The organism is Histidinibacterium lentulum, assembly GCF_003789055.1.
Lineage (GTDB): Bacteria > Pseudomonadota > Alphaproteobacteria > Rhodobacterales > Rhodobacteraceae > Oceanicola > Oceanicola lentulus.
The window spans coordinates 390,314-447,984 of the sequence record NZ_ML119081.1 but is presented as its reverse complement, the minus strand read 5'-3'; the positions used below and the strand labels follow the sequence as shown (position 1 = coordinate 447,984).

Here is a 57,671-nt window from a genome sequence, read left to right as displayed (position 1 = left end):
GTGGACGCCGAGACGCTCGCACGGTTTCTCGACACGCGCTTCCTGCCGGACCCGGATCTGGTGATCCGCACCAGCGGCGAGGCCCGGATCTCGAACTTCCTGCTCTGGCAGTCGGCCTACGCGGAATACGAGTTCATCGACACGCTGTGGCCGGATTTCACCGCCGAGGAGTTCGCCGGCGTCGTGGCGCAGTATGCAGCGCGCGACCGTCGCTTCGGGGCGGTGAAGGCCTGACGGCTTGGCACGTCTGCCGACGGATCCGGTGGTCCCGGCGCGATGGACCGACCTGAGGCCGAGGCTTCTGTCGGCCCTCGGACTGATTGTCGTGGGGCTGGGCGCGATCCTCGGCGGCGGGGTGTGGTTCCAGATGCTTGCGGTGTTCTGCACCGCCGTGATGATCTGGGAATGCTGGATCATGATCCATCCGGACCGCCCGACACCCGGCATGTTGCTCGCGGCGCTGACGGCCTCGGTGATCTCCGGACTCTTGTCGGTCGACCGGGTGTGGCTCGTGCCCTTCCTCCTGATCGCGCCGGTGATCGGCATGCTGGCGGCACGGCGCGAGCGGCTGACCTTCGGGGTCTTCGCGCTGATGATCCAGGCGGCGGGCTGGGGTCTCGTCGTGTTTCGGCAGGATTACGGCGCGACATGGATACTTTGGCTGATCCTCGTCGTCGTCGTCACGGATGTCGCGGGATACTTCGCCGGGCGCGCCCTGGGCGGGCCGAAGTTCTGGCCGAAGGTCAGCCCGAAGAAGACCTGGTCGGGCACGGTCGCGGGCTGGATCGCCGCGGGCGCGGTGGGCGCCGCCTTTGCCGCGGCGGGCGCGGGGGGCTGGGGACTGGTGGTGTTCTCGATGTTCCTGAGCCTCGCGGGGCAGATGGGCGACATCGCCGAGAGCGCCCTGAAGCGGCGGATGGGCGTCAAGGACAGTTCGGCGCTGATCCCGGGGCACGGCGGGCTCTTCGACCGGTTCGACGCGCTGCTGGGGGCGGCGGTCACGATGCTGCTGGTCGATCTGCTCTTCGACTGGCCGGGGAGCGCGTTTTGAGAGGGATCAGCGTCCTCGGGGCGACGGGGTCCATCGGGCAGAACACGCTCGACCTCGTGCGGCGGTCGCCCGGCATGTTCCGCGTGGTGGCGCTGACCGGCGGGCGCAACATCGACAGGCTGGCAGCCGATGCTGTGGAGTTCGGGGCCGAGGTCGCGGTGACCTGTCACGAGGAGCTCTTCGCGCCCTTGCGGGCGCGTCTCGCGGGCTCCGGCGTGGAGGCGGCGGCGGGGCAGGCGGCGCTGGTGGAGGCCGCCTCCCGGCCTGCGGACTGGGTGATGTCCGCCATCGTCGGCGCGGCGGGGCTGCTGCCGGGGCTGGAGGTGATCCGGCGGGGCGGGACGCTGGCGCTCGCCAACAAGGAGACGCTGGTCTGCGCGGGTGCCCTCGTGATGCGTCAGGTGGCGGAGCACGGGGCCACGCTGCTGCCGGTGGACAGCGAACATTCGGCGATCTTTCAGGCGCTGACCGGCGAGGACATGGCGGCGGTGGAGCGGATCGTGATCACCGCCTCGGGTGGTGCCTTCCGCGACTGGCCGCTCGAGAAGCTCGCCGCGGCGACGGTGGCGGAGGCCTCGAGCCATCCGAACTGGGCGATGGGCCAGCGCATCACCATCGACAGCGCGTCGATGTTCAACAAGGGGCTCGAACTGATCGAGACACGGGAATACTTCGGTATCGACCCCGCGCGGATCGAGACCGTGATCCATCCCGAGTCGCTGATCCACGCGCTGGTCGGGTTCCGGGACGGCGCTCTGATGGCCCATGTCGGCGCGCCGGACATGCGCCATGCCATCGGCTTCGCCCTGAACTGGCCCGAACGCCGCCCGCTGCCGGTCGAGCGGCTCGATCTTGCGAAGATCGGCCAGTTGACCTTCCGCGCACCCGAAGCGGCACGCTATCCCGCGCTCGCCATCGCCCGGGCCGTGATGGAGACGGGCGGGCTCGCCGGCTGCGCCTTCAACGCGGCCAAGGAAACGGCGCTCGACGGCTTCATCGCGGGGCGGATCGGTTTTCTGGACATGGCGGTTGTCGTCGAGGCAACGCTTGACAGGATGTCGGCCGGTCCGGGCCTTCAAATCGCCGGTTTCGATCTAGATATGGTGCTCGAGACCGACCGCGACGCGCGGCGGGTCGCCGGCGAGGTCATGGGCCTCCGCGACTGACCGCGCAGCAAACAGAACATGAAGGCCTGACCGTTTGGATCTTACCCAATTCCTCCCCCAGTTCGGTGGCGTGGCATTCACGATCGTCGCCTTCATCGTCGCCCTGTCGATCATCGTGGCGATCCATGAGTACGGCCATTACATCGTCGGCCGCTGGTCCGGGATCCATGCAGAGGTCTTCAGCCTGGGTTTCGGTCCCGTGCTCTTCAGCCGGAGGGACAGGCACGGCACGGTCTGGCAGGTCGCCGCACTGCCCTTCGGCGGCTATGTGAAGTTCCTGGGCGACGCCAACGCGGCAAGCGTGGGGTCCGATGACGCCGGGCTGACTGCTGCGCAGCGCCGGCGGACGATGCTGGGCGCGCCGCTCTGGGCGCGGTCGGCCACGGTGGCCGCGGGTCCGCTGTTCAACTTCGCGCTGTCCTTCCTGATCTTCGCCGCGGTGGTGCTGGTCCAGGGGCGGGCGGCCGATCCCCTGACCGTGAGATCCATCGACCCGCTGCCGCCTTCCTATGTGCAGGAGCTGCAGCCCGGGGACGAGATTCTGGCCATCGCGGGGCGCGAGACGCCACTGCTCGAGGAGTTCGACGGGTTCATCGAAACGCTGCCGCTCGACCCGGTGATGGATTACCGCATCCTGCGCGACGGGCAGGAAATGACGGTGCGGGGGCCCTTTCCCTATCCGCCCATGATCCAGGGCCTGTCGCCGCAGTCGGCCGCCATGGACGTGGATCTGCGCGTCGGTGACGTGATCCTGACCATCGACGGCGAGGAGGTCCGCGCTTTCGAGCGGCTGCGCGAGATCGTCGGCGAGAGCGACGGAGGCCCGCTCGCGCTGGAGGTCTGGCGCAACGGGGAGGTGCTCGATTTCACGCTGGTGCCGCGCCGGGCCGATCTGCCTCGCGCCGAAGGCGGGTTCGAGACGCGCTATCTCATCGGCATCAACGGCGGACTCTTCTTCGAGCCGGCGACTGCCACGCCCGGGCTGTGGGAGGCGATCACCTATGGCGCGGGCCAGGTGTGGTTCATCATCACCAGTTCGCTGTCGGGGCTCTGGCATATGATCACGGGGGCCATCTCGACCTGCAATCTCGCGGGTCCCGTGGGGATCGCGGAGACCAGCGGCGCGATGGCGAGCCAAGGCGCGCAGAGCTTCATCTGGTTTGTGGCGCTCCTGTCGACGGCGGTGGGGCTGCTGAATCTGTTCCCGATTCCGGTGCTCGACGGCGGACATCTCGTGTTCCACGCCTACGAGGCCGTCGCGGGCAAGCCGCCCTCGGACGGCGTGCTTCGGGTTCTGATGGCGGTGGGGATCTCGCTCATCCTGACGCTGATGATCTTCGCTCTGGCGAACGATCTGTTCCTGTGTCCCTGAACCGGCCCGCCGCGGCCCTTTTTCTGCCTCATTTGTCCGGCAGAACCGGTCGGGTCTGAAAAGCAGATCCGGGACTTGCGCCATGCAGACGCTGACCAATGGATACCAGGGGCTGAGCCTGCTGATCGGTCTCAACTGGGACCGTCTGATCTACCTTGCCACCATCGCCGCGGCGCTCTGGGCGGGGTCCATGATCGGCAAGCTCGCGGGGCTCTGAGGCCCCTCTTCGGCCCCTCTGAGGCACAGCGGCACCAGACCGCGCGAAGGCGGTCTTCTCGTTTTGACAACCCCCCCCGATGCCGATACCACCCAAGGAACCGGGAGTATGATGGGCGGGGAAGATGCACCGTACGCCACGTCGCGCAAAGGCGCGTGTTTTCAAGCTCGATCATGTCCTGGCCCTGGTGCTGGGAAGCGCCCTGGCCAGTCCGGTCGCGGCGCAGACCTACGCCTTCAATTCGGTGGCGATCGAGGGGAATGCGCGCATCGATGACGCGACGATCCTCGCCTATGCCGGGATCGCCCGGGGGGAAACGGTCACCGCGGCAGAGCTGAATGACGCCGCCCAGGCGATCCGCGCGTCGGGCCAGTTCGACCTCGTCGAGGTGACGCCGCGGGGATCGACCCTTGCCATCACCGTGCGGGAGCTGCCGGTGATCCGCGCCATCGGCATCGAAGGCAACCGCAGCATCCGGGACGAACAGATCCGCGCGCTTCTCGGCAGCCAGGAGCGGCGGGTCTATTCGCCCGCCCAGGCCGAGGCCGATACCGCCGCGATCACCCAGGCCTATGCCAACGAGGGCCAGGTCAACGCCATCATCCGACCCCAGATCATCCGCCGGGACGCCAGTACGGTGGATCTGGTGTTCGAGGTCAACGAGAGCGGCGTGTCCGAGATCGAGCGCATCAGCTTCGTCGGCAACCGCGCCTTCAACGAGGGGCGTCTGCGCCGGGTTCTCGAGACCAAGCAAGCGGGCCTGTTGCGTGCATTGGTCCGGCGCGACACCTATTCGCCCGAGCGGTTGCAGTTCGACCGGCAGTTGCTGACGGATTTCTACAATTCGCGGGGCTATGCCGATTTCCAGATCCAGAGCGTCGACGTGCAGCTGACACGGGAGCGCGACGCCTATCTCGTGACCTTCTTCGTGCAGGAGGGTCAGCAGTTCCGCATCGGCGAGACGGGCGTGGTCTCCGAGGTCGCCGGCGCAGACCCCGCGGAATTCGCGGCCGCAACGCGGCTCAGGTCCGGGCAGGTCTATTCGCCCACGCAGATCGAGACGGACATCGCCCGACTGGAGACGCTGGCGATCCGGAAGGGTCTGAACTTCGTGCGGGTCGATCCCCGGATCGACCGCGATCCGCAGGGCAGGCTTCTGAACGTGACCTACGCGCTGGTTCCGGGCGAGCGCATCTTCGTCGAGCGCATCGACATCGAGGGCAACACCACGACGCTCGACCGGGTGATCCGGCAGCAGTTCCGCACAGTCGAAGGCGATCCGTTCAATCCGCGCGCGATCCGCGAAAGCGCCGAGCGCATCCGGGCGCTGGGGTACTTTGCCAATGCCGACGTGAACGCGCGGCAGGGCTCCACGCCGGACCAGGTGGTGATCGACGTCGACGTGGTGGAGCAGCCCACGGGCTCGCTCTCCTTCGGCGCCAACTTCAACAGCGACGACGGCGTGTCGCTGATCGCCAGCTTCTCGGAGGACAATTTTCTCGGCCGAGGCCAGGAGCTGGCCTTCGACGTGTCCCTGGGCGAGGACCGGCAGAACTTCCGGGTCAGCTTCGCCGAGCCGGCGCTGCTCGGGCGGGATCTGCGGTTCACCTTCGGCGCGAGCTACCAGACCACCGACAATGCCAATGCGCTCTTCGACACGGAGACACTCCGGATTCAGCCGGGCATCGTCTTTCCGGTCAGCGACAACGGCCGGCTGGGGCTGTTCTACGCGCTCGACATCACCGATATCACCGGCGTTCAGGGCGATCCGCCGGACCCGCCGGAGGACCGGGCCAGCCTGCTCATCTTCGAGGATGCGGCCGAGGGCCGGGTGGCCACGCAATCGGTCGGCTATCAGTACAGCTGGGACAGCCGCCGCGCCGGCCTCGACCGGAACTCCGGCATCGCGCTGCGGTTCAGCCAGGAATTCGGCGTCGGCGACGCGAATTTCGTGAAGACCGAAGCCTCGGCGCTGGCGCAGACGCGGGTCCTGAACGACGAGGTGACGCTGACCGCCGCGATCGAGGCAGGCAACCTGTCCTACAACGACGGGGACAGCCGGATCACCGACCGCTTCTTCCTTGGCTCGCGCGACATTCGCGGTTTCGAAGCGCGGGGGATCGGTCCGCGCGATGCGGATACGGACGATGCCCTGGGCGGCAACCAGTATGCGGTGGCGCGCCTCGAGGCCCAGTTTCCCTTGGGCCTGCCGGAGGAATACGGGATCAGGGGCGGGGTCTTCCTCGACCATGGCGCGATCTGGGACGTGGGCGACACGACGGGCGTCAACGTGCTTTATGACGAGTTCAGCGCCCGGACGGTCGCAGGCGTCTCGATCTTCTGGACCACGCCCCTCGGGCCGCTGCGGTTCAACTTCACCGAGCCGCTGGACGTGCGGGACAGGGACAGGACCAAGGACTTCGATCTCACGATCTCGACGAGCTTCTGACCATGACGGCCCGCGGGCTTCGCGGGGCGGTGACGGCCGCCGCGGCCTGTCTATGGGCGGCTGCGGCGTCAGGGCAGGAGGTCGGTCCGGCGCCGCCTGACCTCTCTGCGGGCGAACCGGTGGCGCAGCCCTCGGAGGTCGTGCGCAGTCCGGTCCTGACCATAGATGCGGATCTGCTGTTCTCGGAGAGCCTTTTCGGCCAGCGGCTGACGGCGGACATCCAGGCCAGTTCCGAGGAGCTGGCTACGGAGAACCGGCGGATTGCCAGCGAACTCGAGGCGGAGGAGCGTCGTCTGACGGAGCGCCGGGGCGAGATGACTCCGGACGCGTTCCGGGCCGAGGCGGAGGCCTTCGATGCGAGGGTCCAGCGCATCCGCCAGGAGCAGGACGCCAAGGAGCGCGCTCTGGGGGCGCAGGTTCAGGCTGCCGAGGACGCCTTTCTCAACGCGGTCAGGCCCGTGCTGGGCCAGCTGATGGTCGAGAGGGGGGCTGCGGTGATCCTCGACCGCCGGACCGTCGTGCTGTCGGTCGGCGCCGTGGACATCACCGACGCGGCCATCGCCCGGATCGACGCCGAAATGGGCGAGGGAATGTCCCTGCCCGAACTCGAGGGCCCGCAGGACTAGGGAGACGCAGGGCACCGCCGGAGATCGCTGTGCGCCGAGCCCTGTCGGGGGTCATGGAACCAATCCGAGGCTGTCTCGCTTGGCCCGGCATGACACCGTTCCCGAGAACCCGCCGCAGCCGCCGCTCCCGCGACACGGGGAGGGTCGTTCTATTCGCCGGGCTCGCCCTGATCGGCGCGGGCGTCGCCTGGGGTCTTGCGGCTCAGCGCGGCAGTGGCACTCGCTATCCGGTCCGGCCTCTGTCCTTCCGGCGCGGCGGTGGGTGAAAGACGCCTTCCCGCGGCGGGGCGGCCCGCGGACTGGAGCATCGTGGACGAGGCCTCGGACGAGTCCTTTCCGGCGAGCGATCCGCCGGCCTACTGACGGTCTCGTGGTCGTCCGCTCGGCTGCGGGACGCGGGCGCCGGTGAGACCTCGGCCGGCCTCAGAACCTGTCCGGCGCATAGGGGGAAATCGGGATGGGCGGCGTTTGCCCGAGGATCAGCGCCGCGACGAGGGCCGCCGTGCCTGTGGATTGCGTCAGGCCGAGGTGACCGTGCCCGAAGGCATAGATGACCCGGGGCGCGCGCGGGGCGCGGCCGATGACGGGCATGCTGTCGGGCAGAGAAGGGCGGAATCCCATCCATTCGGTGCCGCCCGAAGGATCGAAGCCCGGCAGCAAACGGGCGGCCTTGGCGGCGAGGGTCTTCGCCCGGCGCATGTCGGGGGGACGGTCGAGGCCGCCCAGTTCCACCGCGCCGCCGACCCGCACGCCGCCGCCGATGCGGCTGACGGCGAAGCCGTGGTCGGTGAAGGTCAGGTGGGTGCGCAGGTCGATCCGCGGCTCGGCATAGGTGGTGTTGTAGCCGCGTTCCGTTTCGAGCGGGATCCGGTCGCCGAGGTGACGCGCCAGCCGGTGCGACCAGGCACCTGCGGCGACGACAACGCATGACGCGCGGAGGGACCCTGCGTCCGTGTCGACCTCGACCGCTTCGGCCGAGAGGCGCAGGGCGTGGACCTCGGCCGTCCCGATCCGGCCGCCGAGGGCGCGGAGTTGCTCCGCCAGATGTCCGGTCCATGCGGCGGGGTCGGTGACGTTGATCCATCCCGGGGTATAGGCCGCGCGGGTGAAGCGGGAGGCGAGACCGGGCTGGATCTCGGCTATCGCCCCGGCGCTTTCGAGCGTCTCCACGGCGATCCCGTGGCGCCGGCGCAGGGCGAGGGCCGGGGCTGCGGCGCGATAGCTGGCGGGGCTGTCGAAGAGCTGGAGCTGGCCCTCGCGCCGCAGGAAGCGCTCGCCCGAGACCTCTGGCAGCAGCCGCTCGAGCGTGGATCGGGACAGGTCCATGAGCGCGGCCTGGGCGGTGACGCCCGCCCTGTAGCGGCGGGGCCGGCTTGCCCGCCAGAAGCGCCAGAGCCAGGGCGCGATGCTGAAGGCATGGGACGGAGGGACGGAGAGCGGCCCCAGGGGATCGAGCAGCCACAGCGGGGCGCGGCGGAGGATGCCGGGGGTGGCGAGCGGCTCGATGTCGGTGAAGGCGAACGCGCCTGCATTGCCGCGTGAGGCCTCGGCGGCGACGCCCCGGCGATCGATCACCCGCACCCGACGGCCCGCACGCTGCAGGGCGAGGGCCGTGGTGATGCCGATGACGCCGGCGCCGATGACGAGAATGTCGGTCTGGTCTGGGCTGGCCATGGATGCCTGCAGCGGAACGGGGTTCGACCCCGGATGCCACAGCTGCGTCCCCGGAGCGAGAGCCTTGCGGACTGGCGTCGCCCAGGTGACCTGTGGCACTCCGGTCGGGCCGGGCGCAGTGCCGGGCCGCAGGGAGTGATGCCATGACCGAATTGCCCCCCGTTTCCGTCGAGGCTCTCGAGGCCCGGATCGCCGCGCTCTTCGTCCGCTGCGGCGTGCGGGCGAAGAGTGCGGCCTCCGTGGCGCGGGTGATTGCCGCGGGAGAGAGGGATGCCTGCAAGTCCCATGGCGTCTATCGTGTCGAGGGCTGTCTGAGGGTGATCGCCGCGGGCAAGGTGGTGCCGGACGCGGTTCCGCGGGTCCATGATGGCGGCGGCGCGGTGATCGAGGTCGATGCGGGAGGGGGCTTCGCCAACCCCGCCTTCGATGCCGGCGCGGACCTGCTGGCGGGGCGTGCGCGGGAGCTGGGGCTTGCCGCGCTCGTGATCCGCGACTGCCTCCATTTCTCGGCGCTCTGGTCCGACGTGGAGGCGATGGCGGCCCAGGGCTGTGCCGCGATCTCCATGTGTCCGAGCTATGCCGTGGTCGCGCCCGCGGGCGGCACCACGCCGCTGCTGGGGACCAACCCCTTCGCCTTCGGCTGGCCGAGGCCGGGACCTCACCCCTATGTCTTCGATTTCGCCACCAGCGTCGCGGCTCGGGGCGAGATCGAGCTGCACAGGCGCGCGGGCAAGCCGATCCCGGAAGGGTGGGCGGTGGATGCGGAGGGGCGGCCGACGACGGACCCCGACGCGGCCCTCGCGGGGGCGATGCTGCCGTTCGGCGCGCACAAGGGCTCCGCCATCTCGACGATGATCGAGCTCCTCGCCGGGGCGATGCTAGGAGAGTTCATGAGCCGGGAGGCGCTCGACTTCGGTGGCGGTGCAGGCCTGCTCCCCCGGCACGGGGCCCTGGTGCTCGCCTTCGACCCCGCGCGTTTCGCGGCGCGCAGCGGGCGCGATCCACTGGCCGAGGGCGAGCGCCTGCTCGACGCCATCGCCGGGCAGGGCGCCCGTCTGCCATCGGAAAGGCGCTTCGCGGCGCGGGCCGTGTCACTGCGGGAAGGGATCGCCCTGACGGAGGCCGAAGACGCCCGGCTCGGGCGGTACGAGAGGCTTGGGCTCGCGGGGCTGGAGAGCTGAGCATGGCGACGGCTCCGGGAGGAAGGCAGCCATGACCCCCGCCGCCCGCGTCGCCGCGGCGATCGGCATTCTGGACCGGTGGCTGGTCGGCGCGCCGCTGGAAGCGGCCTATACGGCTTGGGCGAAGGCCTCCCGGTTCGCCGGTTCGGGCGACCGGGCGGCCGTGCGCGACCTGCTCTATGACGCCGTGCGTCGGAAGCGGTCCTATGCGGCGCTCGGCGGTGCGGAGACGGGGCGCGGGCTGATGCTGGGCGCCGTGCGGGCCGCGGGCACCGCGCCGGAAGAGGTGTTCACCGGAACGGGCCACGGGCCCGAAGCGCTGAGGACGGACGAGGTGACGGCCGGCAGAACGCCTCTCGGCGCCGAGGCGCTGGATTTGCCGGACTGGCTCCTGCCGTCCTTCGAGGTGGTCTACGGCCCGCGCACGGCGGACGTGCTGGAGATCCTGAGGGAGCGCGCTCCGGTCCACCTGCGGATCAATCTGCGCCGTCTGGGCAGGGCAGAGGCAGTGCGGCGGCTTGGATCGGAGGGCATCCGGGCCGTGCCTCACCCGACCGTGGAGAGCGCGGTCGAGATCACCGAAGGTACGCGGCGGCTGGCGCGCAGCGCACTGCTGACCGGGGGGCTGGCCGAGCCTCAGGACGCCTCTTCGCAGGCCGTGGTGGCCCGTCTCTGCCGGGAGGCGCCGGTCCGCGTGCTCGACTATTGCGCCGGCGCTGGGGGCAAGGCGCTGGCCTTCGCGGATCTCTCGGAGGCGGACATCGTGGCCCATGACATTGCGTGGCGCCGCATGGCCCCGCTCGAGGGGCGCGCGGCTCGGGCGGGCGCGCGGGTCCGCAAGGTGGCCCCGGAGGCGCTTGCTGCCGAGGCGCCCTTCGATCTGGTGTTCTGCGATGCGCCCTGTTCCGGCAGCGGAACGTGGCGGCGCGATCCGGAGGCGAAATGGCGGCTGACGCCGGAGCGGCTGGCGGAGCTTCAGGCCATGCAAAGGACGGTCGTCCGCGCGGCCGCAGCCCATGTCGGACCGGGCGGACGGCTGGCCTATGCCACCTGTTCGGTGCTGGCCGAGGAGAACGAGCAGCTCGCCGGGGCGGCCGCCGAACTGCTGCCGGGCTGGACCGAGGAGGACCGGCTGCGGCTCGACCCGGGGCCCGCAGGAGACGGGTTCTTTCTCGTGTCGTTCCGCGCGCCTCGGTAGGCTGCAACCTTTGGTTGCGCCGGCGAAGCCGAGAGCCCATGATCCCGCGCAGGCATTCATCGCCCGTTAAGGGATCTGGGGTCTTCTTTGCGGGTTCGAATCGAGGGGATGGGACCGTGTCGCAAGCCGATGCAGCGCGCAATGCGCCGTCCTTCGGGCAGGCCGGGCCCGATGCGCGTCCATGGGCGGTGCTTCTCGTTTCGGGCGCCGCGCTCGTCGCCAGTGCCGTGGCGACGGAGCCGCTGCAGATCCGTGCGCTGCAGGTCGCGGCGGCAGTGACCGCGCTTGCGGGGATCGCGCTGTTCCTGTGGCAGATCGCAGGGCGCAGGCGACGCGACATCCTGCTCGAGGCTGCAGGTCTGCTGATCGAACAGGATCGCACCGTGGCCTTCGTGACCACGGGCGAGGGCGATATCGAGGCGCGCAATGCCGCCGCGCGGGACAGGTTCCGCGATCCGTTCGTCGACACGCTGGGCTATGTCCTGACCGATATCTTCGCCAATCCCGGTGCCGTGCTCTTTCGCCTCCAGAGCCGCGCCCATGCCGAAGGGCACGCGGCGGAGGATATCGTGACGCGGCGCGGGCCGGTGCGCTTGACGGTGCAGCGGATCGGCACCGACGCCTACATCTGGCGGCTGGACGAGACTGTCGGCAAGGGCGGTCCGGCCCGCGCGGCCGAGGCGTTGAGCCTGCCGATGCTGACCGCCGGACCCTCGGGAACGATCCTCTACATGAACGAGGCGTTCCGGCGGGCCGTCGGCGGACGCGCGAAATCGCTCGAGGCGGTGTTCGAGGATCTGCCTCTCGTCAGCGGCCGCCGGCACCGCCTGCGAGGTCCCGACGGTCCGGTGGAGACGCTCGTGGCCGAGGTGACGGGGGCGGGCGGTCGGCGGGAGATCTACCTTCTCCCGGTGGCGGCGGCCCGGGTGCAGGCACCCGGCTGGCAGGCGATCGAGGATCTGCCCGTGCCCTTGCTGAAGGTCGCGGCCTCCGGCGACGTGCTCGAGGCGAACCGCCAGGCCCGGGCCCTGCTGAGGGCCGACATGGCGGGGCCGCTCCGGCTCGGCGACGTGCTCGACGGTCTCGGCCGGCCTGTCGGCCAGTGGCTGCGCGATGCGGCTGCGTCAGAGGCGCCCGTCGCGCCCGAGTTCCTGCGCGTCACCAACCGCCCCGAGGAGACGGTCGTCCAGGTCGCGCTCAACCGCGTGACGGACGCGACGGGCGCGCACATGATCGCGGTGCTGAAGGACGTGACCGATTTCAAGTCGCTCGAGATGCAGTTCGTCCAGAGCCAGAAGATGCAGGCCGTGGGCCAGCTCGCGGGCGGGGTGGCCCATGATTTCAACAACCTGCTGACCGCGATCTCCGGCCATTGCGACCTGCTCCTTCTTCGGCGCGACCAGGGCGATCCCGATTACGGCGATCTCGTGCAGATCCACCAGAACGCGAACCGCGCAGCAGGTCTCGTGGGGCAGCTCCTCGCGTTCTCGCGAAAGCAGACGCTGCGGCCCGAGGCGCTCGACCTTCGCGATACGCTGGCGGAGCTCACCCATCTCCTGAACCGCCTCGTTGGCGAGCGGATCCGCCTGACCCTGACGCATGATCCGGGGCTGAAACCCATCCGCGCGGACCGGCGGCAGCTCGAGCAGGTACTGATGAACCTGGTGGTGAACGCCCGCGACGCGATGCCGGACGGAGGGACCATACGGATCGCGACCCGCACCGAACGTCTGACTGCGCCGCTTCGCCGGGACCGGGCCACGGTGCCTCCGGGAGAATGGGTGACGGTGCAGGTGATCGACGAGGGCAGCGGCATGCATCCCGATGTGCTCCCGAAGATCTTCGAACCTTTCTACACGACGAAGCGCACCGGTGAGGGCACGGGGCTCGGCCTCTCCACGGCCTACGGCATCGTCAAGCAGACCGGCGGGTTCATCTTCGCCGACAGTGTCCCTGGCGAAGGGACGACCTTCACCCTCTATTTCCCGGCCCAATGCCCCCGGCGCGACCGACCCGCGGCCCCTGTGGAGACGGCCCGCAGGCCCGAGCGCGCGGATGACGACGTGGCGGAGGGGGTGGTTCTGCTCGTGGAGGACGAGGCGCCCGTGCGCGCCTTCGCGTCCCGCGCGCTGCGCCTGCGCGGCTATACCGTTCTCGAGGCAGAAAGCGCGGAGGCCGCGCTCGACATGCTCGCGGGACCCGAGATCGCCGTCGACGTCTTCGTCACGGATGTGGTCATGCCAGGAAAGGACGGCCCGACCTGGGTCCGCGAGGCGCTGTCAGAACGGCCCGACACCCGTGTGGTCTTCGTCTCGGGCTATTCCGAGGACGCGGTGGCCGAGAACCACGCCCAGATCCCGAACTCGCTCTTTCTGGCAAAGCCCTTCTCCCTGACGCAACTGACCGACATCGTGGCGCGGCAGATGCCGCCACCGCGGCTGCATTGACGGACCTCCGACCAGGTCCCGCCATGAACTCCGGTGCGCCATCGGGGGGGGAACGGGGACACCGCGAGAGGACCTTACGACATGTCCATGGCTCGGCCGCGCGACGGGCAGCGCAGGACGGCACGGATCGAGGCGGCATCGTCCTGGAACCGGGCATCTGGCCACCGGGCGGCGATCCCGCGGGTACCCCGCCGCCGGGGATCAGGCCATGAGCTCCACGAGATGCGCCGCGGATCCGATCAGGGCGGCATAGTCGTCGTCGATCACCGATACCGAGAAATTGGACATGAATCCTGCGAACCGGCCCTTGTCGCGGAAGGCCTCGTCGAAGCCCATGTCGTCCAGATGGGGCGCAAAGGCGCGCGCCACCCCGCCGATCAGGTAGACCCCGCCGAAAGGCAGCTGGATCAGCGCGAGGTTGCCGCAGACCGTCGCCAGCATCCGGGTGAAGAGCCGCGCCGCCGCCTCTGCGCGCGGATCGGCACCGGTGCCGACGGAGGCCATGATGTCCGCGGCGCGGACCTCGCGCGGATCGCCCGCCTCGGCGCCGAGCCAAGCGTAGACCCGTTCGAGCCCGCGGCCCGAGAGAACGTCCTCCACGCCGGGAAACCCGTGCACCGAGGAGACATATTGCGCAAGCCGCAACTCCTCCTCGGTGCGGATGGGCAGGTTTGCGTGCCCGCATTCGGAGGGGGCGACGAGCCGCCCGGCGGGCGTTTCATAGACGGGGGCTGCATTGAACCCGGTTCCCACGCCGATCACGAGCTTCGTCTCGTGGGGCTGGGGCTCCGGTCCGGAAACCAGGGTCCGCAGGTTCGCGGGATCGAGATGGCCGAGCGCATGGCCCTGGGCCTGCAGGTCGTTGAGGATCGCCACGGTCTCGGCCCGCGCGGCACGGGCCACCGTCTCGCGGTCGATCGTCCAGTCCACGTTGGTGAGGGTCGCCCGCCCGTCGCGCACCGGTCCCGCCACGGCGACACAGGCCGCCGCGCAGTCCACATCGCCTTCCTCGGCGATATAGCGGCTGAGAACGGTCTCGAGGCCGGGATACTGCGCATTGCGGTAGCGGCGCACGGTGTCGGGCAGCACCCGCCGCCCCTCCGCGAGGGCAACGCGGGTATTGGTGCCGCCGATATCGGCGACGAGCGACAACGTGTTGGCTGGGTGCATCGGTGCGGGGTCCTTCACGCTGTCAGCATGGCTTTCAGGGCCAGATAGGACGCCTTCGGCCGGCGCTGCAAGCTGGCGAAGTCCACATGGATCAGGCCGAACCGCTTTTCATAGCCGAAGGCCCATTCGTAATTGTCGAGGAGCGACCAGTAGAAGAAGCCGCGGACATCGGCGCCTTCCGCGATGGCGCCGCGGACCGCCTCGAGATGGTCCGTCACGAAGGCCTCACGCTCGGGGTCGTTTATCGCGTCGCCCTCGACCTCGTCGGCCCGCGCCATGCCGTTCTCGGTGACATAGAGCGGCAGGCCCGGCAGATGATCGCGGGAGATCCGGGTGAGGAAGTCGCCCAGCCCCTCGGGATAGATCTCCCAACCCATCTGGGTGCGCGGCAGATCGCCCTCGCGCATCTCGACTGCGGGCCAGGGCGTGCCCTCGGGGGCCGCGGCGGCGAAATGGCGGGTGTAGTAGTTGACGCCGAGCCAGTCGATCGGCCGGGCGATCTCTTCCATGTCGTCCTCCCAGCCCTTGGGCATGTGGGGGGCGAGGCCCTCGAGCACGACCTCGGGATAGCGGCCATGGGCCAGCGCCTCGAGAAACCAGCGGTTCATGATCCCGTCCCACCGGTCGGCCGCGGCGGCATCGGCGGCGCTGTCCGAGGCCGGGCGCGTGTGGTCGAAGTTGAGAACGATGCCGCAGTTGTCCTGACCCATCTCGCGCAGCCGGGCGAGGCCCCGGCCATGGGCCTTCATCACGTGATGCATGGATCGGGCCGTGGCGCGGATATCTCGCAGGCCGGGGGCGTGGTGTCCGATGAAATGCGACAGGAACGAGACGCACCAGGGCTCGTTGAGGGTGGCCACGGCGGCGACGCGGTCGCCGATCCTTTTTTGGATCACCTCGGTGAAATCGGCGAACCAGTCGGCTACGTCGGGGTTGGTCCAGCCGCCGAGATCGGCCAGCGCCGAGGGCATTTCCCAGTGGTAGAGCGTCTGGAACGGCTTCAGCCCCCGCTCGAGGCAGGCATCCACGAGGCGGTCGTAGAAATCGAGACCCTCGGCATTGGGGGTGCCGCGGCCCTCGGGCAGCACCCGGGCCCAGGAGGTCGAGAAGCGGTAGGCGTCGAAGCCGCCGTCGCGCATGAGGTCGAGATCTTCCTCGTAGCGGTGGTAATGATCGCAGGCGCGTGCGCCGTCCTCGGCGCGCACCACGTTGCCCGGCGTGGCTGCGAAGCTGTCCCAGTGGCAGGGGCCCGCGCCGCCATGCGCGTGCCCTTCGATCTGGTAGGCGGCGGTGGCCGCTCCGAAGAGAAAGCCCGGGGGAAAATCTGTGCGCGACAGCGGCATGATGGCTCCGTTCGTTGGGGCCGCGGAAGCGGCCGGACATCAGGGTTGGGTCAGGCGGGCGCGGGTCCGGTGGAGCGGCCCACCACGAGAGACGCCTCGAGCAGCTCCTGCCGGTGCGGCGCGTCCGGGTTGGCGATTCGCTCGATCAGGAGGCTCGCGGCCTGCCGGCCGGCCTGCCGGACCGAGGAGCGCGTCGCGGTGTAGATCGGTACGTCTCCCCCGTTCTGCAGGTAGGAGAGCGCATCGTCGTGGGTGACGATGCTGATGTCGCGGCCCATGGTCAGCCCGGCCTCCTGCACCGCCTGATGGATGCCGAGGGCGGAGATGAGAGAGGCCGACAGGAAGGCCGTCGGCGGATTCGGCAGGCCGAGCATGGCGCGGGCGGATCTGTAGCCATGGGCATCGGTCATCTGCGCACTGGAACAGAGCGCCGGGTCGACCGCAATGCCGGCTTCCATGATCGCGGCCTCGTAACCGCGCCGCCGACGCCAGGCGAAATCCATCTCCTCGTCGCCGTTCACCAGCCCGATGCGGCGGTGGCCGAGGTCGAGAAGGAAACGCGTCGCACGGCGGAAGGCGGAGCGGTTGTTGACGTCCACCCAACTGTATTCGCCGTCATATTCCGAGGACCGGCCATGCACGACGAAGGGCAGGGCGATCTCGCCCAGGAGTTCGAGCCGGGTGTCCTCGCGGCGCACCTCATGGACCACGATGCCGTCGACGGCGCCGCGCGCCTTGAGGCTGCGATAGACGTCGGCCTCGTCGCCGTCCGCGACCGTCGACAGGATCATCTCGTAGCCGAAGCGCGCATAGGTCTCGGCCGCACCCGCGATGAAATCGCCGAAGACCGGATTCACCATGGCGTCCTGACGGCTGATCGGGATGACATGTCCGATGCTCATGGCCTGACCGGTCGCAAGGCCCTTTGCCCGGGTATTCGGGCGGTAGTTATGCTGCCGTGCAGCGGCAAGAACACGCTGTCGAGTCGCCTCCGATACCTCCGGGTAACCGTTGAGCGCGCGGCTCACGGTGGTCGGGCTGAGGCCGAGATTCTGGGACAACTCCTTGAGATTCATCGGCACAGGATCTTCCAAAGCGCTTTCAATGCGCCGGAACCTTATGCGAGGCGGCAAGGCCGCGCCAAGGGGTTTCGGCACATCGACTTTTTCTGCGGATGCGAGATAATTGGGCGAACGGGCCGCTGCGCGATTGAACATTGACAGCCCAGCCGAGTCGGGCGAGGGTCGCGGGTGTCCAAAGCGCTTTGGGGCTTGCACGCCTCATGGCGCCTGACGCGACACAAGCGCAAGAGCGCAATTCGGGAGGTAACATACCATGAAACGTACGTTCTACACCGGCGTGGCGGTGGCGGCCCTGTTGGCCGGCGCGGCCTCGGCGCAGGATCTCGTATTCCCGGTCGGAGAAGGCGACTTCTCCTGGGACAGCTACACCGAGTGGGCGGAGAACGCGCCCGATCTCAGCGGTCAGACCGTCACGGTCTCCGGCCCCTGGTTGCAGCCCGAGGATGACGTGTTCCGCTCGGCCGTCGCCTATTTCGCCGACGCGACCGGGGCGCAGGTCATCTATACCGGCTCTGACAGCTTCGAGCAGCAGATCGTGATCGACGCGGAAGCGGGCTCCGCGCCCAACGTCGCAGTCTTCCCGCAGCCGGGTCTTGCCTCGGACATGGCGGCGCGCGGCCTCCTGCATCCGCTTCCCGACGGCATGGCCGACTGGGTGGCCGAGAACTATGGCGCCGGCGACAGCTGGGTCGCCCTCGGCACTTTCGAGGGCCAGGACGACGAAGAGGATCTCTACGGCTTCTTCTACAACGTGAACGTCAAGTCGCTGGTCTGGTACAACCCCGAGAACTTCGAGGACTTCGGCTACGAAGTGCCGGAGACCATGGAAGAGCTTCGCGACCTGACCGAGCAGATGGTCGCCGACGGCGAGACGCCCTGGTGCATCGGCCTCGGATCGGGAGCCGCGACCGGCTGGCCCGCGACCGACTGGGTCGAGGACCTCATGCTGCGGACGGTCGAGCCCGAGGTCTACGATGCCTGGACCACGAACGAACTGCCGTTCAACGACCCGCAGGTCGTGGCCGCGATCGAGGAATTCGGCTGGTTCGCCCGTGACGACGAAAAGGTCGCCGGCGGCGCTAGCGCGGTGGCCTCCACCGACTTCCGCGACAGCCCGGACGGTCTCTTCTCGTCGCCGCCGCAGTGCTTCATGCACCGCCAGGCGTCGTTCGTGCCGGCCTTCTTCCCCGAGGACGTCGAATTCGGCCTCAACGCCGACTTCTTCTACTTCCCGGCCTACGAAGGCCGCGACCTCGGCAGCCCGGTCCTGGGCGGCGGCACGCTGATGGCGATCACCGATCCTTCGGATGCCACCGATGCGCTCTTCGAGTTCTTCAAGCTGCCGCTGGCGCACGAGATCTCCATGGCGCAGACCGGGTTCCTGACGCCCCACACCGGCGTGAACCTCGACACCTACATGAACGACACGCTGCGCGGTCAGGGCGAGATCCTGGTCAACGCGACCACCTTCCGCTTCGACGGGTCCGATCTGATGCCCGGCGGCGTCGGCGCCGGCACCTTCTGGACCGGCATGGTGGACTTCGTGGGCGGCAAGGATGCCCAGCAGGTGGCCGACGAGATCCAGGCCAGCTGGGACGCGCTCAGGTAAACAGCTCAAGAGGACCGCGCCCGGCGACGACATGCCGGGCGCGGCCCGCCGCTGCTGACGAACCGGGAGGAGGACCCCATGAACCCAGCACTTCAGGGTTTGATGACCATCGCTGTCGGCGTCGGCGGATGCCTGGCGTATTTCTATTTCTCGAACCTCGTTCTCGACCGGTTCATCTTCCCGGCGCGCGGCGCGCAGGCCGGGCGGAACATCAACCGGGCCAACATGGTCCGACCGTGGCTTTTCGTGTTTCCCGCGTTCTTCTTCCTGCTGCTCTACCTCGGGTATCCCGTCTTCGAGACGCTGCGCCTGTCGCTGACCGACCGCGCCCTCGGCGGCGCCTTCGTCGGCTTCGCCAACTACGAGCAGATGATGAACGAGCCGAAGTTCTGGGAGGCCATGCGCAACAACATGCTGTGGCTGATCGTGGTCCCCGCGGCCTCCACGGCCTTCGGCCTGCTCGCCGCGCAGCTGACCGACAGGATCGGCTGGGGCAATATCGCCAAGTCGCTCATCTTCATGCCGATGGCGATTTCCTTCGTCGGCGCGTCCGTGATCTTCAAGCTGATCTACGAGGCGCGCCCCGTCGATGCCGCGCAGATCGGCGTCATGAACGCGGTCTGGCTCAACTTCGAGGGCGGCATCTGGTCCTTCATCTTTCTGAGGGTATTCCCGGCGATCCTCTGCGGAGCCTTCGCCGTGATCGCGGCCTATGTCGGCTATCTCGCCGCAAGACCGCTCTGGGAGGACCGCCCCGGCCCACGCGAAGGCGTGATGATGAAGGGCGCGCGCGCCTTTCTCGGGCTCTTCGGGCTCTGGCTTGCATGGGTCTCGGTACGCGGCGTCTGGGGCGTCCTGACCGCGTCACTGCCCTATGGCGAGCCGATCAACTGGCTGACCCTGCCGTTCTACAACAACTTCCTGCTGATGGTGATCCTGATCTGGATCCAGACCGGTTTCGCCATGGTCATCCTCTCCGCAGCCCTGCGCGGCATCCCGGAGGAGACCATCGAAGCGGCGATCATCGACGGGGCGAAGCCGCTGCAGCTCTTCTTCCAGATCAAGGTGCCGCAGATCATGGGCACGATCGTCGTCGTGTGGACCACGATCACGCTCGTGGTGCTGAAGATCTTCGACATCGTCTTCGCCATGACCAACGGCCAGTGGGAGACGCAAGTTCTCGCCAACTACATGTATGACAAGCTGTTCCGCGCCAACGACTGGGGCGTGGGGTCGGCGTCGGCCATCGTGATCATGGCCCTCGTCACTCCCATCCTCGTCTGGAACGTCCACAACGCCCGCAAGGAGATGCGCTGATGGCTACGCAGGAAAACATCGACCGCGGCGTGTTCCAGAGCAGTTCGCGCGGCTTCTTGCGCGGCCTCTTCAAGGCCAAGTCGACCGATGACGGGATGGCGGGCCAGAAGAGCGGGCTGATGTGGGCCGTTCACATCAGTGTCGTGGCGCTGGTCCTTCTGTGGATCTTCCCGACGGTCGGACTGCTCGTCTCCTCCTTCCGGACAGCCGACCAGATCTCGAATTCCGGCTGGTGGGCGTCTCTCACCGCGACGGAGCAGACCATCCAGCTCCGCACGGCGGGGGCCGAGGCGGCAGAGCTCGTGGACGGGGTCTACGTCATCGAAGGCAATCTGCTGACCGACGACAGGGGGCCGGGCGCCGGGCTCGAGCTGAGGAGTTTCGGCACCTCCGCGCGGAATCCGAGCGCCTATGCGATCGGCGAGACCGGCGAGGACAACGGCGAGACGATCACCGTGAACCCGGACGGGTCCTACGTCTATACCTCGGTCGAGGAGCCCTCCAGCAGTGGCAGCCGTGTCTTCGTGAACGCCGTGATCCCGCCCGAGTTCACGACCCAGAACTACGACACAATCCTGTTCTCGGGACGGGGCCAGGACAACATGTCGAGGGCGTTCTTCAACACGCTCACGGTGACGATTCCCGCGACGATCATTCCCATCGTCGTCGCGGCCTTCGCCGCCTACGCGCTGGCGTGGATGGAGTTTCCGGGCCGGGCGCTTCTCGTCGCGCTCGTGGTGGCCATGCTCGTCGTGCCGCTGCAGCTCGCACTGATCCCGCTTCTGCGGCTGCACCTCGGGATCGGGATCGGGAAGGGATATCTGGGCGTCTGGCTGGCCCATACGGCCTTCGGGATGCCACTCGCGATATATCTCTTGCGAAACTACATGGTCGGTCTGCCGAGGGACATCATCGAGAACGCCAAGGTGGATGGCGCCACGGATTTCCAGATCTTCACGCGCATCATCCTGCCGCTGTCCTTCCCGGCCCTCGCATCCTTCGCCATCTTCCAGTTCCTCTGGACCTGGAACGACCTCCTCGTGGCCTCCGTGTTCCTGATCGACGCATCCGGCCAGACGACCGTGATGACCCGGCAGATCGTGGAGCTTCTGGGCACGCGCGGCGGCAACTGGGAGATCCTCGCGACGGCGGCCTTCGTCTCCATCGCGGTGCCTCTGGCGGTATTCTTCGCCATGCAGCGCTACCTTGTCCGGGGCATCCTGGCCGGGTCCGTGAAGTAGAGAGGGTTCATGAGCCTCGCTGAAGCGGCGGCGCCCGTGGCGCATCCCGAACGAGACCCGGACTGGTGGCGGGGCGCGGTGATCTACCAGATCTATCCGCGCTCCTATCAGGACAGCAACGGCGATGGCGTCGGCGATCTCGCCGGCATCGCGCAAAGGCTGCCCTATATCGCCTCGCTGGGGGTGGATGCGATCTGGATCAGCCCGTTCTTCACCTCACCGATGAAGGATTTCGGCTACGACGTGTCCGATTACAGGGACGTGGACCCCTTGTTCGGGTCGCTCGCGGATTTCGACCGGGTGATCGAGGTGGCGCACGGGCTGGGGTTGCGGGTGATGATCGACCTCGTGCTCAGCCATTCCTCTGATCAGCACCCGTGGTTCACGGAGAGCCGCGCGAGCCGAGACAACGACCGGGCCGACTGGTACGTCTGGGCCGATGCCAAGCCGGACGGGACGCCGCCCAACAACTGGCTGTCGATCTTCGGCGGATCGGCCTGGCAATGGGACAGCCGGCGGGAGCAGTACTACCTTCACAACTTTCTCGTCTCCCAGCCGGACCTGAATTTCCACGAGCCCGAGGTGCAGGAGGCGCTGCTCGACGTCGCGCGGTTCTGGCTGGATCGCGGAGTCGATGGATTTCGCCTCGATACGATCAACTTCTACATCCACGACAAGCACTTGCGGGACAATCCTCCGCTGGCGCCCGAGCTCCGGAACTCGACCATCGCGCCCTCGGTCAACCCCTATAACTACCAGGAACACCTCTACTCGAAGAACCAGCCCGAGAACCTCGACTTCCTGCGCAAGCTGCGTCGGGTGATGGATCCCTACGGCGCCGCCGCCGTGGGCGAGGTGGGCGACGCGCAGCGCGGTCTGCAGATCATGGGGCAGTACACCGCCGGCGACGACCTCATGCAGATGTGCTATGCCTTCGAGTTCCTGTCGAAGGAGCAGCCCACCGCGGCCCGTGTCGCCGAGGTCATGACCCGGGTCGACATGGAGGCGGCGGACGGCTGGGCCTGCTGGGCCTTCTCGAACCACGACGTCATGCGCCACGCCTCGCGCTGGAACCTGAGCCACGAGGCAAACCGGATGCTGGCCACGCTGATCCTGTGCCTGCGCGGGTCGGTCTGTCTCTACCAGGGAGAGGAACTGGGCCTGACCGAGGCGGATGTCTCCTACGAGGACCTGCAGGATCCCTACGGAATAGAGTTCTGGCCGGAGTTCAAGGGCCGCGACGGATGCCGGACCCCGATGCCGTGGGAGCCGTCGAACCAGTACGCGGGGTTTTCCGACGTGAAGCCCTGGCTCCCTGTGCCGGTCAAGCACCTGCACCGCTCGGTCGCCGCCCAGGAACAGGACCCGGAGGCGATGCTGCACCATTACCGGCGGGCCATCGCGTTCCGCCATGCCAATCCGGTGCTGATGAAGGGCGCCCATGACGCCGTCCGGCACGCCGGACAGGTGGTCTATTTCACGCGCGCGGGCGAAGGGGCGGAAATGTTCTGCGCGTTCAATGTCTCCGGACATGCCGGAGAGATCGCGCTGCCGGACGGGCGCTGGCGTCGCACCGGAGAGGAACTCGGTTCGGCGGAGGTCGGACCGGGCAATGTGGTCCGGCTCGCGCCGTGGCAGGTCTGTCTGGCGCTGCGCATAAAGGATTGAAGGCTTAGGGAGGGACGACGATGGCCGATTTGAAGCTCAGGGATGTCGCGAAGACATATGGCGGGACCGTCGATGTCCTCAAGAACATCAACCTCGACATCAAGAAGGGCGAGCTGATCGTCTTCGTCGGGCCGTCGGGCTGCGGGAAGTCGACGCTCCTGCGGATGATCGCGGGGCTGGAGAAGATCTCGGGCGGGACGCTGGAAATCGACGGACAGGTCGTGAACGACGTACCGCCTGCGCAGCGCGGGATCGCGATGGTGTTCCAGTCCTACGCGCTCTACCCGCACATGACGGTGCGGGACAACATGACCTTCTCGCTCAAGCTGGCGAAGAAGTCGAAGGAGGAGATCGACGCGGCGGTGGCCAAGGCCGCGCGGATCCTGCAGCTCGAGCCCTATCTCGACCGCCTGCCCAAGGCGCTGTCGGGCGGGCAGCGGCAGCGGGTGGCCATCGGGCGGTCCATCGTGCGGGATCCGAAGGTCTACCTCTTCGACGAGCCGCTCTCGAACCTCGACGCGGCGCTGAGGGTGGCGACCCGGCTGGAGATCGCGCAGCTGAAGGAGTCGATGCCCGACTCGACGATGATCTACGTCACCCACGACCAGGTGGAGGCGATGACTCTGGCCAGCCGGATCGTGGTTCTGGCGAACAAGGGCATCGCTCAGGTGGGCTCGCCGCTCGAACTTTACGAGCGGCCCGAGAATGAGTTCGTGGCGCAGTTCATCGGCTCGCCCGCGATGAACCTTTTTCCCGGCGAGATCGTGGAGACGGGTCCGCAGACGAAGGTGCGGCTCGACAGCGGCGGCGTCGCGGTGGCGGCGATCGCGACCCAGGACGCGGACAAGGGGATGAAGGTGAAGGTCGGCATCCGGCCCGAGGATTTCGTCGAAGCCCACGGCGATGCCGCCTTCACCGGGACCGTGGACATCACCGAGGCGCTCGGCGAGGTGACGCTGATGTACTTCCAGAGCACCATCGAGGGCCAGACGGTCATCGCGAAGCTGCCGGGCATCCACCGGGACCTGCGGGGACGCGAGGTGCACCTCGCGGCGGCGCCCGACAAGGTCCAGATCTTCAACAACGGCCGCTCGCTGCACTACCGGTGACGGGGCGTCCACATGTGGACGCTCTCGCAAGCAATTGACAAGAAAGAAAAACAGCCGTGGACAGCCGCGACTGTTAACCGTTCGGACCCCGTGATCCCGGCCCGCCGTGCTTTGCGGTCATGGGGCCGCGGCATCGGCCGGGAGACTCCAGAGACTGGCGCCGCGCGGGCGCGCAGGTCAGGGGATGATGCGGGTGTATTTCGTGCCTTCGAGCGTGGCGCCGACCCGAAGCCCGGCCTGGGCGAACACCAGCGCGATCACAGGCGAGCGCGAGGTCAGGGTTTCCGCCGCGAGGTTGTCGGCATTGTCGCGCAGCGCATAGGTGACGTTGGCGCCCGCGACCCAGCCGTCGGAGCGGCGGAAGTCGGCGAGGGCGTCCTCGGTCATGAAGAAAAGCACATGGCTGTACTGCTGCGCACCGATCTGGAGCCCGGTGGAGACGGTGGCGGCGGAGTAGTAATCCACCGTCTGGCCCGCCACGCGCAGGGCGCCTCGGCCATAGGCCCCGCCGATGCCGAGCCCGGCCTCGGTGATCAGCGGCATCACCAGCATGCCGGTGGATTTGGCCAGGAGATCCGCGGAGGAGGGATAGCGGCTCTGCATGAAGGAGAGGGTGCTGTCGACGCGGGCGTCGATCATCGGGCCGTTCTGGTTGCCGACGCCGTTGCCGCAGGCCGCCAGAAGGAGCCCTGAGGCCCCGCCCGCGGCGAGGAACACCCGTCTGGAGAGGTGGGTCATGGTTCTGCCTCGATTAGCCTCTGTCGCCGGCCTTTGGCGGCCGATCTGGTGGGGCGGACGTTAGCCCAAAACGCGGGGCCTGTCACGCGGGACGACGCCGCAAGCGGATTCGCGCGGGGTCGGGGGGCGAGAGGACCCGGGGCGGGCCGGGTGTGCCGGGCTTCAGCCCGGCCCCCCATCCGTCCTCAGCCGCCGAGAAGCTCTGCCGCTTCGGGGGCGAAATAGGTCAGGATCCCGTCGCAACCCGCGCGCTTGAAGGCGGTGAGGCTTTCGAGCATGACCTTCTCGCGGTCGAGCCAGCCGTTCTGCGCGGCGGCCGTCAGCATCGCGTATTCGCCCGAGACCTGGTAGGCGAAGAGCGGCACGCCGAAGGCGTCCTTTACCCTGCGGCAGATGTCGAGATAGGCCATCCCGGGCTTGACCATGATCATGTCCGCACCCTCGGCGAGGTCGCGCTGCACCAGCCGAAGGGCCTCGTCGGAGTTTCCGGGATCCATCTGGTAGGTGGTCTTGTCGCCCTTGAGGGCGCCCGAGGCGCCCACCGCATCGCGGAACGGGCCGTAGAAGGCGGAGGCGTATTTCGCGGTATAGGAGAGGATCGCAACGTCCTGGTGGCCCGCCTCCTCGAGCGCCGCGCGGATCGCGCCGATGCGGCCGTCCATCATGTCCGAGGGGCCCAGCATGTCGGCGCCGCACTCGGCCTGGACCAGCGCCATCTTCACCAGCGCCTCGACGGTGCGGTCGTTGACGATGTGACCGTCCTCCACGAAGCCGTCCTGCCCGTCGATGTTGTAGGGATCGAGGGCGATGTCGGTCATCACCGCGACCCCGGGCGCCGCCTCCTTGGCCGCGCGGATCGCGCGGTTGGCGATGTTGTCCGGGTCCCAGGCCATGGCGCAATCGGCGGTGCGGGCGCTTTGTGGCGTGTAGGGAAAGATGCAGATCGCGGGAATGCCCAGGGCCTCGGCCTGTTTCGCGGCGCGGGCGACGCGGTCCACCGTCAGCCGACTGACGCCCGGCATGGAGGGGATCGGCTCCTCGGCGTCCACACCATCGGTCACGAAGAGCGGCCAGATGAAATCCGATGGCGCGAGCGTGGTCTCGCGCACCAGCGCGCGGAGCGCGGGCGTGCGGCGCAGGCGGCGCAGGCGGGCGGTGGGGAAGGGGGCGACGGTCGGTTTCATCGGGCGACGGGCCTTTCTTGTCACAGGAGACCGGGTGCCACGGATATTCCTGTCCGGCAAGTCTGGGCTTCGCCGGGTGCCAAATGTAGGGTCCGCGCCAAATCGAACCCAGGCAGGCCGGGCGTGAACTGGACCCAGACGATCTTCGAAGTCATCGACATGCGGTCCTTCTCGAACCTCTGGTTCTGGATCGCGCTGGCGGTGGTCTGGTCCTCGGCCAGCCACTACGTTCTCGGCGTCCCCTTCGACATGATCACCCGGGCGCGGCGGCATGGCGGCGAGGCGCAGCAGGATCTCGAGGACATGGTGCGCATCAACGTGAACCGCATTCTCTATATCGGGCAGGTGTCGGGCCTGCTGCTCATGGGCTTCGTCTGTTTCGTGCTGACGGCGCTGGCGATCCTCGGATTCTTCTACGGCGTCGAGTTCGCCCAGGCGGTGTTCCTGATCGCCCTGCCGATGTCCTTTGTCGGCGCGCTGTCGGTGCGGACGGCGGGGCGGATCGCGAGGGAGGCGCCCGAAGGCGAGGCGCTGCACCGGCGGCTGATCCGTCACCGGCAGGCGGTGCAGTTCATCGGCATGGCGTCGATTTTCGTCACCGCGCTCTGGGGCATGTGGAAGAACCTCGACCGGTCCTTCCTCTTCAACACGTTCTGAGCGCTCTCGCCGCCGGTTGACTTCCCCCCCGGTGCCAGTACCTGAGGCGCCATGTCCCAGCTCACAGAAATCAGCGTCGGCGGCGCGCCCGAAGGCTTCGACGCCCGGCTCGTGCTGTCCGAGATCGACAAGAGCGGCGGCCCGGTCATCCATGTCGCCCGCGACGACAAGCGCATGGCCGCCATGGCCGATGCGCTGCGCTTCTTCGCGCCCGGCATGCCGGTGGTCACCTTCCCGAGCTGGGATTGCCTGCCCTATGACCGGATGTCGCCCAACCCGAACGTGTCGGCGGCGCGGATGGCGGCGCTGGCGGCGCTGGTCCACGGGATGCCGGAGAGGTTCGTGCTGCTGACCACGGTCAACGCGGCCACGCAGAAGGTGCCCGCGCGGGCGGTGCTGAAGGATGCCGCGTTCCGAGCCCGGGTGGGCGACCGGATCGACGAGGGCCGGCTGCGCGAGTTCCTGGTGCGTATGGGGTTCTCCCAGGCGCCCACGGTGGCGGAGCCGGGCGACTATGCCGTGCGCGGCGGGATCATCGACATCTATCCGCCGGGGGAGACCGGGCCGGTGCGGCTCGATCTCTTCGGCGACGTTCTGGATGGCGCGCGGCGCTTCGATGCGGCGAGCCAGCGGACGATCGAGAAGCTGGACCGGGTGGAGCTGGCGCCGGTCAGCGAGGCCATCCTCGACGAGGCGGCGATCACCCGGTTCCGGCAGTCCTACCGGCTGGAATTCGGCGCGGCAGGGACCGACGATCCGCTTTACGAGGCGGTCAGCGCGGGGCGCAAGCACCAGGGCATGGAGCACTGGCTGGGGTTCCTCCACGACCGGCTGGAGACGCTGTTCGATTACCTGCCCGGCGCCTCGGTCACGCTCGACGACCAGGCGGCGCCGATCCGGGACACGCGCTGGACGCTGATCGAGGATGCCTATGAGACGCGGCGGCTGGCGATGGAGGGCAAGTCGCGCCACGACACGGTCTACAAGCCCGCTCCGCCGGCCTCGCTCTATCTCGACGATGCGGCCTGGACGGAGGCGCTGGGGCAGAGGCGCGTGCTTCAGTTCTCGCCGAGCCCCCGCGCCTCGGGGCCCGTGTCGATCGACGCGGGCGGGCGGATCGGGCGCAATTTCGCGCCGGAGCGGCAGCAGGAGAAGATAAGCCTTTTCGGCGCGTTGGCGGATCATGTTCGCGCGAAGCTTCAGGATGGTCCGGTGGTCGTCGCCTCCTATTCCGAGGGCGCGCGGGAGCGACTGTCGGGGCTGATCGAGGACGAGGGGCTGGCGGAGACGATCCCGGTCACCGACTTCACGCGCGTAGGCAAGAGCGGGCTGCATCTTGCTGTCTGGGCTCTGGAAACCGGGTTCGAGGCGCCGCTGGACGGGCGCAGGCTGACGGTGATTTCCGAGCAGGACGTGCTGGGCGACCGGCTGATCCGCAAGACCAAGCGCACCAAGCGCGCCGAGAATTTCCTGACGGAGCACCAGAGCCTTACGCCGGGCGACCTGGTTGTGCACGTCGATCATGGCGTGGGGCGCTATCTGGGCATGGAGGTGGTGACTGCGCTGGGGGCGGCGCATGAGTGCCTGAAGCTCGAATATGCAGAGAAATCGACGCTTTACCTGCCGGTGGAGAATATCGAGCTTCTGTCGAGGTTCGGCCACGAGGAGGGACTTCTCGACAGGCTGGGCGGCGGCGCCTGGCAGGCGAAGAAGGCGCGGCTGAAGGAGCGCATCCGCGAGATGGCGGAGCGGCTGATCCGCGTGGCGGCCGAGCGCGCGCTGCGCACGGCGCCGGCGCTCACGCCGCCCGAGGGGATGTGGGAGCAGTTCCTCGCAAGGTTTCCCTATGACGAGACCGACGACCAGCTGAGCGCCATCGAGCAGGTGCTGGAGGACATGGAGGCCGGCACGCCCATGGACCGCCTGATCTGCGGCGACGTGGGCTTCGGCAAGACCGAGGTGGCGATGCGGGCGGCCTTCGTGGCGGCGATGTCGGGCGTCCAGGTGGCGGTGGTGGCGCCGACGACGCTGCTGGCGCGGCAGCACGCGCAGAGCTTCCGTGAGAGGTTCCGGGGCTTTCCGGTCAACGTGCGGGCGCTGTCGCGGTTCGTCGGGCAGAAGGAAGCGGCGCAGACGCGGGAGGGGCTGGCCTCGGGCGACGTCGACATCGTGGTGGGAACCCATGCGGTGCTGGCCAAGGGCATCCGGTTCCGCAACCTCGGCCTGCTGGTGATCGACGAGGAGCAGCGGTTCGGCGTGGGGCACAAGGAGCGGCTGAAGCAGCTTCGGACGGATGTGCATGTGCTGACGCTGACAGCGACGCCCATTCCCCGCACGTTGCAGCTGTCGCTGTCGGGGGTGCGGGAGCTGTCGATCATCGGTACGCCGCCCGTGGACCGGCTGTCGATCCGGACCTACGTCAGCGAGTTCGACACGGTGACGGTGCGCGAGGCGCTGCTGCGGGAGAGATACCGGGGCGGGCAGAGCTTCTTCGTCGTGCCCCGGATCAGCGATATCGCGGAGATGGAGACCTTCCTGCGGGAGGAGGTGCCGGAGGTGAGCGTCGTCGTGGCCCACGGGCAGATGGCGGCGGGAGAGCTCGACGACCGGATGAACGCCTTTTACGACGGCAAGTACGACGTGCTTCTGGCCACGACGATCGTGGAGTCGGGGCTCGATATTCCGACCGCCAACACGATGATCGTGTGGCGGGCGGACATGTTCGGGCTGAGCCAGCTCTACCAGATCCGGGGCCGGGTGGGACGCGCGAAGACGCGGGCCTATGCCTACCTCACGACGAAGCCGCGGGCGAAGCTGACGGACCAGGCGTCCAAGCGTCTGCGGGTGCTGTCCTCGCTCGATACGCTGGGGGCGGGGTTCACGCTGGCCTCCCAGGATCTCGACATTCGCGGGGCGGGGAACCTGCTGGGCGAGGAGCAGTCGGGCCAGATGCGGGAGGTGGGCTACGAGCTCTACCAGTCGATGCTCGAGGAGCAGATCGCGAAGATCCGGTCCGGCGAGGCGGAGGGGATCGTGGACGACGGGCAATGGGCGCCGCAGATCAACCTCGGCGTGCCGGTGCTGATCCCGGAGGAGTATGTGCCGGACCTCGACGTGCGGCTGGGGCTGTACCGGCGGCTCTCCAACCTCACGACGAAGGTGGAGCTGGAGGGCTTTGCGGCGGAGCTGATCGACCGGTTCGGCAAGCTGCCGCGGGAGGTGAACACGCTGATGCTGATCGTCAGGATCAAGGCGATGTGCAAGCGGGCGGGGATCGCGCAGCTCGACGGCGGGCCGAAGGGCGCGACCATCCGCTTTCACAACGACAAGTTCGCCTCTCCGAAGGGGCTGGTCGAGTTCATCGAAGGTCAGAACGGGCTCGCCAAGGTCAAGGACAACAAGATCGTCGTGCGGCGGGACTGGAAGAGCGAGGCGGACCGGATCAAGGGGGCCTTCGCCATCGCAAGGGACCTCGCCGAGAAGGTGCAGGAGAAGGCGGCCGCGTGAGCGTTACACGATGAAACGCCGTTCAATCTATTGAATATAATAGGTAATGTCGCTCAAGGTGCCGGACTGGCCCAGCGGAAAAGCCGGAACAGGCGGCCGTCGAGCACGGCGAGGCCGAGGGCGAGGAGGGCGAAGCCGCCATAGGCCGTGGGCTCCAGCGTCTCGCCCAGCACCAGCGTGCCGAGGAGGATCGCGGTGGGGGGGATCATCAGCGTGACCAGCATGAGGTTGCCGCTCCCGGCCATGGCGAGGACGCGGTAGTAGAGGAGATAGGCACCCGCAGTGGCCACCAGCGCGAAATAGGCGATGCTGCCCAGGGTGCGGGGCGCGAGCGTGAGGTCGGGCGGGCCCTCGAGGGCGACGGCGAGCGGCAGGGAGACCAGCGCCGCGCCCGAGAGCATCCCCGCGGCGGCGAGGATCGGCGGCAGGCCAGACAGGCGCTTGCGCGCCCAGATCGCGGCGACGGCATAGCTGACCGTCCCGGCGATGACGGCCAGTTGCGCGAGCGAGGTCAGGTCGAGGCCCCGGAGCGCGCCGGGCCCCACGGCGAGGGCCACCCCGGCGAGGCCCAACGTCACGCCCGCCGCGCGCCGCGCGGTGAGCCGCTCGTCGGCGAAGACGAGGGCGGCGAGGAGCACGCCCCAGAGCGCCGTTCCCGCGTTGAGGATCGAGGTCAGACCGGTCTCGATATGCTGCTGGCCCCAGGCCATCAGCAGGAAGGGGATGACGTTGTTGAGGCAGCCCATCACGAGGAACGCGCCCCAGACCCTCGGCGCGCGCGGCAGCGGCAGGCGCAGGGCGCAGGCGACGAGCCAGAGCGAGAGCGCCGCCCAGACCGTGCGATGCGCCACGACCCAGGCCGGCCCGATCTCGAAGAGCGCAAGGCGGATCGAGAGGAACGACGCGCCCCAGATCAGGGCGAGGAGCGCCAGCTCGGTCCAGGCGCGGGGGGAGAGGGAGGTCTGGGTCATGGGGGCGACAAGGCCCCGGCGCGGGGCGCGCCGCAATCCGGTTTCTGCGGGTTCCGTGCTCGGCTGCGGCGCAGGACGCAAGGGAACGCGGCGTCACTTGAGCCAGCGCAAGGACAGCCTTCCCCGGAGGGGGGACACTTCGGGTCCGCGCGCGGGACGCGCGGGGTCAAGGACAGGGAGAGAGGGATCATGTTCGAATTCACGCAGAAGACGGCGCTCGTGACGGGGGCGGCCTCCGGGATCGGGAAGGCCATTGCCCTCGAACTGGCGGCGAGCGGCGCCACGGTTGTCGTCTCCGACCTCGACGAGGCGGCCTGCGGGCGCGTTGCGGAGGAGATCGCGCGGGCTGGCGGGCGGGCGCTGGCCCGTGCCGCGGACGTGTCGGATGCGGCCGCGATGGAGGCGGCGGTCGCCTTTGCCGAAGCCGAGACGGGCGGGCTGCATCTGGCGGTCAACAATGCGGGCATCGGCGGGGCGCAGGCGCCCGTGGGGGAGTATCCGCTCGAGTCCTGGGCGCAGGTGATCGGCGTGAACCTCAACGGCGTGTTCTACGGGATGCGCTACCAGATCCCCGCGATGGAGCGCGCGGGGGGCGGTGCCATCGTCAACATGGCCTCGATCCTCGGCAGCGTGGGGTTCGCCAATTCCTCGGCCTATGTGGCGAGCAAGCATGCGCTCCTGGGCCTCACGAAGACGGCGGCCATGGAATATGCGCAGAAAGGCGTGCGGATCAACGCGGTGGGCCCGGCCTTCATCCAGACGCCGCTGCTGACCGACAACCTGAGCGACGAGATGCTGGCCGGGCTGGCGGGCCTGCATCCGATCGGCCGGATCGGCACGCCCGAGGAGGTCTCTGCCCTGACCTGCTTCCTGCTGTCGGAGCGGGCGAGCTTCATCACCGGAAGCTATCACCTGGTCGACGGCGGCTATACCGCGCCCTGACCGCGGACCGGCGGGGCGGCGTCAGGCGCGGGTGCGGCGGGCGAGACCGGACCATGTGGCCGCGAAGATGATCGCGCCGCCGAGAAGCACGAGGGGGTCGAAGGGCTCGGCGTAGATCGCCATGCCGAGCACCGTGATCAGCGGCAGCCTCAGGAAGTCGATGGGCATGATCACCCCCGCGGGGGCCAGCGACAGCGCCGAGGTCAGGCAGAAATGCGCGGCGAGACCGGCGCAGCCGATGACGATCAGGAGGGGCGCCTCGGTGCGGCCCGGCATGGCGATGTCGCCGTCGATGCCCGCGCAGATCACCCCGAAGACCGCCTGCATCACCGTGAGCCAGAACAGGATCGAGGTGATGCTGTCGGTCCGCGTGAGCCTGCGCGTCAGCACCGCCGTCAGCCCGAAGCCGACCGCGCAGGCGGCGGCGGCCATGAGCCCGGGGCTCAGGGTCTCGGGCGAGGGACGGGCGACGATCAGGACGCCGAGAAAGCCCACCCCGGCGGTGACCAGCGCGCGGGTGGTGATCCTTTCGCCGAGGATCGGCACGGCGAGGAGCAGCGCCCAGATCGGCGTCGTGAACTCGAGCGCGAAGAGCTGCGCGAGGGGGATCGTGGCGACGGCGAAGAACCAGAGGTTCTGGCCGGTGAAATGGGCGAGGTTGCGGACGCCGTGAAGCCACAGCCGCTCGGCGCGGACCTGCCGGATCGTGCCGGTGGCGGTGGCCACGGTGAGCACGATGACGATGCCGACGACGCTGCGCCAGGTCATGATCTCGAAGGTGTCGAGCGAGAGGCTGACCGCGCGGCCCGCCAGAGCCATGGAGGTGAAGGACACCACGGCGCCCAGCATCCAGAGGCCCGCGCGGGCAGTGTCGGTCAGGCGGGGCGGGGCGAGGTCGGTCACGGGGCGCGCTCTGGCTGGGGGCCGCCGACCTCTGCCCCGACCGGGGGGCGGGTGCAAGGGGCCGGGGTCAGTCGACCCAGCGGCAACAGGCGGTGAGCGGGCGCAGGCCGCCCGACGAGGGCACCGCGATCTCGAGCGAGAGCGGCAGGTCGATGCCGATGATGCGGCAGGCGCGGGTCTCGAGCCAGAGATCCCAGCGCTCCCGCGCGGTGACGAGTTCGAAGCCGCGAAAGCCCTCGAAGCGGTCGGTCAGCGCGGGGTCGAGTCCGAACTGCCCGTCTCCGAGATAGTCGAAGCGCACCACGTCGCCGGCCTCGACGGAGAACATGAAGCCGGGCCGGGAGCCGAGGCAGTGCAGTCCCGGGGGATCGGCGGGGGCGGTCCCGGCGAGGAGGGCCAGCGGCAGGGCGAGGGCGGCTGCGCGGAGCATGGGGAGAGGGTGGCGGCCCGCGCGGCGCCTGTCCAGCCCCGCCGCCGTCAGGCGAGCCACCAGTCCGGCAGGCGTTCGGAGAGCCCGATCAGATCGGCGGCGGACCAGAGCAGCGCGCGCAGGGCGTTGGGTCCCCAGCGCAGCGCCTCGTAATGGGCCTTCTCGAGCAGCTCGGAGGGGTCGGTCATGGCGGCGGGATGGCAGGTCGCATCCACGGGCGTGCCCGCCCAGGCCATCGACGCGGCCGCGCGCCAGAGGTGGAAGCCGGAGCTGACCAGGACGATCGTGTCGGCGTCGGCGGTCTCGCCGCGGGACAGGAGCGCCGATTCGAGGGTGGAGCGGGAATGTTCCTCGGCGGTCACGAGGTCGGGGGGGACACCCTCGGCGATGGCCTTGTCGCGCATCGCGCCCCCGGCCGAGACCGGGGATTGCGGCAGCCCGTCGCCGGTCATGTGGAGCCGCGCGACCGTCCCGGCCTCGTAGAGCCCCACGCCCGCCATCAGGCGGTCGGCGGTCACCGGGCCGAGCGTGCCCCCGGCCTGCATGCCCGACGACAGCACCACGGCCAGGTCGAAGCGCGCCTCCCGGGTCTTGAGGGTGGCGCAGGAGGGCGTCAGCAGCGCCGAGCCGAGGCCGCCCGCGAAGCCGATGCCATAGAGGGCCACGGCGATCAGGACGAGGCCCGCGAGGGTCCGCAGCAGGCGTCTCATGGCGACCGCCCGCCGCGATCCTCCCGGAGGAGGCCGCTCAGCCGCATCGTCCCCGGAGGTCCGGGGTGGCCCGGCGCGCGGGGCGGGGGCGGGCGGCGGTCATTCCCATTCGATCGTGCCGGGCGGTTTCGAGGTGATGTCGTAGGTCACCCGGTTGATGCCGCGCACCTCGTTGATGATCCGCGTGGCGGTCTCGCCGAGGAACTCGTGGGAGAAGGGGTAGTAATCGGCGGTCATGCCGTCGACGGAGGTCACCGCGCGCAGGGCGCAGGCGAAATCGTAGGTCCGCCCGTCGCCCATCACGCCCACGGTGCGCACGGGCAGGATCGCGACGAAGGCCTGCCAGATCTCGTCATAGAGGCCATGGCGGCGGATCTGGTCGATGAAGACCGCGTCGGCCTTGCGCAGGATCTCCAGCTTCTCGCGGGTGATCTCGCCGGGACAGCGGATCGCGAGGCCCGGACCGGGGAAGGGATGGCGGCCGATGAAGCTCTGGGGAAGGCCGAGCTCGTGCCCGAGGGCGCGAACCTCGTCCTTGAAGAGCTCGCGCAGGGGCTCGACCAGTTTCAGACCCATCTTCTCGGGCAGGCCGCCCACGTTGTGGTGGCTCTTGATGGTGACGGACGGCCCGCCCGAGGCCGAGACGCTCTCGATCACGTCGGGGTAGAGCGTGCCCTGGGCGAGGAAGGCCGCGCCCTCGATCGTGTCGGCGTGTTTCTGGAACACGTCGATGAAGAGCCGGCCGATGGTCTTGCGCTTCGTCTCGGGGTCGGAGACGCCCTCGAGCGCGCCGAGGAAGAGATCGCTTTCGTCCGCGTGGATCAGCGGGATGTTGTAGTGGTCGCGGAACATGCTCAGCACCTGCTCCGCCTCGTTGAGCCTGAGGAGGCCGTGGTCCACGAAGACGCAGGTGAGCTGGTCGCCGATGGCCTCGTGGATCAGGACGGCGGCGACGGAGCTGTCGACGCCACCCGAGAGGCCGCAGATCACCTTGGCGTCGCCGACCTGGGCGCGGATGCGCTCGATGGCCTCGTCCTTGAAGGCGGCCATGGTCCAGTCGCCGGTGAAGCCCGCGAGCCGGACGAAGTTCTCGTAGAGGGTCCGTCCATTCGGCGTATGGTGCACCTCGGGGTGGAACTGCACGGCGTAGAAGTGACGGGCGCGGTCGCCGGTTATCGCGAAGGGGGCACCGGGCGAGGTGCCCAGAACCTCGAAACCCGGAGCGATTTCAGCGACATGGTCGCCGTGGCTCATCCAGACCTGCTCGCGACCCTCGAGGAACCAGCCGGTCAGCAGGTCGGGATGCGCGTCGCCCTTGCGCTCCACATAGGCGCGGCCGAATTCCGCCGTCCCGTCGCCGCGTTCGACGCGGCCGCCCAGCATCTGCATCATCACCTGCTGGCCGTAGCAGATGCCGAGGACCGGCACGCCGAGGTCCCAGAGTTCCGCCGGCGGGCGCGGGCTGTCCGCGTCGATCACCGATGCCGGGCCGCCCGAGAGGATCACGGCCTTCGGGGCGAAGTCCCGGAGGGTGTCGGCCGTCACCGCGTTGAACGGGCGGATCTCGCAGTAGACGTTGAGCTCGCGCAGGCGGCGGGCGATGAGCTGGGTCACCTGGGAGCCGAAATCGACGATCAGGAGACGGTCGTGGTGGGACGCGGGCAGGGTCATGGGAAAGCGGGTAGCGGCAAGGCGGGGGGGAGGCAAGCGGGCAGGGGGCCTTTGCCGGGCATCCGGGTGGAGGTAGAAGCCCGGCCTCCGGGTGGGGGGATGGACAGGCCAGGCTTGAGCCCGGCATTCCGGGGAGAAAGCGGGACGGGGGGCCGGGTTCGGGGCATGTCGCTTTTGACACCGGGAGGGCGCAATCCCGCGACATCCGCCCCGCGGCGCGGCGTATGACGCGCGGACGATGCGGCTCCGAGAGGTATGGCGATGACCGAAGCGACGACGACCCGCAGGGGCAGGGGCGGCGGCGGGGCTGCGCGGCGGGCGGAGCGGACGGCGGTCCGGATCGACTGCGCCCGCTTCATCGAGCGCAACATCCCGGATTTCGAGGTGCTGACCCCCGAGGCCATCGAGATCATCGAGGCCAATGCCGACCGGGTGCTTGCCGAGATCGGGGTGAACTTCGTGGAGAACCCCGCCGCGCTCGAGCGCTGGCGGCAGGCGGGGGCGGAAGTCACGGGGGAGCGGGTGCGCATCCCGCCGGGCCTTGCGCGGCAGCTTTGCGCCACGGCGCCCGCCAGCTTCACCCAGGCCGCGCGCAATCCCGAACGGTCGGTGGAGATCGGCGGGCGGAACCTTGTCCTTGCGCCGGTCTACGGGCCGCCCTTCGTGCGCGACATCAGGGGCGGCCGCCGCTATGCCACGATGGCGGATTTCGAGACGCTGGTGAAGCTGGGCTACATGTCGAAATGGCTGCACCATTCCGGCGGCACCGTCTGCGAGCCCACCGATATCGCGGTCAACAAGCGCCATTTCGACATGCTGCTGGCGCATATGACGCTGTCGGACAAGCCCTTCATGGGATCGGTGACGGAACCGAGCCGGGCGCGCGACAGCGTGGAGATGTGCGAGATCCTTTTCGGGAAACAATTCGTTTCCGAGAACGTGGTAATGACCTCGCTCATCAACATCAATTCGCCGCTGACCTTCGACGCGACAATGATGGGCGCGCTGGAGGTCTATGCCGAGGCGGGGCAGGCGACGATCATATCGCCCTTCGTGGTGGGGGGCGCCATGGCGCCTGTGTCGGTCGCGGGCACGCTGACGCAGGTGCTGGCCGAGGTGCTGGCGGGGGTCGCCTACAGCCAGCTCGTGCGGCCCGGAGCGCCGGTGATCGCGGGCACCTTCGTGACCTCGATCGACATGAATTCCGGCGCACCCACCTTCGGCACGCCCGAGGCCGCGCAGATCACCTATGGCATGGGCCAGCTCGCGCGGCGCCTGCGGCTGCCCTACCGCTCTGCGGGCGCCTTCAACGGCTCCAAGCTGCCCGATGCGCAGGCGGCCTATGAGAGCGCCAACAGCCTGCAGGCGGGGCTGCTGTCGGGGGTCAACTTCATGCTCCATGCCTGCGGCTGGCTGGAGGGTGGGCTGGTGACCAGTTTCGAGAAGTTCGTGATGGATGCCGACCAGCTCGGCGCGCTGCACAAGTTCGCCGCAGGCATCGACATCGGCGAGGAGGCGCAGGCGATGGCCGCGCTGGAGGAGGTGGGTCCGGGCGGGCATTTCCTGGGCTGCGCCCATACCCAGAGTCATTTCAAATCAGCGTTCTGGCGGTCCGATCTGCTGGACTACAAGCCCTTCGAGCAGTGGTTCGAGGAAGGCGGCTCGGACACCATGTCGCTCGCGGCCGCGCGGGTCGAGAAGCTGCTGGCGCAGTACCAGAAACCGCCCCTCGACCCCGGGATCGCCGAGGCGCTGTCGGACCATGTCGCGCGGCGCAAGGCGGAGATGCCCGACGCCTTCACCTGAGGCGGAGCCCGGCTCAGCCGGGCTCGGAGGGACCGGCGACGGGTCCGGGCCGGAAGACGGCAAGGAGCCGGGTTTCGGCCATCACCGCGACCAGCACCTCGACGTGACGCGCAACGGAGTAGTCCGCGGCCCCGGCGCGGCGGCGGGCGTCCATGCTCTCCTCGATGTCGAGCAGGCGGATCAGCGCCGTGCCGGTGCGCGGCAGGCTGCTGCCGGCCATTCGCAGGATCCGGGGCAGGTGAATGTCGCGGATGTAATCGTCGAGGCCGAAGCGCGCGGCGGTGACCAGAAGCCTCGGCCGGCGCAGCGCCGAGACCATACCGTAAAGATCCTGCATTCCAGTTCCCTCGCAGTCGTTGGATGACGGGAGAATATACAACCCTAACGTGTGTTGCGTGTGGATAGAATTCTGAGAACGCAGCCCTCAGGTCCTGTTATCGGGTGCAATCGAAAGTCGTCCCGTGCCGGGGGACATTAAGACTTGGGTAACCAATACAACTCAAGGATGTATTCTCGGGGCGGTTGCGCCGGTCGTTCGGCGCGGGGGCGGACCCGGAACAAGGATACAGCGCATGGGCCAGCAGACAGCGGAGTTTCGTCTGGATATCGGGGATTTGCCGGGCTGGGTGCCCGATGCCGTCGGGCATTACCTGGCCCATGTGGACGGAGGCATCCCGATCCGGGCGCTGGCCCGCAGGATCGACGTCCACGCCTCCACCGTCTTGCGCCAGATCCGGCGGATCGAGGCGCGGCGGGACGACCCGCTGGTTGACGGCGGTCTCCGGCGGCTGGCGCGGGCTCTTGGGGACAACTCCTGGGACAGCCTGGGGATCGCGGACGGGGACCTGCTCGACGGGGAACTGATCCGGGTGCTGCGCCGGCTTTGCGAGGCGGGGGCCACGCTGGCTCTGGCGCGGGAGATGGAGCGGGCCGTGGTGGTGCGGGACGCGTCGGACGGGGAGCCCGCGCGCACGGCGATGGTCGAGCGGCCCACGGCAGAGGTGCTGGCGCTGCGCGATCTCGTGGAATGCGAGGATCTCGACGCGCGCATCCTGCGGTACCGGGTGACCGGGGCGGGGCGCTCTGAACTGCGGATGCGGATGGCCGCGCGGGAGAATGCCGCGCAGGAGCGCACCCAGGCGGGGCTGGCCGAGGCGCGGCGGCGCGCGCAGACGGGCGGTGCCGTCCGGGCGCGGCATCCCTTCGCGGAAAGCCCGCTCGCGAGCCTCGCACGGCGGCGCGACAAGGACGGAACGCCGTTCCTGGGCAAGGGGCTCGTCGCCGCCGGAGAGCGGCTGCGCGAGGATTTCGAACTGGCGCAGCTCGAGGCCGAGACACCGCCCGAATGGCTGAAGCTGGTGCGCGGCGAGACGGTGGTGCTGCTGCCGGACCGCGGCCACGGGCAGGCGCGGGCGCGGGTCGCGAGCGCGCTTGGCGCGCTGGGGCCGGGGCTGGGGGATGTGGCGCTGCGCTGCTGCTGCCTGCTCGAGGGCATGGAGGAGACCGAGCGCCGCATGGGCTGGTCCGCGCGGTCGGGCAAGATCGTCCTGAGGATCGCGCTGCAGCGGCTGCGGACGCATTACGACAGCCAGCCCGCCCACAGGATCGGCTGAGGTCGCGGGCTCAGCCCGCGACGAGAGCGCCCACGCCGTAGGCCACCACCGCGCAGATCCCGCCGACCGAGAGCGTTTCCGCCATGCCGCGCAAGAGCCGTTCCCGCGTCACGACAGCGCGCAGGATCCCCAGGAGCGCCAGCGCCGCGGCGGTGGCGGCGACGGCAAGGCCGAAGGTCCCGGGCGCCAGCGGGTCGCGCAGCATGTAGGGGATCAGCGGCAGGAAGCCGAAGAGGATGAAGGAGACGAAGGTCGAGAGCCCGCCGAGATAGGGGCTGCGCTCCGGGCTTTCCGGCATCTCGAGTTCGTAGGTCATCATCAGGTCCGCCACGAGGTCGGGCGAGGCCACGAGCTCCCGGCTCACGCGACGGGCGGCGGCGGGATCGAGCCCGCGCTCCTCGAGGATCTGGACGAGTTCGGCGCGTTCCTTCTCGGGATGGTCCTTCAGCTCCCGCAGCTGGCCCCTGCGCTGCCGGTCGTGGAGCACGGCCTGGGAGCGTGCGGCGAGCACCTCTCCGAGGCCCATGGAAACGCCGTCGGCGAAGAGGTTCGCAAGGCCGAAGACGAGGACGGCGATCGCGCCGATCTCGGCCGTTCCCGCGGCCTCGGCCCCCGCGAAGCCCGAGACCACGGCGAAGGTGGTCACGATCCCGTCGTTGCCGCCATAGACGATCTGGCGCAGGAAATCCCGCGGGCCGCCGAGCCCGTGTTCCTCCCGCCGGTGGCGGCGCCAGTTGATCGTCATCTGCCCACCCGAACTTGCGCCGCGAGCATGCCGGGGGGCGGGCAGGAGGTCAAACCCGCCTGACGTCGGGGGCCTCCATAATCCGCCTCGGGTTAAGTCAAGTTTTATCAGGTATTTGTCCTCGGTTTTCCGCCTCGGGCGCGGGTCTTGCGGCATCTGTGCCGGATCGGAACCTATGCCCCGGTTCTGCCGCGTGCGGGCCGGAAAACCGGCGCGAATCGCGCCGCAATCTGTCGGGCATGGGGCGCGCTTTCCGCTCCCGAACCGGCGGCACGGACCGCTCAGACAGCAGGAGACATGCGATGTTTGCACATCATTCCAATGCGTTCGCCATCGGCATTCCGGCGCTTTGCGCGAGCGTGGGGCCCATGGGGCTGTTCGCGGGCACGAAACTCGAGACCGAAACCGGCTGGCGCGACGTGGCGGAGCTGACCCCGGGCGACCGGCTCTACACCATGGACGGCGGGCTGCGGCCTCTGCGCGCGCTGCGCGCCGAGGCCGGCACGGACGACGCGGTGCGCCTGCCTGCGGGCGTCCTCGGCGCGGATGCCGAAACGAGCCTGCCGCCCGGGCAGTTGCTGCTGCTCGAGACGGGCTGGGCCATCGACTGGCTGGGGACCCCGGTGGCGCTGGTGCGGGCGGCGGATCTCGTGGGGCATCTCGGCATTCGGCGCAGGGCGGCGCCGGCGACGACGCTGCTGGCGCCCGTGCTTGGGGAGGAGGAGGTGCTCTTTGCGGCGACCGGGCTGCGCGTCTTCGCCGCCGGGGCCGCGACCCTCATCGGTCCGGAGCATTTCGCGCTGCTGACGCGCGAGGAGGTGGGGCCCGTGCTGGAGGCCGCGCCGTGCCGCGCCGCCTGACCCCCGCGTCCCGGGCAAGGCCGCCATGTGCGGCGGCCTGCCCGTGGACAGCCGGGGGGCGGAGGGTTATGTCCGTGGAAATCCCGGAGGAATGCCCATGGCCCCGCGCGACCTGAAGCTGCCGGCCGATCGCCACCCGGAAAAGGCGCACCGGCAGGACAACGCCCAGCCGAAGAAACCCGGCTGGATCCGGGTGAAGGCGCCCACGTCCGAAGGCTATCGCCAGACCCGCGAGATCATCCGCGAGCACAAGCTGGTGACGGTCTGCGAGGAGGCGGGCTGTCCCAACGCGGGCGAGTGCTGGTCGCAGGGTCACGCGACCATGATGATCATGGGAGACATCTGCACCCGCGGCTGCACCTTCTGCAACGTGGCCACGGGCAGGCCCGACGAACTCGACGCCTTCGAACCGGGACGCGTGGCGGATGCCGTGGCGAAGCTGGGGCTGAACCATGTCGTGATCACGAGCGTCGACCGCGACGACGTGGAGGACGGCGGCGCCGAGCATTTCGCCCGCACGATCCGGGCGATCCGGCACCGCGCGCCGGACACGACGATCGAGATCCTGACGCCGGATTTCCTGCGCTGCGGTCCGGAGGCGCTGGAGGTGGTCGTGGCGGCGAAGCCCGACGTGTTCAACCACAACCTCGAGACGGTTCCGGGGCTTTACCCCGAGGTGCGGCCCGGGGCGCGGTACTTCCATTCCCTGCGCCTCCTGCAGCGGGTGAAGGAGCTGGACCCGTCGATGTTCACCAAGTCGGGGATCATGGTGGGCCTTGGCGAGGACCGGCAGGCGGTGGGGCAGGTGATGGACGACATGCGCGCGGCGGATGTCGATTTCCTGACCATCGGCCAGTACCTGCAGCCGACGCCGAAGCATCACCGGGTGGACCGGTTCGTGACGCCCGAGGAGTTCGCCGCCTACGAGAAGGCGGCCTATGGCAAGGGCTTCCTGATGGTCTCGGCGACGCCGCTGACGCGGTCCTCCTATCACGCGGGCGACGATTTCGCCCGGCTGCGGGAGAACCGGCTGCGAAAGCTGGGACAGACCGCCTGATCCGGGTGACTTCGTCGATGGAACCCGCCTTCCGGCTGCGCTAGCTGCGCCGGATCATGTCCAGTTGTGGGTCGTGGGCTCGGGCGCGCGATCCGGAGGGGCTGATCCCGCAACCGGGAAGGGCAGTCGAGGCCTCGCCTGTTTCCCGACAAGGAACGGGCGGCCCCGAAGGACCGCCCGCGCCGCCTCGCGAGGGAGGGGAGATCAGTCGCAGACCCATTTCATCGTGTGGAAGTTGAACTCGAAGCTCTGCATCGGCACATAGACGAAGTTCTGCAGGCATTCGTGCATTGCCTGCTGGCCCCGCTGCGTCAGCAGGAAGACCGCGACCTGATCCTCCACCAGCTTGCGCTGGAGCGCCTTGTATATCTCGTTCTGCTCCTCGACATCGGCCGTGGCCCGCGCCGCGTCGATCATCGCGTCGACCTCCGGATCGAGCACCCATTCCATGCTCGCCCAGGTCCCCGCGGCCCGGCTGTGGTACTGCGGAAAGAAGTAGCTGTCCGGCGAGGGATAGGTGGCACCGTAGAACACCTGGTTCATCGCCGGCGTCTGTTCCACGTCGCTCGCAAGCTCGGTCATCCGGTTCCACGGCTCGGGCCGCAGGAGCACGTTGAACCCGATGCTGTCGAGGATCGACTTCTGCAGGAGCGCGATCTCCTCCTCGAAGGCGAGGCCCGCGACGTACATCATCTCGATGTCGATCGGCACCTGGTCGGCATAGCTCGACTGCCGCACCAGTTCCGCCGCGGCCTCGAGATCGAAGACCGGCAGGGCCACGTCCTCGGGGAAGGCGTCGGCGAAGACGGGCGGCATCGGTCCCGCCAGCGGCTCGCCCGGCAGCAGAACCTCGCGGATCGTCTCGTAATCCGTCGCCAGCGCCAGCGCGCGGCGGATCAGCACGTCATCGGTCGGCGGGCGCTGGTTGTTGAGCTTGAAATAGAAGTTGTCCGCCGTCGGATAGACCTCGATCCGGTAGTTCTCCATGGCGCCGATGGCGTCGTAGGTCTCCTGCGCCTGCGCGTCCGACGACAGCGACAGCTCGCCCGAGGCGGCCAGCGCCCGCACCGTCGCCTCCTCGTTGGTGACGACGAAGCGCACCTCGTCGATGGACTGGTCGTCCCAGCCGAGGTGATAGCCCTCGTAGGCCTTGAGCGTCATCGCCGCGCCCCGCTCCCAGCTGTCGAGCATGAAGGCGCCCGCGCCGGCCGAATTGTTGGCGATGAAATCCTCCGCCCAGGGATCGTCCTCGGTCGCGTTCTCCTGCGCGAGATCCGAGTTCACCACGAACAGGATCGGCGTCGTGGTCAGGAAGGGCGAATAGACGCGGTTGAGCGTGATCTGCACCGTCCTGTCGTCCACCGCCGTGACCGCGCCCGCGTCGAGCACGTCGGCGAAGAGATAGGCCGGCCCCTGGTTCAGCGCGACCAACCGCTCGATGGACCAGACGACGTCCTTTGCCTCGACCGGGCTGCCGTCCTGGAAGGTCGCGCCCTCCTTGAGGGTAAAGGTCCAGGTCAGCAGGTCCTCGCTCACCTCCCAGCTTTCGGCCAGAAGCGGCTGGATCGCGCCGTCGCCGTCGACCGTGGTCAGCCCCTCGTAGAGGTTCACCCCGGCCATGTATTCCGTGTAGTCGTTGATCTTCGCCGGGTCGATGGTGCCGAAGATCTGCACCACGTTCACCGTCACCACGTTCTGCGCCAGCGCGGCGGATGCGCTCAACGCCAGCGCCGCCGCGGCCCCCGTCAAGGTCGTCTTAAAGGTTGTCATGGTCCCGTCCTCCATGTTGGTAGTTCAGTTTCTTTCAATGTCTTCAATTGGTTGATACTGATGCGCATAGCCGAAATAGCCCGGCCCCACCAAGTCGAGCCCATGGGGGCTGCGCCATTTGGGATCGCAGGGCAGGCCAAAGGCGATGACCCGGAACCCGTATCCCATCTGTTCGGTGGTGATCGGCTGGCCGGTCTCGAGATCGAGCAGGCAGATCAGGTCCGGCGTCATCGCCAGCGGCCGCCCGGTCTCGTCCTCGGCCACCAGAAACTCGTTCTGGAACTTCAGCGTCAGCACCCGCCCGGCATAGGCCTCGAGCCCCTCGAGCCGCGCCTGGCCCCGCGCGAAACCGCCCTCGGTGCGCCGGTCCACATCCGTCACGCGCCCCTCGAAGAGCCGCACGCCGTTCAGCTCCCGCGCCAGCAGGTCCGCCGGATTGCGGTTCGCCGCCTGTTCGGTGGTGATGATCCGGCCGATGTTGTGGATCAGGCTCAGCGAGCCGCGCAGGATCGCCTCCTTCGCCTGTCTGCCGGTCATGGGATAGAGCGCGATCAGCCCCGCGCCCCCCATCTCCACCGTGATGACCCGGGCGAATTTCTCGGTCGAGAGGTTGTCGACCGTGTTCAGAACCAGCGCGTTGCCCTTCTCGTCGGCCATGGCCATCGGGCAGGCGTGAATGCCGAACATGGTCATCGACACCATCTGCAACTCGGGAAAGGCGCGGCCCATCCCGTCGCCGTCCACGATGGGCAGGCCCGCCGAGGCCGCGACCGCGATGGGGATGGTGGAATTGAGCCCCCCCGCCTCGATGCAGAAGATGGCGTCGGCCTTGCGCCCCAGCACCGCCTCCAGAGAGCGCAGCGCGTTGATCGCCTCGTCGCCCCTCGGCAGCTTTTCCAGCATCACCGTGGGCGCGCCCATCATCGCGACGGGCACCACAAGGGCATCGTCGTCCAGCGCCTCCACGTCCAGCACGGGCACCGGCCCGTGCTCGGCAATGGCCTGTTCCGCCATCAGCTTGCCGATATAGGGATCGCCTCCGCCCCCGGTGCCCAGAAAGGCGCCGCCGAGGGCGATATGGGCCATGTCGGCCCTGGTGATTTCCGTGATCGGCCTCATGCTGCTCTCCCCCCTGCCGCCGGCATCGGCTCATAGGTGATGTCCGGATATCCGAAGGCCGCGGGCCCCACGATCTCCAGCGCCTCGGGACTGCGCAGAAGATCGTGGCAGGGCAGGCCCAGCACCGCGATCCGCTGCCCGTAGCGCAGCATCTCGGTCGTGATCGGCAAGCCCGTGTCGCTGTCGAGCACGACGATCAGGTCGGGCACGCAGGCCTCCACGACGCCGCCCCTGCGGAAGACGAGGAATTCGTTCTGCAGGTCGATATGCCCGCTCTCTCCGGCGAAGTCTCCAAAGCCCTCGAGCGTCAGGTGACCCACCGCGAAGCCGCCCTTCAGGTGCCGCTCCAGATCGACGATCTTGGCCGTCATCAGGAGCCTGCCGTTCTCCTGTTCGATCACCGTCCTGATCGGGTCGAGATGGGCGCGATGAGCATGGAGAACCGCGCGCCCGAGGTTCAGCGCCTGGGTGATCGTGTTCGGAATCGCCACCCGCTTGACGAAGGCCCCCGACATCGGCGCCGTGGCCAGCCCGCAGGCCGCGCCCATGGGCACCACCGCGGCCCGCGCGATATGCTCCAGCCAGTGGTCGGTCGGCGTGTCGCGGATCACCACGATATTGCCCTTCTCGTCGGCCATGGCGGCGGGCACCGCGCGGTGGCCGTAAATGGACCAGGTGGTCATCTGCATCTCGGGAAAGGCGCGGCCCATCCCGTCGCCATCCACCACCGGCAGCCCCGCCTGCGCTGCGGTCAGCATCGGCTCCATGGAATTTGCCCCGCCGATCTCGGCGGAAATGAGGGCATCGACCCTGCGACCGGTCTCCTTCTCGATGGCCTTGAGCGCGCGCAGGCATTCCTCGCCCTGCTCGATCTTCTCGACGCCCACCACCGGCGCGCCCATCCCGCCAAGACTGACGACAAGCGCGTTGTCCGCCAGTTCGGACAGCGGAATGACCGGGATGCGCCGGCCCTTCTTCAGCTCCTCGCGGCACCGCAGCTTGCCGATATAGGGATTGCCCCCGCCCCCGGTTCCGAGGATGGCGGCGCCGATCTCGATGGCGTCGAGGTCGGTGTCGGTGACCTCTCGCAGAACGTCAGCCATGCATCGACCCCACCACCTTGAGCCGGATGCGCGTGGCATTGCCCGGAAGATAGGCCAGCGGCACGTCCTCCTGATCCAGCAGCTCGATGCTCGCGGGGTCGGCGCCCGCGGCGATGGCCTTGTCCGTCGCCTCCTTGCGGGCCTCGGCCAGCGCTTCCTCACGGCTTTTCGAGGCAAGGCTGAAGATGCGGTCCACCTCGCCGCTGATCTGCCCGATGGCGGCGCCCACGGCATTGGCCACGCTGAAATGCTCGGGCCGGATCACCGGAAGGTCGCCCACGCGGTCGGGGATCAGGATCGAGCCCCCGCCCACCGCCAGAACCGGGATCGGTTGCGGCGAGACGCGCATCCGCTCCACCGCGTTCAGGATCAGGGCGTTGATCTTTTCCTTGATTGATTCCAGATCGTTAGGCATGCGTCCACGTGTGGACGCATCTCCGACATCGGCCAGACCCAGCCCCACGGCCACGTCCGTCGCCGTCAGGGTCTGCCCCCCGAAACAGATCGCCTCCCGCGTGATCCGGTAGCCCACCGACTGCGGCCCGATCTTCACCGCGTCGCCCTCGCCCGAGATGATCGTCCCGCCGCCGAGCGCGATGGAGAACACGTCCGGCATCCTGAAATTCGTGCGGACCCCGCCCACGTCCACCGTGGTCGAGGCCGGCCGCGGGAAGCCCTTCACCAGCGCGCCCACATCCGTCGAGGTGCCGCCCACATCCGCCACGATGGCATCCGCCTCGCCCGACAGGAACGACGCGCCCCGCATGGAATTCGTGGGCCCCGACGCGAAGGTCAGCACCGGATAGGCCTGCACGAACTCCCGGCTCATCAGCGTGCCGTCGTTCTGGGTGATGTAGTAGGGACAGGTCAGCCCCACCGCCTCCAGCGCCCGCCCGAAGGCCGCCACCGTCCGCTCGCTCAGCGCGCGCAGGCTCGCGTTCATGATGGCGGCGTTCTCGCGCTCCAGGATGCCGAGCCGCCCGATCTCGCTCGACAGGGTGAAATCCGCCCCCGGCAGCCGCTCCTTCAGCCGCGCCGCGGCCTTCCTCTCCATCTCGTCCGAGACCGGCGAGAAGACGGAGGTGACCGCCACCGTGTCGATCCCCGCCGCCCCGATCTCGGCGGCGATCCGGTCGAGCTCGGCCATGTCGAGCCCGCTGATCTGGCGTCCGTCGAACTCGTTGCCGCCCCTGGCCATCCAGAAGCGCCCGCCGACGGCCTCGCGGATGTCCTCGGGCCAGTCCACCATGGGGGGCAGGCACTGCGCCGCGGGCAGACACAGCCGCACCGCCGCCGTCCGCGCCATGTGCCGCCGCTCCACCACGGCGTTGGTGAAATGGGTGGTCCCGATCATCACCGCCGAGACCCGCTCCTTCGGCGCGCCCGACTGGTCCAGCACCTTGGTCAGGCTCTCCACCACGCCGCCCATCACGTCCTCGGTGGTGGGGGATTTCACGCCCGCGAGGATGCGGTCCCCCTCCATCACCACGGCGTCGGTGTTCGTCCCGCCGACATCGATCCCGATGCGAAACATTCAGTGCCCTCCCAGCGCGGTAGAGGTGGCCAGCACCGCCGCGCGTTCTTGCTTGGTTACTTGTGGTTTGAGCGCCTCCTCCTGCTCCGAGATCACCGGGATCGCGGACAGCAGAGCGCGGGTGTAGGGATGGCGCGGCGCGTCGAAGATCTCCGCGACGGCGCCCTGTTCCACGACCTCGCCGCGCAGCATCACCGCGACGCGGTTGCAGAAATTGCGCATCAGGCTGAGGTCGTGGGAAATGAAGACATAGGTGAGATCGAGCTCCTCCCGCAGCCGGTGCAGGAGGTCGATCACCGTCGATTGCACCAGCACGTCGAGCGCCGAGGTCGGCTCGTCCAGCACGAGGATGCGCGGCCGGACCGACAGCGCCCGCGCGATGGCGACGCGCTGCTTCTGCCCGCCGGACAGCTCGTGCGGATACATGTTCGCGTAGTCGGCCGGCAGATCGACCATCTCCAGCAGCTCGCCAATCCGCCGCCCGATGCCCGCCGTCTCGTGGCCCGTGAACTTCAGCGGCACGGCGAGCTGATCGGCCACCGTCCGCCGCGGGTTCAGCGAGGAGCCGGGGTTCTGGTAGACGATCTGGATGAGCTTGCGGAACTCCTCGGTGCCCGCAAGGGCGGAGACCGCCCGTCCCTCCACCTCGAGGATCCCGGAGGTGGGCTTGATCAGCCCCAGCATCATCTTGGCGAGCGTGGTCTTGCCCGAGCCGCTTTCGCCCGCGATGCCGAAGATGTCGCCGGGCATGATCTTCAGGGACACGTCATTGACAGCCTGAAAGCGCCCGGTCACCTGGTTGAACCAGCCGCCCCTGGTGAGGAACGCCTTGCCCGCGCCATCGGCCTCGATGGCGGGCGCGCGGCTTTCGCGCAGGTTCGTGACGGTCCTGACGCCGAGTCCGTAGAGCGGCGGCACGGCCTCCATCAGCCGGCGGGTGTAGGGGTGAACCGGATTGGCGAAGACTGTCGCCCGCGTGCCCTCCTCCACGATCCGGCCCTTTTCCATCACATAGACCCGGTCCGCCATCTCCCGCACCACGCCGAGGTTATGGGTGATCAGGAGCAGCGACAGCCCTTCCTCGGCCACCAGCCGATTGAGCAGCGCCAGGATCTCGGCCTGCGTCGTCACGTCGAGGGCCGTTCCGGGCTCGTCCGCGATCAGCAGGCGCGGCTTGTTCAGAAGGGCCATGCCGATCAGCACGCGCTGGCGCATGCCCCCCGACAGCATCATCGGATAGCTGCCCAGGATGCGGTCGCCCTCGGGGAGCTGCACCTTCCACAGCGTCTCCACGATATGCGCGCGTCGCTCCGCCCTGGGCCGGGTCCGCCCCTCGCGGATGTCGGCGAAGCGGACGATGTCGTCCATCTGCCGCCCGACCGTGAGCACCGGGTTGAAGGACAGCATCGGGTCCTGAAGGATGATCGAGATCCCCGTGCCCTTCAGCCGGTTCCGCTCCTGTCTTGACAGATCGAGCAGCGACCGGCCGTCATAGCGGATGGCACCGCCCTCGACGACACCCGGCGGCATCGGCAGGGTTCCGATGATCGTGCGCATCGTCACCGTCTTGCCCGAGCCCGACTGCCCGATGAGGGAGACCCTCTCTCCCTCGCCCACGGTCAGGCTGACGCCGTGCAGGATGCGCCTCTGCGTGCCGTAGGCGCGAAAGCCGATGGTCAGGTCCGCGACCTCGAGCAGGGGCGCGCTCACAGTTCCACGTCCAGCATGTCGCGCAGCCCGTCGCCCAGCAGGTTGAAGCCGAGGATCGCGTAGAGAATGGCAAGACCCGGCATCACCGCCTGCCACCACATGTCGGGCATGTATTCCGACCCCGTCGCCACCATGGTCCCGAGGTCCGGCGTGGGGGGCTGGATGCCGAGGCCGAGAAAGGACAGCGAGGCGCCGAAGAGGATCACGAAGCCCGCATCGAGCGAGGATTTCACCGCGATGGCGGGAATGCAGTTCGGCAGAAGCTCGCGGAACAGGATGTGCCGGTGCGTGGCCCCCGCGACCTTGGCGGCCTCCACGTAATCCTCGTTCATCTGCGCCTTGACGATCCGGTAGATCAGCCGCGTGTGCCAGGTCCACCAGAGCAGGGTAATGGCGATCATCGCGTTGACGAGGTTCGGCGACAGCACAGCCGTGATCGCCAGCGCCATCGCGAGCGGCGGCAGCGCCAGCATCACGTCGGTGAAGCGCATGATGCCGGTCTCGATCCAGCCGCCGAAATAGCCCGCGCAGAGCCCCAGCACGACACCCAGCGGCACGGCCACGCCCAGCACGCCCACAACCAGCCCCAGCGAGACCCGGTAGCCATAGAGGACGCGGCTCAGGATATCGCGGCCCACGTTGTCCGTGCCCATCGGGTTGTCCCAGGACGGCGGCGCGTGGCGGTTGCGGAAATCGACGAAACTGCCGGCGCTTTCGGGCGAGGGCGCGAGCCAGGGCGCAAAGATCGCCGCGACGAAGACGCTGAGCACGATGAAGGCGCCGATCATCGCCGAGGGATTGCGGGTGAAGCGCCAGCGCGCCATCTGCCGCGCCGTCATGGATCGTGTCGGACTCAGCGGGCCGTCTCCGTCCGGCAGCGCGCTCATTCGCCCCCCTTCGCCCGAAGCCTGTGGCGCGGGTCCAGAAGGCCGAGGATCGTGTCGATCACGAGGTTCGCGACCACGAAGAACACGCCCGAGACGAGCACCACGCCGATCACCGCGTTGAGGTCCTTCTGCAGGATCGTGCGCACGCCGTAGCTGGCGATACCGGGCCAGGAGAAGACGAACTCCACGATGAAGGCGTTGCCGATCAGCGAGGCGAATTCGAGCCCCAGGATGGTCAGCGGCGCGACCGAGGCCACGCGCAGCATGTAGCGGAAGGTGACCACCCGTTCCGGGATGCCGTAGGCGCGGGACGCCTCGATGAAATCACGGCTGGAGACCTCGATCATCGCGGCGCGGGTGATCCGCATGACCTGCCCGATGCCCGCCGCCGACAGCGCCAGCGCGGGCAGCATGAGGTGCCGCAGAGCATCGCCCACCACGTCCCAGCGGCCGGCGATGGCGCCGTCCACGATGAGCAGGCCCGTGATATCCGCGCTGAACCCGAGGCTCGGATCAATACGACCCGTGACGGGAAAGAAGCCGAAGTAATAGGCGGCAAGCAGTTGCAGCATGATCGCCAGCACGAAGCCCGGCGTGACGACGCCGATCAGCGAGATCACCCGCGTGACATTGTCGATCCAGGTGTTGCGATAGACCGCCGCCAGCACACCGAGGGGGATCGACAGCGCGATCTGCAGGACGACGGTGAACAGCACCAGCTCCAGCGTCGCGGGCAATGCCGCCATGATGTCGTCCCTCACCGGGCGCGAGGTGAGCAGCGATTTGCCCAGATCGCCCTGCGCCAGACCCGAGAGGTAGGTCCAGAGCTGCACGAGGAACGGCTCGTCGAGACCCATCTCCGCCCGGAGCTGCGCCACCTGGTCGGCGGTCGCCAGAGGCCCCAGCGCGATCCGTGCAGGGTCTCCGGGCACGATGCGGGCGATCACGAAGATAAGGACCGCCAGCCCCAGAAGGACGAAGAACAGCGACAGGGCGCGGCGGATCAAGTAGGGCAGCACGGGTGACGGACCTCCGGGCTGCAACCTTGCAAGCGTGGGGGGGCTGGTTCACCTGCCAAAAGGTCCAGAAAGTCAGGAAAGCGGCCAGGATTCGGTAAAAACCTCGTTTTCTGGAAGTGAGTCAATGAGTTGCTTGCGGTTTGCGAATTCGAGCCCACGGTAGAGCGCGGAGAGGTGATACTTCACCGTCGCCTCGCTGATGCCCAGTTCGCGGGCGATCTGCTTGTTCGTTGCGCCGCCCTGTAACGCCGACAACACGCGATACTGGCGCAGCGTCACGCCCCGGGCGGCCAGATCGGGTGGAATCACGTAAGATTGCTCCACGGCGCGCAGGATGCGCGCGGTCATTCGCGCCAGCGGCCGGTGCCCCCGGGCGAAGCGGCCCGAGGCGAGCCGCGCGCCCAGGCCCGCGAAGACGTCGCGATGTTCCAGAAACGGCGCCGTCTGACCTTCGTCCACCGCCAGCCACAGCGCCCTCTCCACCTTGCGGCGGCGTTCGGCCCCGGTGGCGGCCTCGGCCTCATGGAGCGCCATGACGATGGCGCCGCGCGGCCCCGGCAATGCCGCTGGGTCTGGCCCTGCATGTCCCAGAGCCACGCGCGCCTCGACGTTCATCACCGCACCGATGGCGCTCTGCACGGGCTCGGCGGACAACGCGAGCAGGTTCGCCTCCGCCTCCTGCCGCCGCCAGTCGAGCCGCGCGATCAGCACAGCGAGAATGTCGAGCGCCGCCGACGACGTGCCGTGCCGCCGCGCGTAATCCGCCTGAAACGCCTCCAGCTCCTGGCGCGCGCGGGCGGGGCCGGACAGGAAGAAGGCGCTCATCACCGAGATCCGGCCAAGCTGCACGAAGACCTCCGACCAGCTGTCCCCGCGCAAGAGGCTCGCCCGCAGCGCCCCGGCGCGATCCGGGATCGTCTCCAGCCGGCCGGTCTCGTAGGCGATTGCGAGGTGGATGATCTCGATCAGATCCCGCTCGTTGGCGTAGAGCACGCCAGACCGTTCCAGACAGTGCTCTGCCGCCGCGAGACTGCGTCGCGCCGACCGCAGCCGCCCCTCGACCACGCCCAGATCGGCGAGGTGAATATGGATGAAATGCTCTAGATAGCTGTGATCCGCCTCCCGGTAGCATGAGATCGCCCGCTGCCCGGCCTCGCGCGCGGCCTTCAGCCGGCCAAGGCGCACGAGCATCACCAGCATGCAGTTGTGGTAGAGGCCTTCCAGCAGCGGCTCCGACACGGGCAGGCGGCGCTCGAGCGCGATCCAGCCCGCCAGGCGCTCCTCGCTCACCGGGCCGCCGAGATGGATCTCGACCATGAGCGCATAAAGATCGAAGAGCGCGGTCTTGCGGAATTCGATCTCCGGCGCGTCGAGATAGGATCGCGCCCGCCCGGCCCGGCCCTGTTTCACGAGGTAGAAGACGAGCGCGCCCAGCACCGACTCCCGCCTGCGCCACAGATCGCCCGGAAAGGCATCAAGGAGCCGCCCCAGTGCCGGATAGCCGTTGCGGAAGGCAAACAGCGCGCCCCCAGCCGCCTCGAACACCTCGAGCGCCCGCGCCTCCCCGCGCGACTCCAGCAAGCCGAGGATGCGCCCGGCAATCGCCTGTCCCCTGTCGGATGTCCCGTTCGTCATGGCCTGATCGTGTCCCCGCCCGGCCGCGCGGGCAAGACCCGTCACTCCGCCGCGGCGGGGTCGACCGATGCTGGCCGAGCACGCGTCAGGCGAACCGTTCCGCCAACCGGACCTTCCCCCGGACGGGCGCGATGCAGGCACGGCGGCGAGCGGGGCTCAGACGTTTCCCGAGGCGGCCTCCCGAAAGATAGACGTCCCGAGCGTGAGGCCCTGATCGAGGACTGCGACGAAAACGACTGAGAACGTGTGCCACACCCGGGATGCGCCTCCGGCGGGAGTGTTTCGGGCCAGATGAGGACGCGGGGAGCGGGGAGACCGGGAGGGTGGCGCGCGATTGACCGGCCCGCGCGGCTCTGGCAGACCGGTGCGGTCGGAGCCAGCAAGGGCGGTCCATGAAGGTCATCATCTGCGGCGCGGGGCAGGTCGGCTGGCAGATCGCGCGGCACCTCTCCGGCGAGCGCAACGACGTCACGGTTGTGGACAACAACCCCGATCTCGTGCGGCGGGCCACCGACACGCTCGACGTGCAGGGGATCGCGGGTTTCGCCTCCTATCCCGACATCCTGAAGGCGGCGGGCGCCGAGGATGCGGACATGATCATCGCCGCGACCCATTCGGACGAGGTCAACATGGTCACCTGCCAGGTGGCCCATTCGGTCTTTGCCATCAACCGCAAGATCGCGCGGCTCAGGTCGAAGTCCTATCTCGACGCGATCTATTCCGATCTCTACCGGCGCGATCACATGCCCATCGACGTCGTGATCAGCCCCGAGCGCGAGGTCGCCGAGGCGGCGCTGAGGCGGCTCGCGGCGCCGGCGGCCTTCGACACCGAGCAGTTCCTCGGCGGGAAGGGCACGCTCCTGGGCATCCGCATCACCGAGGAGACGCCGGTGGTGAATACGCCGCTCCGGCAGCTCACCGACCTCTTCTCCACGCTCCGGGCCATCGTGGTGGGGGTGCGACGGGACGGGCAGCTGTTCGCGCCGGCGCCGGGGGACCAGCTCTTCGTGGGCGACAGCGCCTATGTCTTCTCTGCCACCGAGGACGTGCCGCGGACGCTGGAGATCTTCGGCAAGACCCAGCGCAAGCAGGAGCGGGTCGTCGTCATCGGCGGCGGCAACGTGGGCCTTGCGGTCGCGCGCGCGCTGGAGAGCCGGGCGGAGCGGATGCGCGTGAAGGTCATCGAGAAGGACCGCCGCTGTGCCGAGCGCGCCGCGGACGCGCTGGAGCGGACCATCGTGCTCAATGGCGACGGGCTCGACGCGCTGCTCCTGCGGGAGGCGGGGATCGAGCGGGCGGATGCGGTGCTGGTGGTCACCGACGACGACAAGACCAACATGCTCGCCGCCGTGCGCGCGAAGAGCATGGGCTGCCCCATGGCGATCTGTCTCTCGAACGATCCGAGCCTCGTGCCGCTGATGGACCCCCTGGGGATCGACGCCTACATCAACCCGCGCGCCACCACCGTCAGCTCCATCCTGCGGCATATCCGGCTGGGGCGGGTGCGGGCGGTCTATTCCATCGGCGATGCCGAGGCGGAGATGATCGAGACGCAGGTGCTCTCGACCTCTCCCATGGCCGGGCGGCGCATCCGCGAGATCGAGTTTCCCGAGGGCGTGCTGGTGGGCGGGGTGGTGAAGGCCGGCAGATATGTCCGTCCCGGTGCCGAGACCCGGATCGAGGAGGGGGACCTCGTGGTGCTTTTCGCCATGGCCGACGACGTGCGCGAGGTGGAGCGGCTGTTGCAGGTCTCCATCGACTTCTTCTGATGGCGCGCCCGCGCCGTCCGACCGGCCGGCCGGCCTGATGCGCGCGCCGCGCTCGGATCGCAGACGGCCGCGGCAGCCGATCTTCGTGCTGCTGATGGCCATGACGGCGCTGGCCATGGTCGTTCCCGGCCTCAACGCGCAGGTCACCGGGGACCGCGCCGCGATGGAGGTGTTCCTGACCTCGGCGCTGCTGGTGGGGCTGACGACCGGCATTCTCGGCCTTGCGCTGCGGGGGCGCGTTCCCGACGAGGGCGCGCCGGCGCAGCTGATGGCGCTCCTCGGTGCCTTTACCGTGCTTCCGCTGCTGATGGCGCTGCCGCTCTGGCGGCTGGCGCCCGGGGCGAGCTATTTCGACGCCTGGTTCGAGATGGTTTCGGCCTTCACCACGACGGGCGCGACGCTGTGGGACGATCCGGAGGACCTGTCACGCCCGGTGCACCTGTGGCGCGCCATCGTGGGCTGGCTCGGCGGGCTGGTGTTGTGGCTGGCGGCCATGGCGATCCTGGCGCCGCTGTCGCTGGGGGGCTTCGAGGTGCGGGCGAGTCTCGGGCGCGGCCGCAGCGCCGCGGGCTTCAGCCAGGTGACGCGGACCGCCGGACCCTACGAGCGGCTCGACCGGTTCGCGGCGCAGCTGATCCCCGTCTACGGCGGCCTGACGCTTGTCCTGGCGCTCTTGCTGATCCTGTCGGGGCAGACGCCGTTCGTGGCGATCTGTCACGCGATGTCGGTGATGGCCACCTCCGGCATCTCGCCCGTGGGCGGGCTGGCGGCCGGGGGCGGCACGCTTCTGGCGGAGGTCGCGGTGCTGGGGTTTCTCGTCTTCGCCCTCACGCGGCTCAGCTACGGTCTCGCGCTTCCGGGGGAGAGCGGGTCCCGGTTCGCCGACGATCCGGAGTTGCGGATGGGCCTCGTGGTCGTGGCCGGCACGGCGGCGGTGCTGTTCCTGCGGCACTGGTTTGGCGGGGTGGACGGGACCAGCGCCGCCGCGGCGCTCCAGGCGCTCTGGGGCGATGTCTTCACCGCGGCGTCCTACCTCGTGACGCTCGGCTTCGAGAGCCGGTACTGGGACAGTGCCATGGCCTGGTCGGGGCTCGGCACGCCGGGGCTGGTGCTGCTGGGGCTCGCCATTTTCGGCGGCGGGATCGGCACGACGGCGGGGGGCGTGAAGCTGCTCCGGGTCCATGCGCTCTACAAGCACGGGCTGCGCGAGATGGAGCGGCTGGTGCATCCGTCCTCGGTGGGCGGCGCGGGCCCCGAGGCGCGACATATCCGCCGGACCGGGGCCTCGATCGCCTGGATCTTCTTCATGCTCTTCGCGCTGTCGATCGCGGCCTTCATGCTGGCGCTCTCGCTTGCGGGCCTCGATTTCGAGCAGGCGCTGGTGCTGACAGTCGCGGCCCTGACGAACTGCGGGCCGCTTGCCGCCTCGGGCGGGGCCGCGCCGATCTCCTATGCCGGAATCGGGGACGGGGCGCGGGCGGTGCTGATGGTGGCGATGGTCGTGGGCCGGGTCGAGCTTCTGGCGATCATCGCGCTTCTGAACCCGGAGGCCTGGCGCAGGTGACCGAGCGAAATGGGGCTGGAAACTCCCGCGACGTCTGCGCATACTCTTTCGGCGAGGGAGGGTGGCCCGGTGGGGTCATCGACTGACACAACCGGAAACGGCTCCAGAAGCCGAACAAGAACAAAGGGCTGGCCATGGCCTCTGACAAGCAGAACCTGCAGGATGCGTTTCTCAATCATGTGCGCAAGACGAAGGTTCCGGTCACGATTTTCCTGATCAACGGGGTGAAGCTGCAGGGTGTGATCACCTGGTTCGACTCGTTCTGCGTGCTCCTGCGCCGGGACGGACAGTCGCAGCTGGTCTACAAGAGCGCGATCTCCACGATCATGCCGAGCCAACCCGTCAATCTCTACGACGGCGACGATTGACCGCCCCCCCGGAGGACGCGGCCGAGGACAAGGGCGACCGGCTGGAAAAGCCAACCCGGGCGCTGGTCCTGCATCCCGAGATCAAATCCGACCCGCGGCGACGGCCGGCGGGACATGCGCTCGAGGAGGCGGTGGCGCTGGCCGCCGCCCTTCCGGGACTGGAGGTCGTGGGCGCCGAGGTGGTGCCGATCCGCGACGTGCATCCGGGCCAGCTCTTCGGGACCGGCAAGGCGGACGAGCTGGGCCGACGGGTGAAGGCCGACGAGATCGGGCTGGTGCTGATCGACGGGCCGGTCTCCCCGGTGCAGCAACGCAACCTCGAAAAGGCATGGGACACCAAGATCCTGGACCGTACCGGGCTGATTCTCGAGATCTTCTCGGATCGCGCCGCCACGCGCGAGGGCGTGCTGCAGGTGGAGATGGCGGCGTTGAGCTACCAGCGCACGCGGCTGGTGCGCGCCTGGACCCATCTCGAGCGCCAGCGCGGCGGGCTGGGGTTCGTGGGCGGCCCGGGCGAGACCCAGATCGAGGCGGACCGGCGCGCCATCGACGAACAGATCGGGCGGCTGAAGCGGCAGCTCGAGAAGGTCGTGCGCACCCGGACCCTGCACCGCAAGAGTCGGGAGAAGGCGCCCTATCCGGTGGTGGCCCTCGTGGGCTATACCAACGCGGGAAAGTCCACGCTCTTCAACCGGCTGACCGGCGCGGACGTGATGGCGAAGGACATGCTCTTCGCCACGCTCGACCCGACGATGCGCAAGTTGCGCCTGCCGACGGGCGACGAGGTGATCCTGTCGGACACGGTGGGGTTCATCTCGGACCTGCCGACGCAGCTGGTGGCGGCATTCCGGGCAACGCTGGAAGAAGTTACAGCGGCCGATCTCGTGCTCCATGTCCGCGACGTCGCCCATGAGAACACCGAGGAGCAGGCCGAGGACGTGCGCGCGATCCTTGCCGATCTCGGGATGACCGACGCGGCGCCGGTGTTCGAAGTCTGGAACAAGATCGACGCTCTGGACGGCGAGGCGCGGGAGCGGCGGCTGGCGATGGCGGCGCGCACCGAGGATGTCTTCGCGGCGTCTGCCCTGACCGGAGAAGGGCTGGGGCCGCTTCTGGAGGCGGTGGCGGCCTCGGTCACGGAGCCGCGCCTCATCGAGGATATCGACCTCGCCTGGTCCGAGGGACGCAAGCGGGCCTGGCTCTTCGACCAGGGGGTGGTGACCGACGAGGCGGACACGGAGACTGGCCACAGGCTCACGGTGGACTGGACCGCGCGCCAGCGTGCCCGGTTCGCGCGATTAAAGTGAACCGATTTGCCTCGGTCTGCGTCTCCTCCATGAAGGGGACCCCATGACGATCATCGTACTCTATCTCGCCACCGCGTTCGTGTTTCTCGCCCTCGATGCCGTGGCCCTGACCAACATGCTCCGCCCGCTCTTCGAGCGGCATATCGGCGACTGGCTGGTGGAGGGATTCCGG

General features: G+C 68.7%; 48 protein-coding genes (2 of these 48 running past the window's edge). 27 read left to right on the top strand and 21 right to left on the bottom strand.

Annotated elements, in window-relative coordinates; all coding sequences use genetic code 11:
• The 7 genes from uppS to EAT49_RS02090 all read left to right on the top strand — a co-directional run.
• A protein-coding gene (gene uppS, locus EAT49_RS02115; RefSeq protein WP_123640614.1) for a polyprenyl diphosphate synthase crosses the window boundary here: on the top strand, positions 1-234 show its end. Its footprint begins 489 nt before the window's first position; the window shows 234 of its 723 coding nt (coding positions 490-723); the start codon falls outside the window, past its left edge; the stop codon is at positions 232-234.
• A 13-nt stretch (positions 235-247) separates the two neighbouring features.
• Entirely contained in the window at positions 248-1,051 is an 804-nt protein-coding gene (locus EAT49_RS02110) for a phosphatidate cytidylyltransferase (RefSeq protein WP_425459508.1), read from the top strand.
• The gene (gene dxr / locus EAT49_RS02105) at positions 1,048-2,217 is read left to right on the top strand and encodes a 1-deoxy-D-xylulose-5-phosphate reductoisomerase (protein ID WP_123640613.1); all 1,170 of its coding nucleotides are present in this window, start codon (positions 1,048-1,050) and stop codon (positions 2,215-2,217) included. Before EAT49_RS02110 ends, dxr begins: the two co-directional genes overlap by 4 nt.
• 34 nt (positions 2,218-2,251) lie before the next feature.
• Entirely contained in the window at positions 2,252-3,589 is a 1,338-nt protein-coding gene (rseP, locus tag EAT49_RS02100) for an RIP metalloprotease RseP (protein WP_123640612.1), read from the top strand.
• An 82-nt stretch (positions 3,590-3,671) separates the two neighbouring features.
• Positions 3,672-3,806: a hypothetical protein gene (locus tag EAT49_RS21690; protein ID WP_281274704.1), complete on the top strand. Its 135-nt coding sequence runs from the start codon at positions 3,672-3,674 to the stop codon at positions 3,804-3,806.
• Between the two features lie 124 nt (positions 3,807-3,930).
• Positions 3,931-6,255, top strand: coding sequence for an outer membrane protein assembly factor BamA (gene bamA / locus EAT49_RS02095; protein WP_123640611.1), 2,325 nt, complete (start codon positions 3,931-3,933; stop codon positions 6,253-6,255).
• A gap of 119 nt (positions 6,256-6,374) precedes the next feature.
• Entirely contained in the window at positions 6,375-6,881 is a 507-nt protein-coding gene (locus EAT49_RS02090; RefSeq protein WP_246003726.1) for an OmpH/Skp family outer membrane protein, read from the top strand.
• 423 nt (positions 6,882-7,304) lie between these two features.
• On the opposite strand, the gene EAT49_RS02085 is transcribed toward EAT49_RS02090, so the two are convergent.
• Complete coding sequence (locus EAT49_RS02085; RefSeq protein ID WP_123640609.1) at positions 7,305-8,555, bottom strand: NAD(P)/FAD-dependent oxidoreductase; 1,251 nt, start codon at positions 8,553-8,555, stop codon at positions 7,305-7,307.
• A gap of 143 nt (positions 8,556-8,698) precedes the next feature.
• Between EAT49_RS02085 and EAT49_RS02080 the strand changes: the two genes are divergently transcribed.
• From EAT49_RS02080 to EAT49_RS02070, 3 genes are read left to right on the top strand one after another with little or no spacing between them, the layout of a single operon-like run.
• Positions 8,699-9,736 (top strand): Ldh family oxidoreductase, encoded by a 1,038-nt coding sequence (locus EAT49_RS02080; protein ID WP_123640608.1) that lies wholly within the window; start codon positions 8,699-8,701, stop codon positions 9,734-9,736.
• Between the two features lie 31 nt (positions 9,737-9,767).
• Positions 9,768-10,934: an RsmB/NOP family class I SAM-dependent RNA methyltransferase gene (locus EAT49_RS02075; RefSeq protein WP_123640607.1), complete on the top strand. Its 1,167-nt coding sequence runs from the start codon at positions 9,768-9,770 to the stop codon at positions 10,932-10,934.
• A gap of 38 nt (positions 10,935-10,972) precedes the next feature.
• Positions 10,973-13,381: an ATP-binding protein gene (locus EAT49_RS02070; RefSeq protein ID WP_123640606.1), complete on the top strand. Its 2,409-nt coding sequence runs from the start codon at positions 10,973-10,975 to the stop codon at positions 13,379-13,381.
• Positions 13,382-13,582: 201 nt separating this feature from the next.
• On the opposite strand, the gene EAT49_RS02065 is transcribed toward EAT49_RS02070, so the two are convergent.
• Genes EAT49_RS02065 through EAT49_RS02055 form a run of 3 tightly spaced genes read right to left on the bottom strand, consistent with a single transcriptional unit; the run spans position 13,583 to position 16,970 of the window.
• Complete coding sequence (locus EAT49_RS02065; RefSeq protein WP_123640605.1) at positions 13,583-14,551, bottom strand: glucokinase; 969 nt, start codon at positions 14,549-14,551, stop codon at positions 13,583-13,585.
• A gap of 14 nt (positions 14,552-14,565) precedes the next feature.
• A complete protein-coding gene (locus EAT49_RS02060) occupies positions 14,566-15,894 on the bottom strand; it encodes a GH1 family beta-glucosidase (protein WP_123640604.1) in 1,329 nt (442 codons plus the stop codon).
• A gap of 50 nt (positions 15,895-15,944) precedes the next feature.
• Positions 15,945-16,970, bottom strand: a complete 1,026-nt coding sequence (locus EAT49_RS02055) for a LacI family DNA-binding transcriptional regulator (protein WP_123640603.1) — start codon at positions 16,968-16,970, stop codon at positions 15,945-15,947.
• A 259-nt stretch (positions 16,971-17,229) separates the two neighbouring features.
• Here EAT49_RS02055 and EAT49_RS02050 point away from each other — a divergent pair, with 259 nt between their 5' ends.
• The 5 genes from EAT49_RS02050 to EAT49_RS02030 all read left to right on the top strand — a co-directional run bounded on the left by EAT49_RS02050 (position 17,230) and on the right by EAT49_RS02030 (position 23,920).
• A complete protein-coding gene (locus tag EAT49_RS02050; RefSeq protein WP_123640602.1) occupies positions 17,230-18,585 on the top strand; it encodes an ABC transporter substrate-binding protein in 1,356 nt (451 codons plus the stop codon).
• 78 nt (positions 18,586-18,663) lie between these two features.
• Positions 18,664-19,902: a carbohydrate ABC transporter permease gene (locus EAT49_RS02045; protein ID WP_123640601.1), complete on the top strand. Its 1,239-nt coding sequence runs from the start codon at positions 18,664-18,666 to the stop codon at positions 19,900-19,902.
• A 95-nt stretch (positions 19,903-19,997) separates the two neighbouring features.
• Positions 19,998-21,143, top strand: coding sequence for a carbohydrate ABC transporter permease (locus EAT49_RS02040; protein WP_123640815.1), 1,146 nt, complete (start codon positions 19,998-20,000; stop codon positions 21,141-21,143).
• 9 nt (positions 21,144-21,152) lie between these two features.
• Complete coding sequence (locus tag EAT49_RS02035) at positions 21,153-22,811, top strand: alpha-amylase family glycosyl hydrolase (protein ID WP_123640600.1); 1,659 nt, start codon at positions 21,153-21,155, stop codon at positions 22,809-22,811.
• A gap of 20 nt (positions 22,812-22,831) precedes the next feature.
• Complete coding sequence (locus EAT49_RS02030) at positions 22,832-23,920, top strand: ABC transporter ATP-binding protein (protein WP_123640599.1); 1,089 nt, start codon at positions 22,832-22,834, stop codon at positions 23,918-23,920.
• 177 nt (positions 23,921-24,097) lie between these two features.
• On the opposite strand, the gene EAT49_RS02025 is transcribed toward EAT49_RS02030, so the two are convergent.
• Together EAT49_RS02025 and hemB are read right to left on the bottom strand one after the other, a co-directional pair.
• A complete protein-coding gene (locus EAT49_RS02025) occupies positions 24,098-24,658 on the bottom strand; it encodes a lipid-binding SYLF domain-containing protein (RefSeq protein WP_123640598.1) in 561 nt (186 codons plus the stop codon).
• A gap of 185 nt (positions 24,659-24,843) precedes the next feature.
• The gene (gene hemB / locus EAT49_RS02020) at positions 24,844-25,842 is read right to left on the bottom strand and encodes a porphobilinogen synthase (RefSeq protein WP_123640597.1); all 999 of its coding nucleotides are present in this window, start codon (positions 25,840-25,842) and stop codon (positions 24,844-24,846) included.
• Between the two features lie 123 nt (positions 25,843-25,965).
• On the opposite strand from hemB, the gene EAT49_RS02015 reads away from it, so the two are divergent.
• Both EAT49_RS02015 and mfd read left to right on the top strand, forming a co-directional pair.
• A complete protein-coding gene (locus tag EAT49_RS02015; RefSeq protein WP_123640596.1) occupies positions 25,966-26,499 on the top strand; it encodes a component of SufBCD complex in 534 nt (177 codons plus the stop codon).
• Positions 26,500-26,550: 51 nt separating this feature from the next.
• Complete coding sequence (gene mfd, locus EAT49_RS02010) at positions 26,551-30,006, top strand: transcription-repair coupling factor (protein WP_123640595.1); 3,456 nt, start codon at positions 26,551-26,553, stop codon at positions 30,004-30,006.
• 53 nt (positions 30,007-30,059) lie between these two features.
• Here mfd and EAT49_RS02005 read toward each other — a convergent pair whose 3' ends face one another.
• The gene (locus EAT49_RS02005) at positions 30,060-30,977 is read right to left on the bottom strand and encodes a DMT family transporter (RefSeq protein ID WP_123640594.1); all 918 of its coding nucleotides are present in this window, start codon (positions 30,975-30,977) and stop codon (positions 30,060-30,062) included.
• A gap of 189 nt (positions 30,978-31,166) precedes the next feature.
• Here EAT49_RS02005 and EAT49_RS02000 point away from each other — a divergent pair, with 189 nt between their 5' ends.
• Positions 31,167-31,919 (top strand): SDR family NAD(P)-dependent oxidoreductase, encoded by a 753-nt coding sequence (locus EAT49_RS02000; RefSeq protein WP_425459507.1) that lies wholly within the window; start codon positions 31,167-31,169, stop codon positions 31,917-31,919.
• Between the two features lie 21 nt (positions 31,920-31,940).
• Here EAT49_RS02000 and EAT49_RS01995 read toward each other — a convergent pair whose 3' ends face one another.
• From EAT49_RS01995 to guaA, 4 genes are all read right to left on the bottom strand, one after another.
• A complete protein-coding gene (locus tag EAT49_RS01995; protein WP_246003742.1) occupies positions 31,941-32,798 on the bottom strand; it encodes a DMT family transporter in 858 nt (285 codons plus the stop codon).
• Positions 32,799-32,889: 91 nt separating this feature from the next.
• On the bottom strand, positions 32,890-33,252 hold the full coding sequence (locus tag EAT49_RS01990) for a hypothetical protein (protein WP_123640593.1): 363 nt from the start codon (positions 33,250-33,252) through the stop codon (positions 32,890-32,892).
• A gap of 47 nt (positions 33,253-33,299) precedes the next feature.
• The gene (locus EAT49_RS01985; protein WP_123640592.1) at positions 33,300-33,962 is read right to left on the bottom strand and encodes a YdcF family protein; all 663 of its coding nucleotides are present in this window, start codon (positions 33,960-33,962) and stop codon (positions 33,300-33,302) included.
• Between the two features lie 99 nt (positions 33,963-34,061).
• The gene (gene guaA, locus EAT49_RS01980; RefSeq protein ID WP_123640591.1) at positions 34,062-35,633 is read right to left on the bottom strand and encodes a glutamine-hydrolyzing GMP synthase; all 1,572 of its coding nucleotides are present in this window, start codon (positions 35,631-35,633) and stop codon (positions 34,062-34,064) included.
• A gap of 261 nt (positions 35,634-35,894) precedes the next feature.
• On the opposite strand from guaA, the gene EAT49_RS01975 reads away from it, so the two are divergent.
• Complete coding sequence (locus EAT49_RS01975) at positions 35,895-37,439, top strand: trimethylamine methyltransferase family protein (protein WP_123640590.1); 1,545 nt, start codon at positions 35,895-35,897, stop codon at positions 37,437-37,439.
• A gap of 13 nt (positions 37,440-37,452) precedes the next feature.
• On the opposite strand, the gene EAT49_RS01970 is transcribed toward EAT49_RS01975, so the two are convergent.
• Complete coding sequence (locus tag EAT49_RS01970) at positions 37,453-37,776, bottom strand: DUF6477 family protein (protein ID WP_123640589.1); 324 nt, start codon at positions 37,774-37,776, stop codon at positions 37,453-37,455.
• 235 nt (positions 37,777-38,011) lie between these two features.
• On the opposite strand from EAT49_RS01970, the gene EAT49_RS01965 reads away from it, so the two are divergent.
• Complete coding sequence (locus EAT49_RS01965) at positions 38,012-39,052, top strand: DUF6456 domain-containing protein (protein ID WP_221181415.1); 1,041 nt, start codon at positions 38,012-38,014, stop codon at positions 39,050-39,052.
• A 10-nt stretch (positions 39,053-39,062) separates the two neighbouring features.
• Here EAT49_RS01965 and EAT49_RS01960 read toward each other — a convergent pair whose 3' ends face one another.
• Positions 39,063-39,797: a VIT1/CCC1 transporter family protein gene (locus EAT49_RS01960; protein ID WP_123640588.1), complete on the bottom strand. Its 735-nt coding sequence runs from the start codon at positions 39,795-39,797 to the stop codon at positions 39,063-39,065.
• 302 nt (positions 39,798-40,099) lie between these two features.
• Between EAT49_RS01960 and EAT49_RS01955 the strand changes: the two genes are divergently transcribed.
• Positions 40,100-40,657 carry a Hint domain-containing protein gene (locus EAT49_RS01955; RefSeq protein ID WP_185020610.1) on the top strand — a complete coding sequence of 186 codons (558 nt, stop codon included), beginning with the start codon at positions 40,100-40,102 and terminating at the stop codon, positions 40,655-40,657.
• Between the two features lie 97 nt (positions 40,658-40,754).
• A complete protein-coding gene (gene lipA, locus EAT49_RS01950; protein ID WP_123640586.1) occupies positions 40,755-41,714 on the top strand; it encodes a lipoyl synthase in 960 nt (319 codons plus the stop codon).
• Positions 41,715-41,918: 204 nt separating this feature from the next.
• Here lipA and EAT49_RS01945 read toward each other — a convergent pair whose 3' ends face one another.
• The 8 genes from EAT49_RS01945 to EAT49_RS01910 all read right to left on the bottom strand — a co-directional run bounded on the left by EAT49_RS01945 (position 41,919) and on the right by EAT49_RS01910 (position 52,491).
• Positions 41,919-43,484 carry an ABC transporter substrate-binding protein gene (locus EAT49_RS01945; protein WP_123640585.1) on the bottom strand — a complete coding sequence of 522 codons (1,566 nt, stop codon included), beginning with the start codon at positions 43,482-43,484 and terminating at the stop codon, positions 41,919-41,921.
• A gap of 24 nt (positions 43,485-43,508) precedes the next feature.
• Positions 43,509-44,603: an S-methyl thiohydantoin desulfurase family protein gene (locus EAT49_RS01940; protein WP_123640584.1), complete on the bottom strand. Its 1,095-nt coding sequence runs from the start codon at positions 44,601-44,603 to the stop codon at positions 43,509-43,511.
• The gene (locus EAT49_RS01935) at positions 44,600-45,706 is read right to left on the bottom strand and encodes an S-methyl thiohydantoin desulfurase family protein (protein ID WP_123640583.1); all 1,107 of its coding nucleotides are present in this window, start codon (positions 45,704-45,706) and stop codon (positions 44,600-44,602) included. The genes EAT49_RS01940 and EAT49_RS01935 overlap by 4 nt, the downstream gene beginning before the upstream one ends.
• Entirely contained in the window at positions 45,699-47,240 is a 1,542-nt protein-coding gene (locus EAT49_RS01930; protein WP_123640582.1) for a hydantoinase/oxoprolinase N-terminal domain-containing protein, read from the bottom strand. The genes EAT49_RS01935 and EAT49_RS01930 overlap by 8 nt, the downstream gene beginning before the upstream one ends.
• Complete coding sequence (locus EAT49_RS01925; RefSeq protein ID WP_123640581.1) at positions 47,241-48,950, bottom strand: dipeptide ABC transporter ATP-binding protein; 1,710 nt, start codon at positions 48,948-48,950, stop codon at positions 47,241-47,243.
• Positions 48,947-49,837 (bottom strand): ABC transporter permease, encoded by an 891-nt coding sequence (locus tag EAT49_RS01920; protein WP_123640580.1) that lies wholly within the window; start codon positions 49,835-49,837, stop codon positions 48,947-48,949. Before EAT49_RS01920 ends, EAT49_RS01925 begins: the two co-directional genes overlap by 4 nt.
• Positions 49,834-50,856, bottom strand: a complete 1,023-nt coding sequence (locus tag EAT49_RS01915) for an ABC transporter permease (RefSeq protein ID WP_123640579.1) — start codon at positions 50,854-50,856, stop codon at positions 49,834-49,836. The genes EAT49_RS01920 and EAT49_RS01915 overlap by 4 nt, the downstream gene beginning before the upstream one ends.
• Positions 50,857-50,928: 72 nt before the next feature.
• Positions 50,929-52,491, bottom strand: coding sequence for a helix-turn-helix transcriptional regulator (locus tag EAT49_RS01910; RefSeq protein ID WP_123640578.1), 1,563 nt, complete (start codon positions 52,489-52,491; stop codon positions 50,929-50,931).
• Between the two features lie 392 nt (positions 52,492-52,883).
• Here EAT49_RS01910 and trkA point away from each other — a divergent pair, with 392 nt between their 5' ends.
• The 5 genes from trkA to EAT49_RS01885 all read left to right on the top strand — a co-directional run.
• Positions 52,884-54,260 carry a Trk system potassium transporter TrkA gene (trkA, locus tag EAT49_RS01905; RefSeq protein WP_123640577.1) on the top strand — a complete coding sequence of 459 codons (1,377 nt, stop codon included), beginning with the start codon at positions 52,884-52,886 and terminating at the stop codon, positions 54,258-54,260.
• A gap of 37 nt (positions 54,261-54,297) precedes the next feature.
• Positions 54,298-55,824, top strand: a complete 1,527-nt coding sequence (locus EAT49_RS01900) for a TrkH family potassium uptake protein (protein ID WP_123640576.1) — start codon at positions 54,298-54,300, stop codon at positions 55,822-55,824.
• Positions 55,825-55,958: 134 nt separating this feature from the next.
• The gene (gene hfq, locus EAT49_RS01895; RefSeq protein ID WP_123640575.1) at positions 55,959-56,192 is read left to right on the top strand and encodes an RNA chaperone Hfq; all 234 of its coding nucleotides are present in this window, start codon (positions 55,959-55,961) and stop codon (positions 56,190-56,192) included.
• Positions 56,189-57,499: a GTPase HflX gene (hflX, locus tag EAT49_RS01890; protein ID WP_246003724.1), complete on the top strand. Its 1,311-nt coding sequence runs from the start codon at positions 56,189-56,191 to the stop codon at positions 57,497-57,499. Before hfq ends, hflX begins: the two co-directional genes overlap by 4 nt.
• A gap of 43 nt (positions 57,500-57,542) precedes the next feature.
• Positions 57,543-57,671 carry the start of a DUF2177 family protein gene (locus EAT49_RS01885; RefSeq protein ID WP_123640574.1) on the top strand. 273 nt of this gene lie beyond the right edge of the window, so 129 of the gene's 402 nt are visible here — the first part of the coding sequence; its start codon is at positions 57,543-57,545; its stop codon lies beyond the right edge, outside the window.

Excerpts from the sequence above, each read along its gene's own strand:
- EAT49_RS21690 (WP_281274704.1), top strand. The coding sequence starts at position 3,672 with ATGCAGACGCTGACCAATGGATACCAGGGGCTGAGCCTGCTGATCGGT.
- bamA (WP_123640611.1), top strand. The coding sequence starts at position 3,931 with ATGCACCGTACGCCACGTCGCGCAAAGGCGCGTGTTTTCAAGCTCGAT.
- EAT49_RS02085 (WP_123640609.1), bottom strand. The coding sequence starts at position 8,555 with ATGGCCAGCCCAGACCAGACCGACATTCTCGTCATCGGCGCCGGCGTC.
- EAT49_RS02080 (WP_123640608.1), top strand. The coding sequence starts at position 8,699 with ATGACCGAATTGCCCCCCGTTTCCGTCGAGGCTCTCGAGGCCCGGATC.
- EAT49_RS02075 (WP_123640607.1), top strand. The coding sequence starts at position 9,768 with ATGACCCCCGCCGCCCGCGTCGCCGCGGCGATCGGCATTCTGGACCGG.
- EAT49_RS02070 (WP_123640606.1), top strand. The coding sequence starts at position 10,973 with ATGATCCCGCGCAGGCATTCATCGCCCGTTAAGGGATCTGGGGTCTTC.
- EAT49_RS02065 (WP_123640605.1), bottom strand. The coding sequence starts at position 14,551 with ATGCACCCAGCCAACACGTTGTCGCTCGTCGCCGATATCGGCGGCACC.
- EAT49_RS02060 (WP_123640604.1), bottom strand. The coding sequence starts at position 15,894 with ATGCCGCTGTCGCGCACAGATTTTCCCCCGGGCTTTCTCTTCGGAGCG.
- EAT49_RS02055 (WP_123640603.1), bottom strand. The coding sequence starts at position 16,970 with ATGAATCTCAAGGAGTTGTCCCAGAATCTCGGCCTCAGCCCGACCACC.
- EAT49_RS02050 (WP_123640602.1), top strand. The coding sequence starts at position 17,230 with ATGAAACGTACGTTCTACACCGGCGTGGCGGTGGCGGCCCTGTTGGCC.
- EAT49_RS02045 (WP_123640601.1), top strand. The coding sequence starts at position 18,664 with ATGAACCCAGCACTTCAGGGTTTGATGACCATCGCTGTCGGCGTCGGC.
- EAT49_RS02040 (WP_123640815.1), top strand. The coding sequence starts at position 19,998 with ATGGCGGGCCAGAAGAGCGGGCTGATGTGGGCCGTTCACATCAGTGTC.
- EAT49_RS02035 (WP_123640600.1), top strand. The coding sequence starts at position 21,153 with ATGAGCCTCGCTGAAGCGGCGGCGCCCGTGGCGCATCCCGAACGAGAC.
- EAT49_RS02030 (WP_123640599.1), top strand. The coding sequence starts at position 22,832 with ATGGCCGATTTGAAGCTCAGGGATGTCGCGAAGACATATGGCGGGACC.
- EAT49_RS02025 (WP_123640598.1), bottom strand. The coding sequence starts at position 24,658 with ATGACCCACCTCTCCAGACGGGTGTTCCTCGCCGCGGGCGGGGCCTCA.
- hemB (WP_123640597.1), bottom strand. The coding sequence starts at position 25,842 with ATGAAACCGACCGTCGCCCCCTTCCCCACCGCCCGCCTGCGCCGCCTG.
- mfd (WP_123640595.1), top strand. The coding sequence starts at position 26,551 with ATGTCCCAGCTCACAGAAATCAGCGTCGGCGGCGCGCCCGAAGGCTTC.
- EAT49_RS02005 (WP_123640594.1), bottom strand. The coding sequence starts at position 30,977 with ATGACCCAGACCTCCCTCTCCCCCCGCGCCTGGACCGAGCTGGCGCTC.
- EAT49_RS02000 (WP_425459507.1), top strand. The coding sequence starts at position 31,167 with ATGTTCGAATTCACGCAGAAGACGGCGCTCGTGACGGGGGCGGCCTCC.
- EAT49_RS01990 (WP_123640593.1), bottom strand. The coding sequence starts at position 33,252 with ATGCTCCGCGCAGCCGCCCTCGCCCTGCCGCTGGCCCTCCTCGCCGGG.
- EAT49_RS01985 (WP_123640592.1), bottom strand. The coding sequence starts at position 33,962 with ATGAGACGCCTGCTGCGGACCCTCGCGGGCCTCGTCCTGATCGCCGTG.
- guaA (WP_123640591.1), bottom strand. The coding sequence starts at position 35,633 with ATGACCCTGCCCGCGTCCCACCACGACCGTCTCCTGATCGTCGATTTC.
- EAT49_RS01975 (WP_123640590.1), top strand. The coding sequence starts at position 35,895 with ATGACCGAAGCGACGACGACCCGCAGGGGCAGGGGCGGCGGCGGGGCT.
- EAT49_RS01970 (WP_123640589.1), bottom strand. The coding sequence starts at position 37,776 with ATGCAGGATCTTTACGGTATGGTCTCGGCGCTGCGCCGGCCGAGGCTT.
- EAT49_RS01965 (WP_221181415.1), top strand. The coding sequence starts at position 38,012 with ATGGGCCAGCAGACAGCGGAGTTTCGTCTGGATATCGGGGATTTGCCG.
- EAT49_RS01960 (WP_123640588.1), bottom strand. The coding sequence starts at position 39,797 with ATGACGATCAACTGGCGCCGCCACCGGCGGGAGGAACACGGGCTCGGC.
- EAT49_RS01955 (WP_185020610.1), top strand. The coding sequence starts at position 40,100 with ATGTTTGCACATCATTCCAATGCGTTCGCCATCGGCATTCCGGCGCTT.
- lipA (WP_123640586.1), top strand. The coding sequence starts at position 40,755 with ATGGCCCCGCGCGACCTGAAGCTGCCGGCCGATCGCCACCCGGAAAAG.
- EAT49_RS01945 (WP_123640585.1), bottom strand. The coding sequence starts at position 43,484 with ATGACAACCTTTAAGACGACCTTGACGGGGGCCGCGGCGGCGCTGGCG.
- EAT49_RS01940 (WP_123640584.1), bottom strand. The coding sequence starts at position 44,603 with ATGAGGCCGATCACGGAAATCACCAGGGCCGACATGGCCCATATCGCC.
- EAT49_RS01935 (WP_123640583.1), bottom strand. The coding sequence starts at position 45,706 with ATGGCTGACGTTCTGCGAGAGGTCACCGACACCGACCTCGACGCCATC.
- EAT49_RS01930 (WP_123640582.1), bottom strand. The coding sequence starts at position 47,240 with ATGTTTCGCATCGGGATCGATGTCGGCGGGACGAACACCGACGCCGTG.
- EAT49_RS01920 (WP_123640580.1), bottom strand. The coding sequence starts at position 49,837 with ATGAGCGCGCTGCCGGACGGAGACGGCCCGCTGAGTCCGACACGATCC.
- EAT49_RS01910 (WP_123640578.1), bottom strand. The coding sequence starts at position 52,491 with ATGACGAACGGGACATCCGACAGGGGACAGGCGATTGCCGGGCGCATC.
- trkA (WP_123640577.1), top strand. The coding sequence starts at position 52,884 with ATGAAGGTCATCATCTGCGGCGCGGGGCAGGTCGGCTGGCAGATCGCG.
- EAT49_RS01900 (WP_123640576.1), top strand. The coding sequence starts at position 54,298 with ATGCGCGCGCCGCGCTCGGATCGCAGACGGCCGCGGCAGCCGATCTTC.
- hfq (WP_123640575.1), top strand. The coding sequence starts at position 55,959 with ATGGCCTCTGACAAGCAGAACCTGCAGGATGCGTTTCTCAATCATGTG.